Below are 57671 nucleotides of genomic sequence, written 5' to 3' on the forward strand. Positions count from 1 at the left end.
ACGCTGATTTCTTGGCCGACCTTAATCGAATTGCATTAGAACAAGGTTTAAACACTTCCGGAGCCCTATCTGAATCGGCCCCAGGGCAGTTCGAAATCAACTTCAACCATTCTAAAGATGTACTTCGAGCATGTGATGAAATCATCATCGCAAAACGCTTGATTCGCCAGGTCGCTCATCAGCACGGATTTGACGCCACATTTATGGCGAAACCTTTTAGTGAGCAAGCGGGTAATGGCATGCACATTCATCTCAGCTTGGTTGATACAGATGGTAACAACCACTTTAGCCAATCAGACGGTCAAGCGAGCGCCTTCTTCTATCAAACCATGGCAGCGATGCTGTCACAAACATCCGATGCCATGGCCCTAATCTGTCCTAACGTTAACTCTTACCGTCGCTTTGTTCCTGGCGCTTACGTCCCGACCAAAGCCGATTGGGGAGAAAACCACCGCGGTGTTGCGTTGCGTGTGCCTATCAGCGATAGCAAAAATCGCCGTATAGAGCATCGTATAGCAGGCGCTGACGTTAACCCATACATTCTCGCTGCAGTAGTACTTTCCGCAGTATTAGCGAGTGAAAGCTACACCAAAGATCAATGTCCACCGACTCTCAGTGATGATGCAATTGAGTTACCTCTGCGTATGTCAGAAGCTCTAGAGCGACTGGAGCACAGTGAGCTAGCTCAATACATCTCAAGAGATTTTATCGATTTGTATCTAGCTTGCAAACAGAGTGAACTCGCAGAATTTGAGCGAGCGATTACTCCATTGGAAATCGACTGGATGTTGCACTCGGCATAAACAAAGGAAATGAACTTTATGACTACGCAGACCAAGGCGCTGGATGCGCCTCTTAAAATCAACTCTCAACACATTATTGTTTCTTTAATCTCGGTTGCGACGTTTGTCTTTTTTACCACAATCGGTTTGAACCATGAGGAAGGCGAAGCCTACGGATGGATGAGTCTTTTACCAACGGCGTTGGTATTGGTCTTTGCGCTGACAACACACCGAACTGTGGAAGCCCTCTTTAGCGGCGCTATTGCCGGTGTTCTTCTGCTTAACCCAACTGAAGCGGTAGAACAGATTGTTGATATTTCCATGAGTGTAATGATGGATGAAACTATTGCCTGGATCATCCTCGTTTGTGGTTTGATGGGCGGCCTAATTGCTATTTTGGAGAAAGGCGGCAGTATCTTAAGCTTCTCCGACATGTTGGTCACGAAAGTAAAAAGCCGTAAGCAATCGATGCTGATGACCTTTGCGTTAGGTATTCTGATCTTTATCGACGATTATTTGAATGCGATTGCAATTTCTTCCTCAATGAAAAAAGTTACGGACGGCTACCAAATCTCGCGTGAAAAGCTCTCATATCTTGTGGATTCAACCGCCGCGCCTATCTGTATCCTCGTACCGATTTCCACTTGGGCAATTTTCTTCAGTTCGTTGCTAGAAGCAAACGGAGTAGCAGAAGCGGGAGATGGTATCAAAGCATACATTGAAGCTATTCCATACATGGCTTACGGCTGGGTAACGCTGGTGATTGTTTTGCTGGTTGCAATGGAAAAGATCCCAGATCTAGGTGCGATGAAAAAGGCAGAAAAGCGTGCGAAGAATGGTCAAGTTCGTCCAGACGGTGCAACAGATGTCGACTTTGGTCCCGATGTATCTGCACATACCAACCCAACCATGGGCCTTGTCAACTTCTTGTTGCCGATGATCGTACTCGTTGCCGCAAGTTGGTACTTTGGTATCGATCTACTTGCTGGTGTTTTCGTCGCGCTAATCTTTACTATTAGCTTTTACGGCGCACAAAAACTGATCTCGATGAACGACATGTTCGAAGCTGTTTATGATGGCATTAAGGTTATGCTACTGCCGCTTGCGACCGTTATTGGTGGTTTCATGTTGAAATCGGTCAACGACTCATTGGGCGTCACGCAGTATGTCATTGAGACCGTCAGCCCTTACCTGTCAGCGTCTTACTTCCCGGCGATTATCTTTATGATTACGGGCGCGTTGGTATTTGCAACGGCATCGTCTTGGGGAACGTTTGCAGTAGCGATGCCAATTGTTCTACCTTTGGGCGAACAGCTTGGTGTGCCTCTACACTTAACCGTTGCAGCGCTGCTTTCAGCATCAGCGGCAGGGAGCCACTCTTGTTTCTTTAGTGACTCAACCGTGTTATCTGCACAAGGTTCGGGCTGTACAGCAATGCAACACGCAACCACACAGTTTCCTTATGCGTTGATTGGTATTGTTGCAACCGCGATTTTCTTCTTCATCATCGGTTAGCCCCTTTATCTAATTGCAAAACCCTGCTCAAAAATAGCGGGGTTTTGTTCTATCAAGTCAAATGATCCTCTTAAAACTACTTTACGCCCGTTCAGTATAAAAATACTCAAAGATATACAGCTGCACTCAATAAGGGTTTGGTAAACCTAATATTTTTGGTTTACGCTTAGCGAAGCGTTTATTGTGCAACAAGGCAGCTTTTGAGTAACTTAAATGCCGCCTTAATACAGTGTTAACGGTTGGAGAGACATGAAAAAGTTAGCCCATGAGATATGGATATTTGACGGAGATCCCGTCCAATTCTTAGGACTCCCATACACCACTCGTATGACTATTGTTAGGCTTTCTGATGGTGGCCTTTGGATTCATAGTCCAATTAAGTTATCAAATTCGATTAGAGAGCAAATCAACAATCTAGGCCAAGTGAAATACTTAATCGCTCCTAATCATTTACACCACTTGTTCTTATCTGAATGGGTATCTGCCTATCCTAGCGCAGAAGTTTATGGCACAGATGAAGTCATTAAGAAGTGCCGTGATATACACTTTCACGCTTCACTTAACCAAGGCGGTAATGCTTGGAACTCTGAGATTGAACAAGAACTATTTTCTGGCTCTCCATTAATGGAAGAGTGTGTGTTTTATCATCGACGTTCAAAGACCTTAATTGTTACTGACCTCGTCGAGAATTTTTCTGGCCAGAACTTTAACTACTGGCAGCGGTTTGTGGCTAAAGGGGCCGGTATTCTTGCTCCGAATGGAAAAATGCCTTTGGATTGGCGCCTAAGTTTTATGTTTAGCAAACAAGAGGCTCGAAAACACTTAAATAAATTGCTGTCTTGGAAACCTAATATATTGGTTATGGCTCACGGCGAAATCGTCCTTGATAATGCAGACGAGTTCTTACAGCGCTCTTTTAAGTGGCTAGTATGAGACAACATTGAAAACTCACACAACAGAATAGACAAGAAGCTATTTTATAACATTAGGCCCTTTTAGCTTAGTCTTAGGGGGCAATTTACAGAACTACACGTTATGTTTAACGATAAGCTCCCCTATTCCTCTTAATTGAGCATTATGCAGCAATTTAAAATTCCGTTAGAATTGCACTTCAAAAACTTCAATGCGAAGAATTCTGAACATTGATACGGACATAAGTTCAAGAGTTAACATAACGCTATAGCAATCTCTTACTAATTATTTTGCTTCGAGACATTGGCATACTCCCGAAACAAACCCTTCGACTCTAAAGGTTTTGTTAATAACTGTTGCCATGCTTGTTAGTTATTCTCGTTGAACTCAGTATCTTGAAGTTGTTTGAATATATAAATTTAAAAAAGAGACATAAGATGCACAAAAAACTCATCATTCTAAGCTTGCCTATTCTATTAGCCGCATGTGCGGCACCAAAGTATACGGTAGAAACAATCTCGAAAGAAAATCAGAGCAAGGAAATCACCATCGTAAAAGACAACGCCACGCGAGATGTTTTCTTAGATTCGATGCAAGACTGGTGTTTGGATACCGCCCATAAATGCACAGTCGTAAGCGACGGCACTCCTCCTGTTAGCTCTGAGCTGACACTTACTTACGTATCACGCTGGAGCTGGGATTTTAGAACATTTATCGCTGATGCTCAGATCAAAGCCTACAAAAATAACGAAAAAGTAGGACAAGTTGAATTTAAAGCACCAAACAGCGCGAATCCAGATAAATGGGGTAAAGACAACAAACGAATCATTTCGATGATGGATTTGTTATTCGGTAAACAAACCGTGAGTGAGGCTCAATCCAAGATTAAGCTGGGCGAAATGTAATGAGCCGAGCAATTGCCCATTTAACCAGCATCATATATTTGTAGATAAAGATAGGAATGTTTAAGTGACTGAAGTCAAAACCATTGGGCTTTTCTTTATAACCGCCATTGCAGAAATATTAGGCTGCTACTTACCTTATCTCTGGTTAAAGGAAGATAAGTCAGTTTGGCTTTTGGTACCGGCAGCGCTATGCCTTGCTATGTTTGCTTGGCTTCTATCTTTACATCCTACCGCTACTGGCAGAGTTTATGCTGCTTACGGTGGTGTCTATATTTTTGTCGCAATTCTATGGTTGTGGTGTATCGACGGCGTTCGACCAACGCTCTGGGACATAGTGGGGGTTTCTGTCGCTATGCTTGGCATGTCAATCATCATGTTTTCACCCAGAGCATCCTAAACGTAACCGAGGGAAACCCTTACGCTTAGTATTTTGGCTATGTGCTAGATTTATTGATTAATAACATTATGACGTAATTGCTACATAGCCAAAGTACGCTTGGGCTTCACCCCAAAACAGCGCTATTTATAGGAGATACCAATGAACCATGCAGTGAAGGCAAGATTTGATGAGTATCCAAAACATGTGCGTATTCGGATAGAAGAGCTACGAAATATCGTCTTAACTATCGCTTCTGAATTAAAACTGGGGGAAGTTGAAGAATCTCTAAAATGGGGAGAGCCAAGCTACAGTGTGAAAACAGGTAGCCCGGTAAGGATGGATTGGAAACAGAAAACGCCTAGTCGTTATTATCTGTTCTTTAATTGCCAAACTAAGCTCGTCGACACATTCCGCGAACTGTATAGTGACTCACTTGAGTTTCAGGGTAATCGAGCAATAATTCTATCTTTATCAGCTCCTTTGCCAGAAGCTTCAATCAAGAGCTGTTTAGAATTAGCATTAACCTATCAAAAGCGAAAGAACTTACCTCTTTTAGGTATGTAAGATCGCTTAATAAAACTATTTACGGCCGATTAACCATATTCAACTACTCTACCTTTGTATCCTTTTTAATGCTTACGCAGTAAAGTTTTAGATTAAGTGGTCACCTTAATAGCGCCGTAACCAAACTAGTAATATCGAAATAAAGAAGAGTTTATGAAATCAAAAATCTTGTTCTTACTTATGCTTGGAGCTCATTTCAATGCTTTTTCAGCGACGAACTATCAAGTAAATGTGGTAGTAACAGAGCCTCAATCAACATTCATTTTTCCGACTTTTGAAATATCCTCTAAAGGAAAAAGCAAAACCAGTTTTGTCGACGGCTGCACGTACTTAGGAACCCTTTCAGAACCGAGCAAAAATAGCATACAGCTTGAAGCTACCATGTCATGCAACCGAGATGGCGCTACGTCAAGGATGGAAATGCCGGTATTTGTACTCAACTCCGAGGGTCAAAGCGCGAGTTATGATCTTGTAGAAAACGGGGTCGTGATGTGGAAATATTCTGTAGAAGTTAAGCCGTCACTTAAAAAGTGATATATCAGAAATACTAAAGTAACAATCAGCACTATTAACCGCCGTTTAAGTGTAATAGGTATATTCTTTACGACTTAATGACGTTACTTGTTGCCGCAAGTCTCCAACTCATGTACAAAACAGCCCTAATTTTAATAGGAGATAAGTGGCATGAATTTAATTGTACGTCAGGTAACTTTAGGTGATGCTGAAGGCATTACAAACGTCCTCAACCCCATCATTATTGAAGGTCTATACACTGTATTAGATACGCCTTTCACACCTGAAGAAGAAAAAGAGTTCATTACTCATTTCCCAGAACGGGGCGTGTTTACAGTCGCTTTATCCGAAAATAGCTCACAAGTCATAGGTTTCCAAAATATCGAGCCATTTGCACAATATACAAAAGCTTTTGACCATGTTGGCATAATTGGTACGTTTGTTAGTGACGGTGCTCGTGGCCAAGGTGTGTCTAAACAGCTTTTCAAATCGACATTCGAAGTAGCCAAACAAAAGGGTTACGAAAAACTATTTGCGTACGTTCGCGGCGATAATGAGCGAGCGTTATCAGCCTATCTCAAACAAGGCTTCGAAATCGTAGGGACCGCGAAGAAGCATGCAAAAGTTCGTGGGAAATACGTAGACGAAGTCCTCATTGAGAAGTTTTTGTAGGTGTTAAGTCGCTAAACACTAAGCACGCATATAAGAACATTTGAACCAAGACTCAATTTCCGTCGTAGAAATCTCTTTTCTAAAATAGGTTATTTGAAATGAAACTGACCTCGGAAACTGAGTCAAGAATAATAGAAATGGCATGGGAAGACCGCACCCCATTTGAGGCTATCGAATTTCAATTTGGTTTGAATGAATCCGACGTGATTCAGTTTATGCGTAGCAGGCTCAAATCAAGTAGCTTTAAATTGTGGCGTAAAAGGGTTTCGGGGCGCAATACAAAACACAACAAGCTACGAAACTCAGACATCATTAGAGGTTATTGCCCAACTCAATATAAGCCGCGATAGCGAACTGCACTTGGCATAAATTTTTATTACGAATCGCAACATTTATCGCCCTACCTTTGAATCAACTCCATGATTGGAGGGGAATAGTCACCACTTAATTCAACCTAGGTGTTTCAGGGCGATAATAAATTCAATGGGAGTCATCTTAACATCCTCAGACGCCATCAAACTAATGATTCCACAGAAAAGATTGACACAAAACGCCCACTAAAAATAACTCAGATTACGGCGTCATTTAACCCGTGTATCAATCTTCTTTGACCTTCTGTTTAGGCACTAGAATCACTAACCTTCTATTTTATCTTTGAAGGCACAGACAAAAAGCTGCATGATTAAAAAGGAAAAATAGCTGATAACGGTTTAACAAGCACTCGGAGCTTGGAGGCAATTTTGAACAAATTACTTATGATATTTGCGTTGGTTTCTTTACCTTGCTTGGCCTCTGATGATGTTGAAGACCCCTGCAAAGTAAAAGGCGGTGGCGTTATGGCTGGTTATCAGTGTGTAGAAAAGAAAATGGAATCTGCAGATAAAGAGCTTAACGAAAGTTACAAGGAAGCAATCGCTAGAATAGGTGAGGAAGAAAAAGCACTAAGGGAAACATGGTCTCAGACCGAACTGGTAGAGCCATTTCGAAAGGCCCAAAGAGCTTGGCTAAAATACAGAGACGCCGAATGTGAGTTTACGGGCCTGTCTTCTACGCCCTCACCCTGGCAAGGTGTCCAGATTGAAGAATGTAAGTTAAGAATGACGTTAGAACGCGTCGAGTACTTCAATGGTGTATACGTAGGCTAAACGGATTACATCTAACAAAGCACTTCAATAAGATTCGCAACTCTTGGCAATTTCAGTTTAAATGTACTCTGTGTTTAAGATGCAAGCGTTCAGGTTATGCGTAAAGCTTATATGGGTGTGAAATAAGTATGGAAAAAGACGATTTAGTTGGGCTAGTAGTTAAGTATTTCGAGAAAATAGATGCCGGTGATCCTAGCTATCTGGATCTATTCTCAGAGGATGTTGATTTTTTCTTTCCTAAATTTGGGCAAGCGAAAGGAAAGAGTGCCTTAGTGGAGTTTGGCAATAGGATTGGTAGCTCGTTGATTAGTATCTGGCACGACATAGACGGCTTTCAAATAACGACTGCTGGAAACAAGGTGATTGTTGAAGGACAGGAAGGCGGCGTAATGAGTGATGGTACCTCTTGGCCGGACAACAAAGTTTCCACAGGGCGTTTTTGTAGTGTATTTGAGTTTGAAGGAAAAATGATAAGTCGTATGTTTGTGTACGTAGATCCTGACTTCCCGAGTCGAGATTTTGAGAGAATTTCCGTGCTGTCAGGCGAGAGCAACGTGCGACAAACTGTTCAAGCCTGAATACTACCGCTACCGCATAGCATCTTTGTTATGCGGTAGTATTCGTAGTTAAGGTGTGTTGAGGGCTTTGATATCACTTTGCTCACACCTTATCAGTGCGTTAGCCACATTCCCTTACTGATAGAAATGCTACTTTCTTCAATCGTCCTGTATTATGATAATGAAAAAGATTGCATTAATTTTAAGATTAAAATGAACCAAAAATTTTTTCTAAAACTACTCCCTGTCCCTTTTCTTCTAACCGCTTGCCAGTCTACGCAAAGCCAGCTACAGCCTATACCTGAAAACGTATTATCAAACCTATCGAGAGGCCATTAACTATTCTTTTTCTACTTGGCTAGTCGATCAGTCCGATATCGATCAGTCTGTAAATGAAGCTCGTGTAGCGTTATCAGAATATCAGTCTCAGAATGATGGTTTAGGAACAACATGTAAGGATTGGCACCTACCCCTAGAATCTGGATTGCGAGAAGTTAACAATCATAAGAATCAAGTGGCGATAGACCAGCAGCGAGCACATGAAATACATAAAGCAAACGCTTCTAAACCTGTAACGTATTCAACACCAGCATCTACTTCGACTAGTAATGTTGTTCACTGTTACAAATTGGAAGACGTTAGCTTGGATAAGAACATTCAAACCTTTAATGGAATGATATGCCCTATAGGCTGGCTTAAATATTATGGCTATTAATGTATTTGATTAATACAGTACTTAAGAATGAACTCTAAGTTTAATTTTTAGTTCAAGATTGGGTTTCTTGTTTACAATGTTATGTTTCCAGTTGGATTACCGTATTCGAATAGATTGACGAAGTTAATCAATATATGTGTATTGATGCTTACTTTTTATCGAGTTATCTTTGTTTGATAGCCATTAAAACGAGTAAGGAAACAAAGTGACTGTGTTAACAAAAGGCATACACCACGTAGGTTTAACCGTATCTAACCTAGAAGCAAGCGCGAAGTTTTTCACTGAACAATTAGGTTGGAGTGAAGTAAAAAGAAATCCAGGCTACCCGGCAATATTTGTGAGTGATGGGCATATCATGCTTACACTATGGGCGGCTAAGGCTGATGCCGCCACTCCATTTGACAGAAAAACGAATATTGGTTTGCATCACTTAGCTTTACTCGTAGAGACTGAGAAGCAACTCTATGAGTTGCGTGATCAATTTATGGCGTCGGGAATCGAAATTGAGTTTGGTCCCGAGCTTGTTAAAACAGGACCCGCAAAACATTTAATGTGTTACGACCCAAGTGGTATTAGGGTTGAGTTTTTCTGGGCGGGCTCATAAAACAAACATAACAAAGTTTTATAATAGGGATTTGGTACACATGGCATTGTTAGTTTGCACCGCCTTTGGTGTTTAAGGTGCTCAGCAGAAGCTTGCGTATTGAATGCCCCTCCCCTCCTACTACACATTTTGCGACTTACGAGTAAGTCCAAAAGGATAAATGTTATGTATAAAATCGGCGTTGTTTTATTTGATGATTTCACGGATGTCGATTTCTTTCTTATGTATGACTTGCTAGGGCGCACAACCGACAGTTGGACAGTAAGTATACTTGGAACTAAATCTGAACATCATTCCCACCTCGGTATGAAAGTTAAAACAGACGGACACCTTTCTGAGGTGACGAATCAAGATGTCGTTCTTATTACAAGCGGCAAACGGGGTATTCCAGCCGCTTTAAAAGATGCTGAATTTATGTCAGCGTTGAATCTTGATCCAAATAGGCAGCTAATAGGTTCGATTTGTGCGGGATCATTCATCCTCCATGAACTCGGTTTACTAGAAGGCAAGCGATTAACAACAAACCCAGATGCAAAGGCTGTTCTACAAAGTATGGGAGGAGATGTTCAGGATCTGCCTCTCGTGATAGACGGTAATGTAGCGACGGCCGGTGGCTGCCTTTCACTGATGTATCTAATTGGTTGGTTAACAGAGCGGCTATTTGACTCAAACAAACGAAAAGCTATACAAAATCAATTGATACCTGCTGGGCAATTAGAGCTGTTTGAAGAGCTTATTGCCACAACTATTCAATCAGCAGAGTTAGCAAGCTCGGATAACAAGGCGTTAAATAATCATTCATAACATGTGGTGTTTTACATTACGTTAGTTTTAGTGTTTAGGGTAAGTCACACACCAGTCTTGTGTGACTTACCCTTGAACATAACGCCACTTGGGGAAATTAACTTACAGGGAGTAAATCAATTGGTAAAAATGTACGGTTCTGAAGAGACAAGAGCGTTTTGCTGTAATTGTAAAGAAGTAACGCTACATCGGTACGAAAGCTTCTCTAAAGCACAGGAAAAGACCGAGAAAAAAGCTAAAGGTTTCTTCTCTGGTCTATTTGCAGCAATAATTGGCTCATTAATGGAAGGCGAAGCGACTGGTGACTACAAATGTACAATATGCGGCACTAATCTTCACACGCCAGATAATTTAGATTAGTAGTCAGTGTCTCTAGTGCCACAGCAAGTGGCACGCAACACAATTTATAGACGGCTCTAGTGGGTTTGAAGCGTATGCACCTTATGCATTGGCATTTAGGGTTTTGAGGTTGTGTTGCGGATCAGGTAGTGCGCTTTTATCTTTAACAAGGGGCTAACGCAGAGCAAAAACAAGGACAAGAAAAGAAGTAGTTTTATTTGAGTATTAATGAATTACAGACACAAAAAAGCCCACCAAAAGGTGGGCTTTTCTAAAATTTGGTGGGTCCGGGCGAACTCGAATCGCCGACCCCTACCATGTCAAGGTAGTACTCTAACCAACTGAGCTACGGACCCAAATTTTTATGTTCCTAACCATTCAATTCAGAATGGTGCGTCCGAGTGGACTCGAACCACCGACCCCCGCCATGTCAAGGCGATACTCTAACCAGCTGAGCTACGGACGCATTTCTCTGGAACGACGAGGATATTAGCTATAAGCGAACGACGGTGCAAGCACAAATTTACCAACTTTGAACCGTTTGGCGAAAATGTAAACTCAACACGCGTTTTCAGATGATTTTATCGACAAGGACTGAGCCTGCAGGGTTTAAAAGTGTGATCTATATAACTTTTATTATCTCACTTAATTGTCGTAAGGCACTTCACTGAGCATCCAAATCTGTAAGGTTTGCGATACCTTAGGGCAAGTGCCGAACAAAATCTGATATTTAGGTTTAAATGGTTCGCCGATATAGGTTGTACGGATCAACTCTCCTGTTTTGACGTCTACTTGAGTGCTCACCCTGCCTTTGAAGTTTTGAAATATGACAAACTGCTCACTGTGGTAAACCATTTGCTCTCGGTAAAACAAGAAATGATCTTGGGGTGTCTCTGTCAATTCACACTCCAGTGGTTTCAAATTAGGTATCGCACTAACATTCGATGCGATGAACAACGCCGATAAAATCCATCCGTATCGCATATGGCTGCCCTATTCTGCCCTCTTTTTCAAAGTATAGGCCCTGCCTTGATGACTGATACAAAAAAGGCTTTGATCATCTCTAATCAAAGCCCCTTGTTTCTGCTGGTTAATTGTCGTGTTTAGTCGTCCGCCTCAAACACAACGTTATAATTTTCGGTGTATGTACAATTCGGCTGACGGCTACAAGTAAAGAAACGTCTCCCTTTGAACTCACCTTGGCTTGCGGTTTTAATGATCATCGGACTGCCGCATTTTTTACAAAAACGCACTTCTTTATCGGGCTCAATCAAATCAATGTGTGCCGCAAGCAAACGACGTAATCGCCCAACTTGATAACTGTGCTTTATCGAAGCGCCAATTAAAGGCAGGTTGGCCGTCTTACAAACATGAATCAATAACTTTTGTCTTTCTATCTTACCCTTGTTTAGCTCCTGCCCATTATCCAATTCAACGATAACGCGCGGCTCTAGTGTCCTTGGGTCACAAATAACGTAATCAAAATAGCTTCGAGATATACGGTTGTTCGCGACAAAAAACTGCTTCTTATTTTTGATTTCTTTTGGCGTAACCAAACTGGACATGTTTACTTTCGCGAATACTACGGCATGCTCCCCTACCGCCGCTCTTAACGCATTATAGAACGCACCCTCTTGACCTCTGAGCAGAGGGCCTTTCGAGCGATAAGGATAATCACGCGTGTCATCGTGCTTAATCACGTACTTTTGAATAACAAAGAAGAATAAAACCAGAAGAACAACAATGATAAAAATGTTGGTCATAAATAAAGTGCATCCAAAACAACTCGTTGCTCAAAGCGTAAATGGAAATGTTATGCAGAGCAACAAAACCTCGCAATTTTGAGGCGCCACGACGATAGCGAGAAACAGAAAATTTTGCTCACCAATAAAAACGAGCCAATCACACACTTGGATTGGCTCGTTTAAATTTTGTTAATACATTATGTATGCTAAGAATCAACTATTAGCGTCTGGCTGATTCTCTGGCATCGCATCAATAAAAGCTGGCAGTTGATTGCATGACTGCACAACAGCGTTAATGGTTGGATAAAGAGAGGTATCTACACCAAAGCGTTGTGCGTTATAAAATTGTGGTACCAGACAAATATCGACAATAGATGGCGAGCTTGTCAGGCTAAACTTGCAATCACCATTTAGTTTACGATGCTTCTGAAGTTTCTCTTCTAATGCTGTAAAACCTTTGTGGATCCAGTGATGAATCCAAGCGACTTTGCGCTCTGGTTCGCAAGCTAGCTCCCCCTCTAAATACTGTAGAACTCTTAAGTTATTCAGGGGATGAATCTCCATTGCAATATCCTGAGCCAAAGCTAGCGCTTGGTATCGAAGCGGCGTTTGCTCGGGGATCACAGTGACATCCGGGTAGTGTTCTTCTAAGTATTGAATGATCGCCAGTGACTGGGTTAACTGAACCTCCCCATCCACCAGCAAAGGAACCAGTTCAGAAGCGTTTAACTCATGGTACTCGTCACTGTGTTGTTCGCCACCATTGCGCACCAAGTGTACCGATTTTGAATCATACGATAACTCTTTAAGATTCAAGCAAATACGCACACGATACGCCGCCGATGATCGCCAGTATCCGTATAAAATCATGCTATCGCTCATATCGTCTCCCAACCAGCATTGTTAGTGCTTGAGATATTGGCTAACTTGTTGGTCAATCGAGCCGAATATGTTGTTGCCATCCGCATCGAACATTTCCAATCTGATTGAATCTCCAAACGACATGAAGTTAGTCGACGGCTTACCATCACGAATGGTTTCAATCATGCGAACTTCCGCGATACATGAATAGCCAACGCCACCTTCTTCAATAGAAGTGCCATGTTCCGTTCCCTGCTTGTTGGATACCGTACCTGAGCCTATAATCGCCCCAGCAGATAGCGGGCGCGTTTTAGTCGCGTGAATAATTAAGTCTGCGAAATCAAACGTCATATCGATACCTGCATTCGGGCGACCAAACGGCTTGTGGTTGTAGGTCGAGACCAATGGTAAATGCACTTTGTTTTCGTACCACGCATCGCCTAGTTCGTCTGGTGTTACTGCCACAGGAGAAAACGCAGAAGAAGGTTTAGATTGGAAAAAACCAAACCCTTTAGCTAATTCTGCGGGAATTAGCCCACGCAGTGAGACATCATTCACCAGCATGATCAAACGAATCGACTCCTGAGCCTCTGCAACACTCGCGCCCATTGGTACGTCACCAGTTACCACAGCAACTTCACCTTCGAAATCAATACCCCATTCATCACTCGCAAACTCGATGTTGTCACAAGGTCCAATAAAGGCATCAGAGCCTCCTTGGTACATCAACGGGTCCGTCCAAAAACTCTCTGGCATTTCAGCGCCGCGAGCTTTTCGAACCAACTCAACGTGGTTTACGTAAGCACTGCCATCAGCCCACTGATAAGCGCGAGGAAGCGGCGACTCACAGTAGTGCGCTTCAAACTCTTCATACCCTGCAACCGTGCCATTGTTCAGTGCAACGTATAGCTCTTCCAGTTGTGGTGCTAGCGTATCCCAGTTATCAAGCGCCACCTGCATCGTCGGTGCTAAGTTCATAGGGTGGAAAATTTCTGTCGCAGGTACGCAGCGCGTTAAGTCTTTGCTCACGACCATCAACAAACCGTCACGAGTGCCATTTTTCTTGGTTGCTAATTTCATCCTTGCCTCTTACTTCTCTTGCCAGCTATAGACGTATTCTTTGTTTTCTACTTTTTCCAGCTCATCCGAAAACTGAAGTGCGTGACGCGTATCAATCATGACCGCGACTTCGTCGGCAAAAGTCTTCTTATGCTCTCGCCCTGCCTTGAAAGCTTTCGGGTGAGGGCCATGTGTAAAACCTGCTGGATGGAATGTCACCATACCCGCTTCAATGTTGTCACGACTAAAGAAGTCACCTGCATGGTAGAACAAGACTTCGTCATAATCGTCATTGTTGTGGTAGAACGGTACTTTGAGCGCTCCAGGATCACTTTCAATTGGACGAGGAACGAAGGTGCACACCACAAATCCTGATCCTACAAATGTAGTATGTGCAGAAGGCGGTAAATGGTAACGATGTGACATAAGTGGACGAATATCACGCCAGTTCACTTTTACTACCGCCAAATCACCATGCCACCCAATCGCATCCAGCGGGTTGAATGGGTAAGTGATAACACTGACTTTATCGTGGCGTTTCACCTGAACCTGTGTTTGATTCTCAGAATATTGAGCACGGAACTGATCGTTGATCGACGGCGTTTCTAAAACCGCTGGATCAAACACCGCGTGGTTTCCAACCATGCCTTTTTCGGGCAATGTATAGGCCGCATCGGTGTTTTCAATCATCAGAATGAACATCGGCTCGCTTGGTTCTAAACGCCAGCTCGTTGAGCGCGGGATCATGACATAATCCCCTTCACTCACTTTCAAATGACCATAATCACAGTAGAGATCTGCCGTACCTTGGTGGATGAATAGCAGTTCGTCGCCATCCGCGTTTCTCACCAAGAAGTCCATTTTTTCATCCATACGCCAAACACGAACTTTACAATTCGCGTTGTGTAATAGATGCGGGACTGCCCAAGGGGTAATATGGCTGGCTTTCTCGACTAGATTAAAATCAAATGCTCGTGGACGTAGCTCGCCTTCCCACTCAGACCACCCCGTTGGGGCATGTTGATGATGAAAATGTGTTGCGGGGCCGAAGAAGCCACTTCGACCTGCCTCACGTTCATAAATTGCCTCTTCCGGGAAGTCAGCATGCGCTTGTTTAGAGCACACTCCCTCCCGGTGAGGGAATGTGATCCATTTATGCATCGCTCAATACTCCTCGTCGAATTTGGTCTTCTTCTATCGATTCAAACAACGCTTTAAAGTTACCCTCGCCAAAGCCTTCATTGCCTTTACGTTGGATGATTTCGAAGAACACAGGGCCGATAACGGTTTGAGTAAAGATTTGTAGCAAGATGCCATCTTTCGTTGGCGCACCATCAATAAGAATCTGCAAATCACGAAGCTTGCTTACATCTTCACCATGGCCTTCAACACGCTGATCGACTTTCTCGTAGTAAGTATCTGGCGTTGGCATAAAGTCCATGCCGCGCTCACGCAATGTTTTGACCGTTTCGTAGATGTCGTCTGTGGTCAATGCGATGTGTTGAATACCTTCGCCATTGTATTCACGGATAAACTCTTCAATCTGCGATTTATCATCTGACGACTCATTGATAGGAATTCGGATTTTGCCGCAAGGTGCGGTCATCGCACGGCTGACAAGACCAGTCAGCTTACCTTCGATATCGAAATAACGAATTTCGCGGAAGTTACCAATGCGCTCATAGAAACCTGACCAGACATCCATGTTGCCCTGCTTAACGTTGTGCGTTAAGTGGTCGATTTCGTAAAGACCAACATTCGCTTTTGATAAACGCTCATCAGCATCATCATAAAAACGAAAATCGACATCATAAATACTCTGCTTTCCATAACGGTCGACAAAATAAAGCAAGCTTTCACCGATGCCATAAATAGCAGGAATGCTAAGCTCCATCGGCCCAATTTCCGTTTTATATTCTTTACCGCCATTCTCTAACGCATGCGCCAGAGCAACGGTGGCGTCTTTCACACGAAATGCCATGCCACAAACTGACGGACCGTGAACTTTGGCGAATCCCTCAGCTTGGCTATGCGGCTGCGCATTCACAATAAAGCTAATGTCACCTTGTCGATATAACCACGCTTCTTTTGAGCGATGCTTTGCAATTTCCGCAAAACCTAACGATATAAACAGATCTTTAAGCTGTTGAATGCCTTTGTTGTCAGCAGCGGTATATTCAACAAACTCAAATCCGTCTGTTCCTAGTGGGTTATATGCATCAACCATGACTTTCTCCTTGTCTCAGTAGCTTTTGTTTGGACTTATTTTTCTAACTTGGCGCAGGTCTTGAGAAATTGGAATACGTGGGGAGAAATCTTTACCTTGGCGATTTTTACGCATAATTGTAAAATATATGTTACACACAGGAGGCGCGTCGAATCTACTTTCGTAAACATCAAATAAACTGCTTATTTTCAATATATTAGATTGATATTTTCGGCTTTACGCCAACACATAAAATGTAAACAAGTTGTTACTTTGGCATTTTATCTTGGCAACGTAACTCAAAAAGTAAAAGGGTATGGAAAATCTATTGCACCCTATCTCTATCCGATTTATTCATTTGCTCCTGCAAAACATCAAAAGTAATGTTTCGTGACGCTTCATACAGTTCGAAAGGCTCATCGGTCAGAATCGTGTCATGGATACCCCTTTATTGATTCACCTCAGTTTTATTTAAAAGTAACTGTGCCATAAGTGGTGCTCTGTTCCCTATCGAGCCGAGCCACAAGGCTTCACGCTCGATCAGAAAAAGAGACTTCTAATGACACACATCAATCAAGAACGCTTAGTTGAACATTTTTGCCAACTGGTACGTATCGATAGCGAATCAACAAACGAAAAACAAATTGCAGAAACACTGGCAGAGCAGCTAGGCGACCTAGGCTTTACCGTGCACAAGCTTCCAGTACCTAAGCACATTTCTAACGGCTTTAACGTGTACGCCCGTTTAGACGGCAAAAAAGACGGCTCTATCCTAATGAGCTGTCATATGGATACAGTCACACCGGGCATTGGCATTGAGCCAATCATCGAAGACGGCGTTATCCGTTCAAAAGGCAATACGATTCTTGGTGGCGATGATAAATCTGGTATTGCTGCCATCATGGAAGCCGTTCGTTGTATTCAAGCGGAAAACCTTGAGCACAAAACGTTAGAACTTGCTTTCACCGTGTATGAAGAAGGCGGTTTATTCGGTTCACAATACTTCGATATGTCACACGTCACTTCAACGGAAGCAATCGTGTTAGATACGGGTGGCCCTATTGGCACTATTGTGACCGCAGCCCCAGGCCAGCAAAAAATCGTGGCAACAATCAAAGGTCGACCAGCACATGCAGGGCTTGCGCCAGAAGAAGGCATCAGTGCGATCATGGTGGCGGCAGATGCCATCAACCAAATGAAGCTGCTTCGCATCGACGAAGAAACGACAGCCAACATCGGTATAGTGAATGGCGGTCAGGCCACAAACATTGTTATGCCTGAATTAAAAATCGTGGCAGAAGCACGCTCCCTGAATGGCGATAAACTAGATGCTCAGGTCAATCATATGATCTCAACATTAGAGTCTGTCTGTGAAAAACACGGTGCAGAAGTCGACATTGAATCTAGCCGAGCCTACGACGCTTTTGTTATTGAAGAAAACCACCCGCACGTAAACGCTATAAAAGCAGCGTTTTCAGAGTTGGGAATTGACGCCTTCACAAAAGGCACTGGCGGCGGTAGCGATGCCAACAACTTTAACAAGAAAGGTCTCACAACGGTCAATCTTTCAACTGGCATGGCAAAAGTACACACGACAGAAGAGTTTATCGCGGTAAGTGATATGGTCAAAATCACTGAGTTCGTGAAACATTTCCTAGTCAGTTAACGTCGTGCCTTTTGAAGAGCAGACTGACTATCTTCCCCTTCTAGCCTGTGCTTGAAGGGGATTTTAATTTGTATCGAAGCAAAATTACTTCCCGTCATGCCAACTTGATATCAGATCTTCAAAGAAATTCCCCTAGCTCACTTTTTGAGACCAGACAGCTCAATACCTGACACCCTGTTACAGTAATGTTAAAACTCGATTGTGTAGACAATTTATACAATATACATTTTTGGCATCTTTCAGGATGAAAAGAGTGAGACAAGGATGAAATTACCTAAGTTGCTTTTATTAGCGTCGATGATGAGTCCAATACTGGCAACATCAAGCTATGCCGCGCCGTATCCCGTAAGTGTGACCCTCGATGAGACACAAGAAATTACGCTAAACAATGGGGCTGAAGTTACTTCTATTGACCCAGCCAAGCAAGCCGCAGAGCCCGCTTTCAATCTCGGTCGAGACCTGTTTGAAGGTCTGGTCATTCAAGATAAGCAAGGTAAAACCATTCCTGGTGTTGCTGAGTCTTGGTCAGTCAATGACAACAATACGGTTTATACCTTCCACTTACGTGATGCAAAATGGTCAAATGGCGAAACGGTCACTGCACAAGATTTTGTCTACAGCTGGCAACGCTTACTGAATCCAAGCACTGCTTCACCCTACGCTTGGTTTGCGGCCATTCCAAATATCGAAAACTCGCAAGCCATTATGAAAGGCGACGCCGCACCCGAGTCCTTGGGCGTGAAGGCGCTGGATGAAAAAACGTTCCAGGTAACACTCGAAGAGCCTATTCCCTTCTTTACGAAACTATTAAGTCATCCAGTGCTTGCCCCCGTTCATAAAGCGACCATTGAAAAACATGGCAACCGTTGGACCCAGCCTGAGCATATCGTTACAAATGGTGCGTTTACTGTCTCTGAATGGAAAGTTAACGAAAAACTGGTGATGGTTAAAAATCCACATTATTGGGACGCAAGCAATGTAGTGCTGGAAAAAGTCACCTGGCTACCAATTGGTGATGCAAACGTAGTGCTAAACCGCTACCTAGCTGGTGAGATAGACCAAGCGGTTTCCATTCCTGCCGCTCAGAAGAAAAAGTTAATTCAACAACGCCCACAAGAAGTGGCAAGCACCAGTGCGTCTCTTGGCTCCACATTCTATTACCTCAACACTCAACAAGGGCCAACAAAAGACGTGCGGGTTCGTAAAGCCCTCTCATATGCCATTGACCGTCAACTGTTAACGAGTGCTATTTTGAGAAACGGTGGGGTTCCAATGTATACCCTTGTGCCACCTCAAACAGATGGTTTTAAATCTCACACTCCTGAGTTCGCAACTTGGAACCGCCATAAACGTATCGAAAAAGCGCAGCAATTACTGTCAGAAGCTGGATACGATAAAAGCAATCCGCTTAAGTTAACGTTTACCGTACCAACTTTCTCGATGGACGTAAAAATGGCAACCACCATGGCAGGCATGTGGAAAAGCCGATTGGGTGCGCAAGTCACGATAAAACAGCTAGAACCGAAAGTGTTCTACGCACTTAAAGAGCCGACCGACATTACTCGCGGCGGCTGGACGGCCGACTACAATGAAGCCTCTACATGGTTGGATATCTTCGTTTCTAGTGGCGAGTACAACGATTCTCGTTATAACAACCCGCAATACGACGAGTTAATGGCTCGCTCAAAGACCATGAGCAACCCATCAGAACTGTATTTACAAGCAGAAAGCATGCTGATTGAAGACATGGCCATTATTCCTATTTATCGTCCGGGTAACGATCAATACCTCATCAAGCCTTATGTGGGCGGCTACGAACTGACAAACCCTGAGTCGTCGTACTACCGCAAGAATGTCTATGTGAAAGCCCACTAAAAGCATGTTTTCGGTCTGAGTCGGCAAGTTCAATGTTTACTTGTCGTTCCTCATATCTCTCGGTGGAGAAGGCAACCTGAGCTCAGGCCATTTTTTTATTCATAACCGTTCGAAGTGATTTCGGACGACCAAAGGATGATGGATCATGATTTGGTACATTGTTAAGCGATTAGCTATCGCTATCCCCACGCTTCTATTCATCGCACTCGTATCATTTTGGCTGATGCACATTGCACCAGGGGGGCCATTTGATATGGAACGGCCTATGCCAGAGGTGGTACGTGCGAATATCGAAGCAAAATTCCATTTGGACCAGCCCTTCCTTACTCAGTTTTGGATTTACATTGGTAATTTCATACAAGGAGATCTCGGTCCGAGCTTCGTTTATCAAGACTTCAGTGTTACACAGCTCGTCGCACAATCATGGCCAGTTTCAGCAGTATTAGGCGTACTCTCCTTTTGCATTTCCGTTCCACTTGGCATGTTGCTTGGCACCATTGCGGCATTGAACCGAAATAGCCGCCTAGATTACGGCCTGATGACACTTTCGATGACTGGAGTTGTAGTTCCGGCTTTCGTGCTTGCTCCAGTTTTAGTCATGCTCTTCGCTATTCAGCTCGGCTGGTTCCCTGCTGGTGGTTGGGAAGGAGGAAAGCTGGCTTTTCTTGTTCTTCCCGTGCTCAGCCTAGCGATTGGCTCCATTGCGAGTATTGCACGCGTCATGCGTGGCGCAATGATTGAAACACTCAACCAACCATACATTCGAACGGCAAAGGCCAAAGGTTTGTCCACAACCTACATTTTATTCCATCACGCTTTGCGACCATCCCTGATTCCCGTCGTTGCGATGCTCGGCCCTGCGTTTGTGTCTGTCGTGACAGGCTCGGTAATTATCGACATTTTCTTTGGTACAGGTGGCATGGGACAACACTTTGTGTCTGGGGCTCTCAACCGCGACTACGGCCTAGTAATGGGCATTACTCTGATTGTCGCTTCACTCACTATCTTCTTTAACCTTGTGGTCGACTTGCTATATACGATTATCGACCCTCGTATACGCGTTTAGGAGTCCGGTATGTTAACGATCAAAAAACTGGATACACAAGCTCTTCAAGATCAAGTCGTCGACAATATTGAAGCCGTCGAAGGTCGCAGTCTTTGGCAGGATGCATGGACTCGATTTCGTAAAAACAGAGCCGCGATGACATCAGTGTATGTTTTGGCTTTCATTACCTTATGCATCACTTTCGGCCCCTCTCTTGCCGCTTTTGGCCATGATGAAATTGACTGGGAAGTGCTCATCGATCCATACGAGCTAGGGAAACCTTCACTGAGCAGTGGCCATTACTTTGGTACCGATGATCTCGGGCAAGATGTCTTCGCTCGCACGATGCAAGGTGGCAGGCTCTCTATTTTGGTAGGTTTTGTTGGCGCCTTAGTCGCCGTTGTTATTGGTACGATTTGGGGAAGTATTTCCGGCTATCTTGGCGGCGTTGTCGATAGCGTAATGATGCGCATTATTGAGGTGCTCGATTCGGTGCCATTTATGTTTATGGTTATCCTGTTTGTTACCCTTTTTGGCAACAACATCTACCTGATTTTTATCGTGATCGGAATGGTATCTTGGCTGGGCATTGCCCGTGTTGTACGTGGTGTCACCTTCGGTCTAAAAAAGCGAGAGTTCATCGAAGCCGCACACTCTATTGGGGTTTCTAAATTGACAATTGTCCGACGCCATGTTCTGCCTAATGTGCTTGGGATCGTGATGGTTTATTCCTCCTTAATGGTACCAGGATTCATTATGTTCGAATCGTTTTTGAGCTTCTTAGGGCTTGGTGTTCAACCACCAGACACGAGCTGGGGAATCCTAATTTCCGAAGGCGCAAAAACGATTGACGTTGCATTGTGGATGCTGCTTTTTCCCTCTCTGTTTTTAGTTGCCACCCTCTTTTGTTTTAACTTCATCGGCGATGGCTTGCGTGATGCTCTTGACCCGAAAGACCGATAAGGACAAACCCATGCTATCTATTGAAAACATGAACGTGCGCTTCGATACGCCAGATGGGCAAGTGCAAGCGGTCAGTAATCTCTCCTACTCGATTAAAGCGGGCGAAACTCTTGGGATTGTTGGGGAATCAGGTTCGGGAAAAAGCCAGTCTGTTTTCGCATTAATGGGGTTAACCGCGGATAACGGCGCCGTGTCTGGAAGCGCAATGTTCCACGGTGATGATTTACTCGCGATGTCTAAAAAGCAGCTCAACCGCATCCGTGCAGAGAAAATCGGAATGATCTTTCAAGATCCGATGACGTCACTCAACCCATTTATGAAAATTGGCAAACAGCTTTGTGAAGTTCTCATGATTCATAAAGGAATGACCCGAAAACAAGCAAAAATTGAATCGATTCACATGTTGGATGCGGTGCGTATTCCCTCTCCCGAAACTAGGATGAATCAATACCCTCACGAATTATCTGGCGGAATGCGTCAGCGAATCATGATAGCGATGGCCTTGTTGTGTAAGCCCGAGTTGTTAATTGCAGACGAACCAACCACCGCGTTAGATGTAACCGTTCAAGCTCAAATTTTGACGCTATTACGAGACTTACAACAAGAGTTCAATACGGCTATTTTACTGATCACTCACGATATGGGCGTCGTCGCCGAGATGTGTGATCGCGTATTGGTCATGTATGGTGGTCAAAAAATGGAGCAATCAGATACCGAGACATTGTTCGCTCAACCTGCGCACCCCTACACTCAAGGCCTGCTAAAGGCGATTCCTTCCATCACTGAAGATATGCCGCGTTTACCAACCATCCCAGGTAACCCACCAAGTGCGTTGATTAACCATCAAGGGTGTCCGTTTAAAGAGCGGTGCGAGCATCGAGAGACGCGTTGCCAATACGAAACCCCACGGTTTTCTCCATTAAACACGAGCCAGTCCATTGCCTGTCACGTTAAAGCACCCAGTGTTATCACTCCCATTCAAATAAAAGCTTAAGGAGGCGTTATGAATAAAAAAGAAGTCCTCATGTCTGCTCGTGATTTAAACGTCCACTTTCCTGTTTCACGTCATCTTATTCCAAGTCGACGTAAAATCGTGAAAGCGGTCAATGGTATCGACTTAGATGTTTACCGAGGTGAGACACTTGGCATTGTGGGGGAATCAGGCTGCGGAAAATCAACACTTGCTCGCGCCTTACTTCGCTTAATTGAACCTACACATGGCGAGTTGACTTGGAAAGGTCAAGACATGCTCGGGTTTAGTAAAAAAGAGCTTTCCTCTCGACGCAGAGAATTTCAGATGGTGTTTCAAGACCCATCCGCTTGTTTGAATCCGAGGTTAACCATCTCAGAATGCATCGCCGAACCACTGCTCACCCACGAGCCAAAGCTTAAACGGGCAGAGGTAGAAAAGCGTGTCATCGCTATGATGGATAAAGTGGGTCTCTTGGCGAGCCAGCGAAACCGCTATCCACATGAATTTTCCGGAGGTCAATGCCAGCGTGTGGGCATTGCCAGAGCATTAATTCTCAATCCAGATTTGGTCGTGTGTGATGAACCCGTTAGTGCACTAGATGTCTCCATACAAGCTCAGGTCATCAATCTTCTAGATGATCTTAAACAAGAAATGGGGTTAACACTGGTGATGATTGCGCATGACTTAAGCGTGGTGCGCCATATCAGCGACCGCGTTATGGTGATGTATCTTGGTAAACCTATGGAAGTAGGACGTTACGATCAAGTATTTGATGATGCTCAACACCCCTACACCAAAGCACTGTTATCTGCTGTCCCGATAGCTAATCCGCAATTAGCACGTGACCGTGAAATACAACTATTGCCCGGCGATCTTCCTTCTCCACTTAACCCACCGAGCGGTTGCGTTTTTCGTACTCGATGCCCAGAAGCAACAGAAGTATGCGGGCAACAGAACCCAATAAAAACAGGCTCGGAGCAGCATCATATCTATTGCTCAAATATGACTTTAGGAACCATTTAATGAACAATACTAACTCAGTAAACCAACGCCTTACGTTATTGCGTGAGGCAATGTCCTTTCACAACGTGTCTGCATATATCGTGACCAACAATGACCCACATAACAGTGAATACTCAGCGGATCATTGGTTAGCGCGAAGCTGGATTTCAGGTTTTACCGGCTCAGCAGGCGATGTCGTCATTACCCAACAAGGTGGTGGCCTGTGGACTGATGGTCGTTACTATATTCAAGCTGAAGAACAGTTACACGGCACAGGACTTGAACTGTTTAAAGCCAAACAACCAGAAACGCCGACAGTTGCCAAATGGCTGGCTACCACGCTACCAGAAAACAGTATTATCGCGGTTGACGGGCGCGCCATCAGTTACGCTTTTTATCAAGGCCTCAAACAAACCTTTGAAGCGAAAAACATTAAGATCATTCTCGACCTGGATTTACTCACACCGATTTGGCTTGAAAGACCACCTCGCCCAAGTGCACCCGTATTCGAGCACCCCACCGCTTTTGCTGGCGTTGACACTGAAAATAAGTTAGCGAGAATCCGTTCTTGGTTAACCGAGAACCAAGTAGATAGCTTATTAGTGTCAACGCTAGATGATGTCATGTGGACAATGAATATTCGAGGTGGTGATACGAATTACTGCCCAGTTTCTGAAGCCTATCTAGTCGTAGAGCAATCACTTGCGACACTGTTTATTGATAAAGCCAAACTGCCTCAAGACGTTGAAAGAGCGCTGACCGATCAGAGTGTACACATTCGCCATTACAACTACGTAAGTCAGTATTTGAATCAGCAATGTGAGGGATTATCGCTCGCTTTTAACCCGACCCACACAGACAGCTTATTGGTGAGTTCGATTGAAGGGAATGTGAATCTAAAGCCAATGGCTTGCCCTGTAACGGCAATGAAGGCCATAAAAAATGCGACCGAGCTAACTAGCCTAGAACAGGCATTAACAGATGATGGTGTGGCAATCGTAAGGTTTATGAACTGGCTCGAAGAGCAAGTTCCAAGCGGACTCGTTACAGAATTGTCTGCTGAGGCACAACTGAATCACTATCGCCGTCAAACCCGACATTATGTGAGTGACAGTTTCCGCACTATCGCAGGCTTCGCAGCTCACGGGGCAAAAATGCATTATGCCGCCGATGAAGAAAGCAATGCGGCAGCCAATGAAAGCAACTTCTTTCTCGTCGATTCTGGTGGCCAATACCTTGGCGGGACAACAGACATCACCCGTACTTTCCACTTCGGGTCACCGACCATTAAGCAGCGCAAAGATTATACCTTGGTGCTCAAAGCGGTCATCCGACTGACTCAGACTCGATTCATGAAAGGCTCTACGGGTGCCAATCTTGATATCATGGCGCGTGGCGTCTTATGGCAACATGGTATTGATTACAAGTGCGGCACTGGACACGGCGTGGGCATTTGCTTGAATGTTCACGAAGGCCCACAAAATTTCTCGCAAAGCCACCACGAGGTTGAACTAAAACCGGGTATGGTCATTACTAATGAGCCAGGCGTTTATCGCGAAGGTGAGTACGGGGTAAGAATAGAGAACATTCTTAAAGTTGTAGAAGTAGAACAAAATGAGTTCGGCACGTTTTACGGTTTTGAGACCATCACTCTTGCTCCAATTGCGACCAACGCCCTTGATTTATCAATGCTAGATCAAGCAGAGCTAGACTGGCTCAATCATTACCATTCACGAGTCTATCAAGCACTTAGCCCTTTTCTTGATACGCAAGATAAAAACTGGCTTCAACGCACAACCCAACTTATTGAGAAATAGGATATCAGCAAGCTTTATAACGTTTTCATTTTCATCTCAAACTCCTTGTTTGCCAGCCTTCGGGCTGGTTTTTTATAGAGATAACGGCGTGAAAAACAAAAACGCCCCGCAATGTTAGCGAGGCGATCAATTAAATTAAAATGATGCAGTTAAAATGCCCTACTGACGACACTTCTGAGCATCAAAATCAACGACGATGGCGGCATTCTCAAAGTCACCAGAGACTTTAACGTAGCCCCAGTAGTTACTCTGATTTGACAACGTAATACACTCTCCATTACCAATATTATCTGACCACCCGTGAAGATTAGCACCATCCGGCCAACCAGAGTTACTGTATTCAAGCTTTAGGTTGCCCATACCGTTCCCCGTCGTTATCGCCAGATTTGAGCTCTCATTCACCGCTGGCACGCTCAGCCAAATGGTTTGTTGATTTGCCAAGCAAACAGGCTCTCCTGCTGTTAGGCGCCCACCGCTTACTTTACTTTGCACCGCGCAGTCTTGTGGCAATGTGTCATTACCGCCCAACGTTGAGATAACAACACTATGAGTGGCGGTTGCCGTCAAGCCTTCACTGTCTGTCACACTTAGACTGACCGAATACTCCCCTTCACTCCCATATTGGTGCGTCGGCTTGGTTTGTGTACTTGTCGAGCCATCACCGAAGTCCCATAAGACGCTGACGATCTTCCCGTTTGGGTCTGTACTGTTTTCACTGCTAAATGTAATGCTTTCACCGACTTTCCCCTTGTTGTTTGCGGTTATGACTGCATTAGGTGCACCATTTGAGACAAGGGCTTGCTGCCACTGCTCAAACTCACTTTGATATAAATTCGCCCATTGGGTGATCGTTGCTTTGTAATTGCTCCAATTCCCTTGGCGTGTTTCCACCAGCATTTGGTTTACGTCATCTTTATGATTTTCAAACATAAAACGTACAGCTAAGTACCCCCAACGATAAATTCGATCGACATCAAACCCATCATAAGTAGTCTCGAAAATCTCACTTAAGGTATATGTCGAGCCGTCTAAAATCGTCTCAAGTGCTGCTTGGTTGTCATTTTCTTGAGCGACATACTCTGCAATGCCTTCACTCCACCACACTATTTTTTCAGTTGGATGACTAAACCCTCCATAGAGATCAAATCGACCATCTAAGTAATGCACGTATTCGTGCTCTAAGTTCCAGACAAAGTGATCCGCGTTCGCATAAGAGGCTTCATAAGCAATAAAGTTGGGAATATTCCCCGGCTGGGAAGGATCGCCTTCCAAGTACATACCGCCATTGTCAGTACTAATATCGAAAATTGGCCCTGCGTACTTACCATAATCGGTGCTTGAATCGAAGATATTGACTTGGAGCTGAGTATTGTGGTCATCTTTTACTGGCTGTTCACCAGTTTCTAATGACTGATGAAAGTAACCCTCTTCGTAACCCATTTTAGAACATGCGGCCGCGTGTTGCTCTTGCGTCATATTCTGGGACAATATTCGAATTGTTGGACTACAAGTATAAGTTTGCGATAGCACTAAGCCTTTTAGCTCAGTTTCGAAATTACAAATTCCGAACTCACTACAATCTGCGTAATATGAGGCAGTGTCCGCCGCCGCAAGCCAAACCGCGTCACCCCGACCATACATTTCATACTGTTCAAAGATTCGACTCAGCTGACTCTTCACAACAGAACTCGCGTTACCCGTATACTTGGTCAAACGCCCGAGCTCTCGCCCCGCATTCGCGGCCATGAACTCATCTTCAGCACCGATTGATGATGCCCTCAGAGCAAAATCGCCTAAAGCTTTGGCAAGGTCCGTTTGGTTGCCAATTATTTGCACAAATTGCTCGTTCCACTGCCCACCAAACAAAATAGTGAAAACACCGTTAACTGCATTGCGCATATACCAGTGCTGGGCGTATTGATCATTCCAACGTGTAAGCCACTGGGTCACTTGCGGTAAGTACGCGTGCTGCAAGCCCGCACTATCCATAGTGATGATGACTTCACTAAGCACTTTGCCGTGACGGTCGCTGTTCTCATAGAAGTTTGCGTTATTAACAAACGCATCCACGGATTCTTTCACCGCTGGGGTAACCCATTCAATAAATGAGATGTTGTCATTGTAAAACTCGGCGTAATAACCCGCGCGCAAGTATAAGAAAAACGTTTCGAGTTCATCGCTCCCGCCACCTGTATACCCCTTCGCCAATGTCGTAGTGCGCTTCGCAATGTTGTACATATGATCGGAGCTAAATACCGACTCCTGAATCCGACTTTCAGCAGAGAATAACTGGTTCACGCACGTCGCGCCCTGACTTAAAATTTCGCTGATCAATTGGTTACTGCTTTCGGTAACCAATGCTTCCAAATCACAAGCAGTGCTCGACTCATCAAGGCTTTCAAGTGACTGTACTCGAGTTGCCTTGGAGGGCTGAATAGGGAGAGTTGCGGTTGGTTGGTATTCAACTCGATTGGATTCAACACCGTGTGTATGAGCCGAATGTGCATGTTGCTCTGTAACTTGAGAAACTGGCTCGCTTAACGCAAATACGCCAGTGCTGGTTAATGTTGTCGCAATCGCGACACTCAAAGTCTTCAGTTCCATCTAATTTCTTCTATATTGAGTTTTCCTTAAATGCATTACGTCTTTTGCATCGCCACTGCCCTTATTACTGCAAGAGCATCTCCATATAATCTACTCGCAAGACAAGATGAAACATTTTGTTAACAACTGAACGTGACGGTGTCAGTTTTTGGTACTCGAGTTGCCGTTGCACGAGCTTGCCAGAAATCGATTTGCTTTAGTAATATTGATCAACTAGTTGTTTATCTTTCCATTCAAATATCTTTTATTGCTCCTCACAAAAGCGATAAAATGGTTTCTTTTCTTTTTGCTAAACAACTCCTATGACCGACGCTGATATTGAGCTACAACATCTTTGGTTAGAAGTCCAAGCCGAACGCTGGCAAAACCTGCCACGCTTTTTATTCAGTTACTAATGCTACAAGCACAACCTTGTCAGTAAAACCAACAAAGTTTGTTGGGAGACGGCACGTGCAAGACTGCCCGCTTCAACATCAATAAAAGAGCGAAAAAAGGCGGTGGTTGAACCGTTAGTCTCTGAGGAAACCGTCGTTGGGTTATTGAAATCCATCAGCAAAGATGGGGAAATGACGTTTAACGTGATGGTAACCACACTTAATGCGTTTTTGCACTATGTTGTGATTAGCAAGGAAGAGAAAGCCCGACTTAAACCAAACATGCCAGCTAGTTGGTATCAGCGATCAAACAAGTCGCCTTTGGCACGTTTCGAGCAGGCTGGCATTAATCTACAGGAGTGACATGTCAGTCATCGCTGATGATAAACACAAAAGACAAGCGCCTACAATGAGGCGCATTTGGTCAAAAATTGAGGAGCCCCTAAACAAAAGTGCGTAGCGAGCAACAAAGAAAAAGTTTGGTTATTCTTGAATGCCTCGAATGCGTACATTACGCCTACGTAGAACTTCTAAAGTCACGAGCAAACACACCGACATAAAAATCAGCAACGTAGCGACCGCCAATATAGTCGGACTGATTTGCTCTCGAATTCCTGACCACATCTGCCTAGGAACGGTTTTTTGTTCTGCCCCAGTCAGGAATAACGCCACCACAACCTCGTCGAACGAAGTGCCAAAAGCAAACAAGCCGCCAGAAATCATCCCCGGACGAATCAGAGGAAAGGTAATGTGTCTGAAAGTATAAACAGGGTTTGCTCCTAAGCTAGCCGCCGCTTTTACCAAGCTATGGTCAAAGCCGCTTAACGTCGCAGTAACGGTAATGACGACAAAAGGCGTACCTAACGCAGCGTGTGCCAAAATGACGCCTAAATAAGTTTGTGATAAGCCAAGGCGTGTGTAGAAAAAGTACATCGCAGCAGCAGAGATAATGACTGGTACGATCATGGGCGAGATCAACAGCGCCATAATCGTATTGCGAAAAGGCAAGTTACTACTTGCTAAACCCAACGCCGCCAGAGTTCCCAGCCCTGTTGCAACGAGTGTCGCCATAAAAGCAATGAACGTGCTATTTTTCAGCGCCAACAGCCACTGATCACTAGTAAACATTTCTTGATACCAGCGAGTAGAATACGCTTCCGAATCAAGGTTTAACATCCCCTCGGTAAAAGTAAAGTAAGGCGTTGCATTAAACGATAACGGGATGATGGTCAGAATTGGAGCGATTAAAAAGAACAGCACCAACCCACAAAAAGCTAAGTAACCTGCGTAAGCAACTCGCTCTACTTTTGATGCATAGTTTGGTAATGCCATGGTTATCCTCCTACCTTAAGGTTATTAATACCAACCACACGGTTGAATATATAAAACAGAACCAGTACAACGAACAAAAGCAGTCCACCCAATGCGCCAGCCATCCCCCAGTTCAGTGATGTCTGCATATGATAGGCAATCATATTGGAGATCATCTGTCCGCTTCTTCCACCAACCAAAGCGGGCGTAATGTAGAAGCCAATAGAAAGAATGAAAGTAAGCAAGGCCCCCGCACCTATCCCCGGTAACGTAAGCGGCATATAAACTTTGATGAACGCAATGAAAGGCGTCGCGCCTAGAGAACGAGCGGCACGGAAATAAGTTGGGCTAATTCCTTTCATTACGCTATACAGAGGCAGGATCATAAAAGGCAACAGAATGTGCACCATAGACACCACCGTTCCGAAGGTATTGTGAATCATCTGAATTCGCTCAGAAGTAAAACCCGACCAAATAAGGAGATCATTAATGACCCCTTGGTTTTGCAGCAGAACAATCCAAGACGTGGTTCTGACTAACAATGATGTCCAAAATGGCAGCAGCACAATAATTAAAAGTAAGTTCGCGCGCTTATCAGGTAAATTGGCAAGCAGGTAAGCAACGGGGTACGCCATCACCAAACAAATTAAGGTGATTGAAATAGACATCCAAAAAGTTTTAAAGAAAAGGTCGACGTATATTTGGCGTTTTTCTGGTTGGGGCTCAATGTCTCCAAACTCATTCACTTGCAAGTCTAGCGCTGCAAGATAGTGACTGAATGTTAATGCGCCACTAAGATTCTTAAACGCCGCCCAATATTTAGGATTAGTCCATCGCTTATCCAGCTTAGCCAACTGTGTCACCGAGCTCGGCAGCGACGTCAAACGAGACAACTTTCTGCCGGTTTTCATGAGTAAACTGCGCATACCAGACTCTTCAATATTCATCCGGTTGGCTATTTTCGGCAGCTCTTTGCTTTGATAAAGCGCAAGTACTTCAACAGAGAATGCCTCAATGACTTCTTGATGAGGCTGACCTTGATAATCCCAACTTTCTAAGGCTTGAATAGTTTGTGGTAGTGACAGGGATATTTCTCGGTTATCCACGCTTCGATAAAGCATGTCGAGGATAGGAAAAGCAAACGTAAGCAGAATAAAACACACCAATGGCGTTGTGAGCATAATGGAGCGAAGCTTTTTTCGGCGCTCGGCCTTTTGCAACTGCGCTTTCAAATTGGTTTCTTGCTCATGAACTTGGCGTTCGATTTCCAATACAGAATCTAATGCGGTTAGCTCTCGACTCATGCTGCTACCTCGCTACTTTGAGTTTGTGTCCCATCAAGAGCATGGCAATCGTCACTTTGCCAACCAATACGACAAATTGAGCCAGGCGTTAACTGCAAGTGTTTACGATTATCGTTAGGTACTTTAACGATGAAGTGACCAACGCTCTCTACTTCGACGACCAGACGATAATGATCACCGTGATAAATCAATTCTCGTAGGACGCCCGAGACTTGGTTCTCACAAGACGCTTTCTCTGGTTGAATAACAATCTTTTCTGGTCGAATGGAAAGTGTTGTTCTCTGCCCTTGCTCAGAGACTCTGACAGGTTTCGCAGTAAATAACTCTTTCCCAACGAGCACTTGGCAATACTTTCCGTTCCACTCTTTGACTAAACCTGAGAGTTGGTTGTTTTCTCCGATAAACTGCGCAACAAACGTATTACTCGGAGATTCATAAAGCTCGGTTGGTGTCGCGAGTTGTTGCACTTCGCCGTGATTAAAAACCGCAATACGGTCGGACATAGTGAGAGCTTCGTCTTGATCGTGCGTCACATACAAAATGGTAATGCCAAGCTTTTCATGCAAATGTTTAATTTCCATCTGCATTTGCTCACGCAGCTGCTTATCTAACGCGCCTAGTGGTTCATCCATCAACACGAGTTTAGGCTCAAACACTAATGCTCGCGCTAACGCAACACGCTGTTGTTGACCACCTGATAACTGCTTCGGGTATCGAGTCGCAACATGCTCAAGCTCGACCATTTCTAATACACTCTGAACTTTGCTTTGAATCGTGTCACTGTCGAGTTTTCGCACCTTTAAAGGAAACGCAAGATTCTCAGCAATGGTCATATGTGGAAACAACGCATAGTTTTGAAACACCATACCAATATCGCGCTTGTGCGGCGCGAGATGATTGACAGGAACGCCATCGATATAAATGTCTCCACCGGTCGCAGTTTCAAAGCCTGCTAGCATCATCAAGCAAGTGGTCTTGCCCGATCCTGACGGCCCCAACATAGTAACGAACTCTCCAGGAGTAATATCTAAGTTGAAGTCTTTCACCACCAAATTCGTGCCATCGTAGGTTTTCTTAACGTGTTGAAAGCTGACATAGTCCTTGTTTTCCGTGCTCATGACTTCCCTCTTCTCATTTTTTGAATATTACGAATGAGTAGAGCGTCAGTTAACGCTCTACTAAACAGCACAATTACAGATTGTATTTGGATAGGTCTAAGCGGGTTTCTAACGCATGTTCAACCATTTGAATGACTTGTTGACGCTCTTCACCTTGTAAGAGTTGGCGTGGCGCACGAACTTGTTCAGAGCCACGTCCGCAGACTTGCTCGGCCAATTTTATGCACTGAACCAGCGTAGGAATGGTGTCTAAACGCAGTAGCGGTAAGAACCAACGGTAGATTTCTAACGCTTCAGCATAACGACCTTGGCTTGCCAGTTTATAAATCGCGACGGATTCTTCTGGGAATGCGTTGGTTAAACCAGAAATCCAGCCGGTCGCACCTAGCATCAATGATTCAAGAGCGATGTCATCAACACCACTGAACACGGTAAAGCGGTCATCAAATTTATTGTAAAGCTCAGTGATACGACGAGTATCAGTGGTCGACTCTTTGATAGCTACAATACTTTCAAACTCAGCCAGTTTCGCCATAATATCGAGGTTTACATCGACACCATAAGCAACCGGGTTGTTGTAAATCATGATTGGCATTTCTGGCGTTGCTTCTGCTAGCGTGCGGTAATATTCGAACGTTTCGCTCTCAGACGTGCGGTAAACCATGGCAGGCATCACCATACAACCATCGATACCAATTTTGTGCGCATCCTGCATGTAATCAACAGCTGCTGTGGTAATAGACTCTGCTGTACCAGCAATCAAAGGCACACGGCCATTTACGACTTCTTTTGCCGCTTGCAAGACCTGGCGTTTCTCCTCCGGGTACAACGCACAGTTCTCACCGACAGTACCCAAGCAGATAATGCCATTCACACCATCTTTAATTTGGTTATCTATAACAGTTTGCGTTGCGTCTAAGTCGATTGACTGATCTTGACGGAATTGCGTACTGACCGCCGGATAAACACCTTTCCAATCAATTTTCATGAACTACCTTCCTTATATGTATATTGTATGCAATTTAAATGAACGAGCGAAAATGCTCAGACATGGCTATCTATGCCATTTTCTAACAACACCGCCTTTACAGCGGCCAAATCAGCCAAAGCACTGCCAACTGATTTGTATAAAGTAATGACCTCATCGTTTTGACGTCCTGAGATTTGTTGGGCGCAAAGCTGCGGTAATTCCCCTTTGATATCGTCTGAAGTGAACACGCCCTCTTGAATTGGAATGAGAAGATCGCCCGCTTCGGCTAATACATTAATACGGCTATCAACATACACCTGTGCTCGTTGCACTGCTTTAGAGTCGCATTCACGCTTGTCCAAATCATGATTACCGACCAAATCAATATGGGTGCCCTGCAGCACGTCTGCGCCATTAAACAAAGGCTCTGCTGATGCGGTAATACAGCTGATGATGTCAACGTGTTTGATAACGTGGTCCACTTTTTCTACGACTGAAACACGGAACCGACGCTCATCAGGAAGCGATTGATACTCTGAAGATGACACAATGGCATCTACCGTCGCCTCGGCTTTGTCTGAGTTACGCCCCCAAATATAAACCTGCTTAAGTGGGCGAACCGCAGCGTATGCCCACGCAAAATAAGGCGCAAGATTGCCCGTTCCGCAGATCAACAGACGATCAGCACCGGGACGCGCCAAATAGTCCGCTGCCAACGCAGAAGCTGCGGCGGTGCGCCAAAACGTTAAAACTTTACCGTCCACGAGTGCGAGCGGCTCACCATCGTTTCGTCTAAAAACAAGCAGCTTAGATGCAAGCGTATCTTTTCCTTGCTCGGGGTTATGCGGGAAATACGTAAAGGCTTTCACCGCAATTAACTCCTGGTTCCAAGCAGGAAGTAGCGCAAACGCCTCGTATTCTCCCTCTTCTAAGGGCATGACTCGGCGTTGAGGTATTGTTGCTGGCCGCGAGTACATTTCACGCATCGTTTCAATAAGAGACTTCATTGTTAAACATTGCGCGACTTGCTGTGCTTCGATGACTTTCATCATTTCTCCGAAAACATAAATACAGTTGAGGAAAAGTACGGAACCTCGCTTATGGATGAAAACTCGGCCCCATACAAAAATTAACGCCTAGTTAAGCAGCCAGGTGTTGAACTCTTCATTGAGTTCATCCGCGTAGTCTGACCACCATTCATCGTTAATCAGGAAGGCGGTTTGGAAGTTTTGAGGTGCGGTAGGAAGGTTCGCTAAAATGTCTGGGTTCACCTCCGCCGAAGACGACTTACGCGTAGGCCCATAGGCAACGTACTTAGCTTGATCAGCTAATGGTTTTGTTCCTGAAGAAAAAGCAATAAAGTCCAATGCAAGCTTTGTGTTCTCACTCCCTTTAGGTATCGCCCATCCATTCATGTAACCCATTTGACGGTCCCATATAATCCGAAATGGTTGACCTTCATCTTTACGGGCATTGTGGATTCGGCCGTTAAACGCCGAGGCGATCACCACTTCTTTGTCTGCAAGCATTTGAGGTGGCTGGGCACCTGTTGTCCACCACAGTACTTCTGATTTGATCGTATCCAACTTAGCAAAAGCACGCTCACGCCCCGCTTCGGTTTCGAGCAGGCTGTAGACCTCTTCTGGCTTTACACCATCAGCCAATAGTGCCCACTCAAGATTGCCCTGAGGTTGTTTTTGCAATGCACGTCGACCTGGAAAAGTTTTTAGGTCAAAAAGATCGGTCAACTTGCTTGGCAAAGCCTTACCTTTAAACGCGTCTTCGTTCACCGCTAATACAGTGGACACAACGATGGTATTGATTGCGCATTCGTGAATCGCACCATCAATAAAATCCTCTTGTGCTGGTGTTCCATCAGCTCCCGGAGGCAAAATACTTGGGCTCACTGGTTCTAATAGCCCTTCTGCACAACCACGAACAATGTCCGGCTTGTCGAGAGAAACCAAATCCCAGCGCACATTGTTCGCTTCCACCTGTGCTTTAATTTCGGCTAATCCGCCGCTGAAATCCTCGGATACGATCTCAACACCTGTTTTTTTAATGAAAGGCTTATGATATGCCTCCACTTGGCTCTTGGTGAATGCACCACCCCAAGATACGACCGTCAATTTGTCTTCAGCATAAGCAGAGGTCCCCAACAGCATTCCTGAGATCAACAGCGCCAATGGTGCTTTGGTCATTCGTGACACGTTTTACTCCTTTTGGTTGTTTTTCTGGAGGCATCCGAGTACGGCTGTTGGATACCAGTTTTTGTTAAAATTAAGTTAACATTAGCATTTAATATATTTTATACAATATTTAATATTAAATTTTTCAGGCAAATCGTTGTAATGAAAAAGGTGAAAGATCAATCGATGTCGGCTTTCCTTCGATAAGCTCTAAAAGGAGATCTGCCGTAATCGCCGCTTGAGTTAATCCAAGGTGTTGGTGGCCAAATGCCAGTAATACATTTCCATCCCAAATGCTATCAATAACCGGTAACGAGTCGACTGTTGAAGGCCGATTACCCATCCACTTTTCTCCTTGCTTGAGTGAATGTAACCCCGATTCAAACATCTCATCACCTAACTGAAAAAGCATTTCTGAACGTTTCATATTGGGTGGTGATTCTACATCGGCATACTCCACAGTGCCTGCCAAGCGTAGCCCACCTGACATCGGAGTCATGATGAATTTTCTATCGGCAGAGCTAATAGGAAATGGCAGTACATCACGCTTGTCATCCACCATTAGGTGATAACCACGCTCGGCTTGAATAGGCACTTTGACTCCGGTTAGTTGCCGTATCAAAGGCTTAGAATGTACACCAGCGGCAACAATGATTCGGTCAAATGAATGTGTTTGAGACTCAACCAGCACATCGCCATTTTTCGCCAACGCAGATACACCTTTTTGTAAAACCTTACCGCCAAGAACTTCAAAAGCTTCACTTAGCTCAGCACAGAGCTGATAAGGGTCTAGCGTATGACCGGTTTCGGGAAAAAAGACTCCGATACGAACCTTATGGCTGAGATCAGGTATTCGCTCTCGAATCGCCTCTTGTGTCCAAACTTGATGCGTCACACCGTTTTTAGCCAGTGAGTTAAGCGTACTTTGATAATTCTGAAACAGTTTCTCGTTTTCAAAAGTGAGCAATGAACCATTCATTTTTATTAGATGCGCTTTTCCGATTGAATCAAGCACGCCACGCCAACTTGCCACTGACCGCTCGTTAAGACTCTTAATCGCGTTTTTTGCCCGCTCCGCGGCTGATGGCTTGGTTTGTAATAGAAAACGAATCATCCACCCGATTGTGTTTGGAATATCTTGCCAACGGATCGAAACCGGACTTTTGGAATCTAGCAGCATTTTAGGTAATTGTGGAAGCAGCGCTGGCGTTGCAAGAGGGAAGATTTGCTCAGTCGCGATATGACCTGCATTTCCCTTAGAGCATCCATTCCCCACGCCATTGGGATCAAAAATCGTGACTTGATAACCTTGCTGCTGCAACTTCAATCCAATTGATAAGCCAATAATCCCCGCACCTATCACGGCGATCCTTTCCTTTTTGGTTTCATCCTTGACCAACATAAATATGCTCCGAGTCACACTTGAAAACGTAGATTGTATACAATATATTTTACATTACGTTAACATCACTATTGTTTAATTCAACCATTTTTTCAGCAAGGAGCGAAAAATGAGACAAGGAACTTTTTTCTGTATTGATGCCCACACCTGCGGCAACCCAGTTAGGCTGGTCGCAGGCGGTGTGCCTCCACTCGAAGGCAATACCATGAGCGAAAAGCGCCAATACTTTCTTGAGCATTATGATTGGATTCGTCAGGCACTCATGTTTGAGCCTCGCGGACACTCAATGATGTCGGGGTCAGTTGTCTTGCCTCCTTGCAGCGATAACGCAGACGCTTCAATTCTGTTTATTGAAACCAGTGGCTGCTTACCAATGTGTGGCCACGGCACCATTGGAACCGTCACTACCGCTATCGAGAATCGCCTTATCACTCCCAAAAAAGAAGGCCGTTTGATACTTGATGTCCCAGCAGGACAAATCGAAGTGCACTACCAAACAAAAGGTGACAAGGTCACGTCGGTGAAGATATTTAACGTACCAGCTTACCTTGCCCACCAAGACGTAACCGTGGACATAGAGGGCTTAGGTGAGCTCACTGTCGATGTTGCTTATGGCGGAAACTATTACGTAATCGTCGATCCTCAAGAAAGCTACGCCGGACTTGAACACTACTCTCCAGATGAAATTTTGATGCTTTCACCAAAAGTTCGCGAAGCGGTATCTAGAGCGGTTGAGTGCGTACATCCAGAAGATCCTACAGTATGCGGTGTTTCTCACGTGCTATGGAGCGGAGAGCCCACACAAGAAAACGCCACCGCTCGAAATGCTGTGTTTTACGGTGACAAAGCGTTGGATCGCTCGCCATGTGGTACGGGCACAAGTGCACGCATGGCGCAATGGCATGCAAGAGGCAAACTCAATCAAGGGGAAGACTTTGTTCACGAAAGTATCATCGGCAGCCTATTTCAAGGACGTATAGAAGGCATTACCGAAGTGAATGGCAAAGCCGCTATTTTGCCAAGTATTGAAGGATGGGCACAAGTATACGGTCACAACACGATATGGGTAGACGATGAAGACCCATATGCGTACGGATTTGAAGTGAAGTAATAAGGATAGTAAGGAAGAATGATGAACCCACAAGAACCAACCACTTTTTACGCAGTCAACGCCTTTACTGGTGAGCCTCTACCCACAGAGTTTCCGGTGCATGGGGAGCAAGAAGTTAATCAAGCAGCCTCAGCCGCCCAAAGCGTTGCGCGTGAGTTTCGCCAACTAAGCAATGCAAAGCGAGCGAGCTTACTTTGCTCTATCGCCTCTGAATTGGAAAAGAAGAGTGAAGAAATCGTTGCTCGTGCTCATTTAGAAACTGCCCTTCCCGAAGCACGTTTAAGCGGTGAAATAGGACGTACCGCCAACCAATTACGACTATTTGCCGAGGTTGTGAGCTCGGGTAATCACTATCAAGCAATCTTCGATACGCCAAACCCAAACCGTCAACCACTGCCAAAACCAGATATTCGCCGTCAACAAATCGCAATTGGCCCTGTCGCCGTGTTTGGTGCGTCTAATTTTCCGCTCGCATTTTCTACTGCAGGTGGTGATACGGCTTCGGCACTGGCTGCTGGCTGCCCTGTGATTGTAAAAGGCCATACCGCCCACCCTGGCACCAGTCAACTTGTTGCTGAGTGTATTGAGGCTGCACTTGAGAAAGAGTGCTTACCGCAAGCCATCTTCACGCTATTGCAAGGTAACAAACGTGCACTTGGCCAAGCACTCGTTACCCATCCAAAAATTAAAGGGGTTGGGTTTACAGGTTCAGTCGGTGGTGGCCGTGCGCTGTTCAATCTAGCCCAGCAAAGACCAGAGCCAATCCCCTTCTATGGCGAACTAGGGGCGATTAATCCAACATTTATTCTCCCTTCAGCCATACGGGCAAACGCATCATTGGCTGAAGAATTTGTGGCTTCTATGACTTTGGGCTGTGGACAATTTTGTACAAAACCAGGCGTTGTATTTGTCTTGAATAGCCCAGAAACGCAAGCCTTTATCGAAATCGCTCAAGGGTTAATTCGACAACAATCAACGGCCACTTTGCTAACGCAAGGAATCCGAGAAACGTATGAATCCGAAGTGGATAAGCGAGCTTCCGAAACAGGCATTAACGTCACTCGTTCTGAACAAGCAGAAGCGACCAATGTCTCACCAGCACTGTTCGTGACGGACAGTAAAAACTGGCGTGAAAACCCGCAATGGGAGGAAGAAATATTTGGTCCTCAATCGTTAATCGTAATCTGTGAAGATTTCGATGACATGTTGAAACTGAGTGATTCACTGACTGGATCGCTCACCGCAACCCTTCACGCTACCGCTGAAGACGAAGAACAAGCCAAGCAACTGCTTCCAAGTTTGGAAGAAATCGCCGGACGCCTTGTATTCAACGGTTGGCCAACTGGCGTCGAGGTTGGTTACGCTATGGTTCATGGTGGACCATATCCGGCTTCAACCAATTCTGCCTCAACATCTGTCGGTGCGGAGGCTATTCATCGTTGGTTGCGTCCGGTCTCTTATCAAGCTTTGCCAGAATCTTTATTGCCGGATTCATTAAAAGCGTCGAACCCACTGGGTATCCAACGCGCCATAGATGGCAGTGTGTCCCAATAAGCCCACCAAATGGCTCAAAAAGGCATCAACTGATGCCTTTTATTTCACTCTACTTCTCAAAACCTTCTTTCCTAGTTGGTTTGTGCCAGAAAAACAATAAACTACTAAAGTAAAATGGATTGGATACAATATTAATTTCACGGGAGACTTCAATGTCACAGAAACCTGTTTTTAAAACGCGCACTCAGCTCGTTGAGGAAGCAATTCGAACTCAGATCTTGAAGGGCGAGTTAAAAACTGGTCAACCTTTACGTCAAGATGCGTTAGCAAAAGAGTTTAATGTTAGCCGAATTCCTGTGCGTGAAGCGTTAGTTCAATTGGAAGCACAAGGACTCGTTAGCTTTGAACCTCACAAAGGTGCGACGGTCACTGAGCTATCTCCAGAGAAAATCAATGAGCTATTTGAACTGCGCGCTGTCGTGGAATGCCACATTTTAGAGCGCGCGATTCAAAATATGACAGACGCTGACCTTGAACGCGCGCGCGAAGTTCGCGAACGTTTCGAGTCAGTAGTGAACAGTGGCGACGAAGTAGAAGAATGGAGCAACTACAACTACGAGTTCCACAAAGCCCTATATGCGCCAGCCAACATGCCTGAAACTATGGACGTCATTTACAACCTGAACACAAAGTGTGACCGATACATACGCATGCAGCTATTGTTTACTACAGGCATTAAAAAGGCAGAAGAAGAGCACTTAAGCTTGTTTGAAATGTGCCAAAATCGCGATATCGAAGGCGCCAAGTACCTACTGAAAAAGCACATTCTAGAAGCAGGCACAGCGATTCGAAACCTGCTGCTTGAAAGGCAAAATATCAGCCAGTAAACGGAATAACGAATAAGGTGATATTCAAGGATGAATGTTGGACCAAAGTTTTTACTTGCAGCGCTACGACAAAAGATTAAAGAAGAAGGGCTTTGCTACAATTCCTTGTCAGAGAAAAGTGGCATCCCTTTATCTAGTATTAAACGCCACCTACATAATCCAGCTTTAGGTTTGGATAAAGTACTTATTTATCTGAACTACCTGAATACCGATCTCATCGAACTCGCAACCTTAGCCAACGAGCTTCAGCACCAAAACGAGCAAATGCTAACAGATGAAGAGAGCGCCCTTTTCGTTGAGCATCCTTACTTACTTGATTTTATTTATATGCTGACTTCTCGTGATATTAAACCGCAAGAGATAGCCCAAACTTACGGACTTTCTGATACAAGCTTACGATTCTATTTGCGTATCGCGGAAATTCTAGGATATGTCGAAAACTTCGGAGACGGCTTGTTTTACCGTTCTGGTCGTCGATTTATTATGGAAGAAGGTACGGCATTAGACACCTTATTCAAAGAGCGATTTCAACAAGATTCGCTTTCTCATGATATCAACCCAGGCGTATGTATAGGTCGCATTAGGCTCACCGAAGAGCAGAAAGTGCAAATAGAGGACGAGCTTTGTAATAAATTAGCGAAACTTAACGCAGTTAACACTTCCAACAATGAAGGTGAACTAATAAATATATTAATGCGCTGCACTCCCGGTGCTCAGATATTTTTCGCTGATGATTTACCTAACATTGACGGAAGCCTATTAAAGCACGTCGCTCAACTCACTAAATTAAGTTAAAGCATCAGACAAATAAATCAAACAAACCCCAGATAACATCATATATCCCTACCAAACTATTGATTCAAAGCGTTTCCTGAATCTAATTCTGATTTTTATTTAGCAAGCATCGCTTAGTCAACTAAGAACTTGTCTTAATTTCACACTTATTAATTGTCTTGTTAGCTCTTTTGAAATAGACAGAAAACTTAAGTAATGACTAATTTAGCTTAAGTATAAAAGACAACTTTTTTACGTTATTTACCTCACACTATTTAACTATAAATTTGCAGACGAACAAATTAAATTAATACATTCACCTAGCTAATAAAAACAAAAGCAAAACACATAATTATAATTCTATTATTTATAAGGACATAGAAAAGTGAAATTTAAGTATTCTTTAGCAACGGCAGTCACTCTCGCATTATTACAAGGCTGTGGCGGTGGCGGCGGTGATGGTTCATCACCTACTCCGTCAACTAGCAGCGCAACTGGACCAACATGGAAAGCCGGTGATTATAGCCAACCGTCGAAAACGTTTATCAACCAATGTGAAACGCCCCGCGTCGGACTGGACCCATATGACAACTATGCCGCCTATCCAGATAAATTGGGCTCTACATTGCACGAAAAACTCTTTTTAAGAGCTTTTACTAACGAAACGTACCTATGGTATGACGAGGTTCCTGATAATAATCCAGCAAACTACAAAACTGTTACTGATTACTTCAATACGCTGGTCACCTCTGCTACTACCGCGACGGGTAAACCCAAAGATCGCTTCCATTTTACCGTCCCTTATGAAGATGAGATGAAATCATCGCAATCCGGTTTAGTTGCTGGATTTGGTTTCAACTGGGCATTCTTACGTGGCGTACAACCTCGAGACGTTCGTATTTCCTACAATGAAGAAGCCTCTCCAGCTGATAGAAGCGGCATTGCTCGTGGTGATAAGCTTCTGAAAATCAATAATATTGATGTGGTTAACACCGGTAGTCAGTCCGACATTGATTTTATTAATAAAACGCTCTTTAACCCTGACATCAATCAAGATTACACCTTCACATTTGAGAGTGTCGACGGTCTAGTGAAAACCGTGACGCTTACCGCCTCTGATGTCATGACCTCTCCAGTTAAAAATGCCAAAGTGATTACACACAATGGTATGCGGATCGGCTATCTGCAATACAACTCCTTTGAACCAAGCGCTCAAGCCCCGCTTATTGAGGCGTTCAGTACGCTCTCAGCAGAGAATGTTGACGAGATCGTCGTTGATTTACGTTACAACGGCGGTGGCTTAGTCCTTCAGTCCTCGCAAGTAGGCTACATGCTAAGCAGTGCTGGTCAGAACCGAGTCTTCAGTGAGTTGATTCACAATGACAAAGTGATGCGTACCATTAAAGATGGGGATAACATCTATCGCTTTACAAATCTAGCAATAGACTGGGCAGCACAGAAATATTCGGACCAAGTGCTTCCGACACTGAACAAAAAGCGCGTATATGTGCTGACTTCAGGAGGCACGGCTTCCTCAAGTGAACTGCTAATCAACGCTTTGCGCGGCATTGATGTGGAGGTTATCCAAATAGGCTCAACAACCACAGGTAAACCGTATGGGTTCTCACCAGAACAAAACTGCGGCACTATGTACTACACTATTCAGTTCAAGTCGGCGAACGAGAAAAAATTTGGCGACTTCGCTGATGGTTTTATTCCTACTCCAAAGAGCCAAATCAATACCGAGCTAGGCTTAGACAATAGAGTGGAAGGTTGCTGGGTCAATGACGACCTAACAAAACCATTAGGCGATCCATCTGAAGGTATGCTTTCTGCGGCACTAAACTACATGGAAACTGGAACCTGTCCGCCAGTATCCCCTTCAAGTTTCAACGCCATGCCGCGTAACATTTCATCTCCGGAGTTAAGCGATCTTCGCTCTCCGCTACGAACAGAGGCAATTCATGTTGAGATCAACTAGCTTTTTACGAATGCTGATTCGGGTGGCGCTTTTCCTAGGCACTTCAATTTCTTTGATAGGATGTCAAGCTATGTCACAAGAACCCGTTGAAGCATTGAGTAAAAAGAACTCTCCGGAAACAGTCATAGAAATTCAAAACGCGATCGCAGAAATCCAAGGGACACCAGCACCTAGAATCGCAAATAACGTATTTGAATCTTCACCGCATTTGTTGATTGAAAAAGGACGAGTAAAAGGGAACAACAATCAACTGTTGGATGGCAGCTATAAGGATCTTCCAGACCAATATACGTTGCAGATAAGAGGTGAAACCTGTGGCTTGTACTATGCCAAAACAGATACTTTTGTCTCTCTCAGTTCACTAGATTGTGAGCCCAACATTAAGTTTTAGATCTCCCAAAATAGAAGCCCGCTGATATCAGCGGGCTTCCTACTTTATTGTTCAGTGTGAAACGGTCAACGTTACTTTAGTTCAATCCATGCTTTGCGCTGTTGCTTATCCATGTATGACCAAGCTACAAAGCGGCTCACTTTCTGCCCTTGACTCATTTCAACCACACGAATGGCTTTCACACCCAATTTTTCAAGCTGCTTGCGCATCGGACGAACGTTGTCTTTTTTGGATATAAGGGTTGTAAACCACAAGACCTGCGCGGCAAAAGCTTGGCTTTCATTCGCCATTTTTCGGATAAACGCCGCTTCTCCACCTTCACACCACAATTCAGCGTTTTGACCGCCAAAATTCAACGCGGGCTTACTTGTCTTTACTTGTGCGGTTTGAGGTTTTAGCCCTTTCTTGCGCTGGTTTGCTTTTAGATTATCGATTTTACGCTGGCTGCCCATAGCGGCATCTTCCGCCGAACGGTGGAATGGCGGATTACATGTCGTCACATCATAACGATCATTCGGTTGAATGATACCTCGATAAATATTGGCATCATTGTATTGCTGTACCAGTGCAATTTTTCCCGTCAAAACACGATTGTGCTCTACGATCGTTTGAGCCGATTGGATGGATTTTGGATCGACATCGCTGCCCGTATAGTGCCAACCGTATTTTGTTACACCAACAATCGGATAAATACAGTTTGCTCCCACGCCAATGTCCAACGCTTTCACTTTTTGGTGCGCGTACTGACCTTTTACTTCACCATCAAGTAGTTCTGCCACTCGGTGAATGTAATCAGCGCGGCCCGGAATCGGTGGGCAAAGGTAGGTGTCGGGAATGTCCCAGAACTCGATACCATAATACGCAGCAAGCAATGCTTTATTGAGCATTTTAACAGCATTAGGATCAGAGAAGTTTATGGAGTCTTCCCCTTTCGGATTTTTGATAACGAATGGCTTTAACTGTGGTTCACTTTCCACGAGTTTTTTAAAATCGTAACGACCTCGATGAACATTACGCTCATGCAAACCATTCTTCGCTATTTTTATGAACTCGACTTCGCTCTTTCCTGCAGGCTGCGAGGATTTGCGCGCAACTTTGTCTTTAACACGCTTCGGCTTGGCTTTATTCGCGTCTTTATTCTGACCCGCCATTGAAGTCTTTGGCTTTGCTTGCTTCGCGTTGTGATTATTGTTCTTCATTCAAATTCGCTTTTAAATCGAGGTAAATCATAAACAAACGAGCATCAAATTCGAGTTGGTGATACTCAGGCTCCATATAGCAACATAGCTGATAGAACGCCTTGTCGTGGTTTTTCTCACGAGTATGCGCCAACTCATGTACCACCAGCATTCTTAATAGTGGCTCGGGCGCATCCTTAAATACATTGGCAATGCGAATCTCGTTTTTCGACTTCAGCTTACCGCCATGGTTTCTACTGATTACACTGTGCAAACCAAGCGCGTTGTTTACGGCGTGAATTTTCTTATCGTAGACAACTTTACTGATTGGCGCGGCTTTCTTCATGTAGCGGTTTTTGATTGCCATGGCGTACTCATAGAGCGCCCTTTCGCTTTTGATTTGGTGCCTATCGGGATAACGCTTTTCGAACCAAGGAACAAACATGCCACTCGCTATCAATGAGCTCACCTGCTCTACGATGTTTTGTGGGTAGCCCTGAATGTATCGAAGTGACGGATGCATAGAGTTAACGTCTGTTATGACAAAATAAAGGCGCTCAATATACCTGAGATAAAGGACAGTTTCACCTTAGCTTTCGCCTTTCATTTATGACGAAAGGCCGTTAAACTTCGCCTCCCAATGATAATGGAGAGAAATTCAATGAAACGTGTCGTTCTTTACGTCAAAGATAAATGCCCTCACTGCAAAGATGCTCAACGTTATCTGGATTCGAAAAATATTAACTATCGTTTGTGCAATGCTAAGATGCAACGCGGTCGCAAAGAACTTGATGCGCTTGGTGCTCGTTCAGTGCCTGTTTTAAAAATTGGTGATCGGGTAATGATTGGCTGGAACCCAAAGAACTTCGAGAAGATGTACAAAGGCGACTAGTGCTCGGACGATGAATCTGCGCTGCATTTAAACGTAGCGCTTGATAAAGTCGATAAACGTTCGATCTGCTATTGATAAGTACCCCTGCTTGCGCCAAGCAAGTGCCAGATCCAGCGTAACGGGTGGTTCAAACGGTAGGCCAACAACGCCCGACTCATGTTGAGTCACCAATTCCAGTAACGCGGTAATCGCAAACTCTTGTTTCACAATACTCAAAATCAAAGGCAGTAAGTTGGTCTCGAATGATGACTTCATGGTAAACCCATGCTCCTCACTCACCTGATCCAAAAATTCACGGTGAAAATAGCCATGCTGAAACATAACCAAATCGTGTTCAAAGAACTCATCAAAAGTAAGAGCGTCTCGCTGGGCTAACTCATGCTCAGGTGAAACAACTGCGACCATTTGGCTAGTAAACAAATGGTCAGTTTCTAGGTCATCAGGCACGTTATCACAACTGATCACACCGATATCGAGTTGACCATTGAGCAGCATACGACGAATCGATTGAGTCCCAGCTTCGACCAAGGTCAATTTTAACTCCGGGAACTGGCTTTTAAACGCCATCACAATTCGTGGAAAGAAATAACTGCCCATCATTGATGGCGTCCCGAGCCTTACTTCGCCTTTCGCTAAGCCTTTCAACTCATCAATCGCGAGCTGCGCGTCGTGCAACTGTTGAATCACCCGCTTGGCATGTATAAGTAGCGTTTCGCCCTCTTTCGTTAAGCTGATTTTTTTATCATCACGGCGAAATAGGGTAACGCCCAAAGACTGCTCAAACTTTTTGATAGAAATGCTTAATGCGGGCTGGGCAATATGCAGGGCTTTCGCCGCATGGGTAATATTTCCATGTTCAGCGACCGCCAGAAAATGTTTAAGTTGTTTCGATTCCATTAGATCAAAAATATATGGTGTCCATATTTTTAATATATTTTTTTAATTTATAACGAACTGATAGATTGATCACAGTCTCTCCATTTGCTCACATTAGGCAGGATTCATGGTCAGTTTTGGCACACCGGAATACAAACGCATTACGCTCTCGCTAGCGCTTGGTTCCTTCTTAGTTTTTTCAAATTTATACCTACTACAGCCAATGCTGCCCACTTTTGCCCAAATTTTCACGATCTCAGAAACGCAAGTGAACTGGTTATTTGCGGCCTCAACACTCGCTCTCTCTTTTAGCCTCGTTCCGATGGCTGTGTTGTCAGAATCAGTGGGACGAAAGCCAGTCATGATGGCTGGTCTGTTTTCGATTCCTACCCTTTCCGCTTTGATGCTGTTTGGTGACTCATTCCTGTTTTTGGTGGTATGTCGAGCACTGATCGGTGTCGCGCTCGCCGCTTTTGCTGCGGTCGCCGTGGCTTACATGGCAGAAGAGCTCGACAAGCACGCTTTCTCGATGGCAATTGGAACGTACATTGCGGCTAACTCATTAGGCGGTATTGCAGGACGTATTAGCGGCGGCTTATTGGCGGACAATTTCAATGTTGATGTTGCCATTGAAGTTATGATGGTGTTCACTCTTCTTGGTGTCATTGGCGTTCACTATTTATTGCCAACACAGCGCAACTTCACCCCGTCATCAAGCAGCTTGCGCCATCAAAATCGTGCGCTTATTGGTCATTTTAAAAACCAACGCGTGTGGTTCGCGATGCTGATAGGAGGACTCAACTTTGCTTTGTTCGTCAACCTTTACTCCGTAATGGGGTTCCGTCTGGTGAGTGAACCTCACAATGTGCCCGTCGGGTTGGCCTCACTGATCTTTATTTGTTACTTGGGAGGAACTTTCTCCTCTCGTTGCGCAGGCCACTGGAGTAAACGTTATTCATCAATCCTCGGCATGTTCTTGGGCGCGATAGTGAGCATGACGGGGATGTGGATTGCGGCGGTTGAAAGCTTGACTGCAATGCTATTTGGGTTGTTGCTGATAAGTTTTGGTGCCTTCTTTACTCATACCCTCGCCTACGGTTGGGTCGGTCAGAATGCCACTCGCGCCAAAGCCACCGCGACTGCGCTCTACTTAGTACACTACTATGTAGGCGGTAGTTTGGGAGGATTCTTACTTCTTTATTGTTGGCAACATGGTGGTTGGTCGAGTGTTCTTATGGGGGGAAGCGCAGTCTACCTAGCGATGTTTGCTGCGATTGCGTATTTGAAACACATTGCCGAAAGAAAGCACACTGACCAAACACCTGACGCTGCGAGTTTAAAGAGTAGCTAAGGTACGCTCATTTGCGTAATACCTCTCTGGTTACTTGGATAACCAACTCTGCTATGCTTGCGCTACTTTAATAAAAACCAGAAAGTCGTATGTCAACGCGTTCAACACAAAACACAGATATCGAAGCGATCACTCAACAGGTCGATCAATGGCTCAACGATGTAGTAATCGGTCTCAACCTTTGTCCGTTTGCTGCCAAGCCGCAACGTAATAAACAAATCAAAATCTTTGTTAGTGAAGCGACTCAAGAAGAAACGCTTCTTGAAGATATTTTATTGCAACTGATTGAGCTGAGTAACACAGAGCCCGAACAACTTGAGACCACGTTGGTTGTGGTTCCCAACATGCTACAAGATTTCTGGGACTACAACTTTTGCATAGATTGGGTTGAAGGATTAATTAAGCAGCAAAACTGGGAAGGTATTTTCCAAGTAGCGACTTTCCATCCTGATTACTGTTTTGGCGGCGCAAGGCCTGAAGACGACGAAAACCTGACCAATCGTTCTCCTTACCCGATCTTCCATTTGATTCGCGAAGAGAGTATGGAAAAGGTACTAAAACACTATCCTGATCCTGAATCCATTCCCGATACGAACATCGCTCGTGTTTCCGCCCTTTCAGAGGAAGAACGTAAAAAGCTGTTCCCTTACCTATTTCGTTAAGCACCACCATTCCCCAAAGGCAGATTTATCACCAGTTAGATGCAATGCCCTTGGGGTTCAAAGTGCGGTTTGGTATCATTGCCGCTTCAATCGATTCAATGGAAATTAGAATGCAACTGTCAAAGCTAACCCAAGAGATTTTTGATCACTTATACCGTGATATCACCGAGTTCCGTAGTACGTTCGACTTACCAGTCGCAGACGCTGCAAGCCTTGATGCACAAGCAGATACACTACATACCTCTTTGGCGATCGAAGAGCTAACAGAGCTAGCAGAAGCAGATTGTAAAACTGAGCAAGCAGATGCCATCGTAGACAGCGTGTATGTATTAATGGGCCGTCTCGTTCATCTTGGCCACAGCAAAGTAGAAGACAACCTGGCGATCAGCTACTTAATTGATCTTCTATTAAACGTTGCGGTAAACCGTGGTATCGAGTTTATTCCTTGCTGGGATGAAGTACATTCAAGCAACATGAGCAAAGTATGCCGTAACGAGCAAGAGTACTCAGAAACAGAAGCATTCTACGCAGAACAAGGCATCAAGTTGATGGCGGTGCAGAAAGGTGAATACATCATCGCGAAATGCGCCGAAGATTTCGTATCGGAAGGTAAAACCATTCGTAAAGGCAAAGTACTCAAATCTGTTTACTACCGCCCAGCAGATCTAAAACCGTTAACTCAGTAAGCGTTAAGTTTGGCTTTCTCGATTAAAGAAACGACCTCAAGTAGGTCGTTTTTTATTGTCCCTAAATACTAATCAAAGATTAAATAAGGTTGCTCATCTACGATGACCTTTTTGACTTGAGTATTGAACACTTCCCCGAGAGCTTCTTCCGTTAGCACAGTATCGGCATTTCCTGATGAGTGCAGCACACCGTTGTTAAGCAGCAATACTTTATCTGCGTGCTTTAATGTGCGATTGAGATCGTGATTAGCAACCAATACTCCAATTCCCTGCGCCGCCATAGCGTTAATCAATTGATAGAGCAGACCCTCTTGCGCAATATCTAACGGTGCTGCTGGCTCATCCAAAATTAAAAACTGCGAAAAAGGATTAATGGTACGCCACACCTGCAAACATACACCTGCTAATCGGACACGCTGCCACTCACCACCGGATAATGTTTGAATACTGCGATGAAGCTTATCTTGCAGTTGTACCAGCTCCACCACCATATTGACGGCATCACGCACTTTGATATCCGCAATCTCAGCACCACTTGGCAGAGATAAAGCGAGATACTGAAACACATCAACATTAAACGCTGGGCGCGATTGCTGACACAAATAACCTCGAACATGAGCTTGCTCTGACAACGGTAAAGTAAGCAAGTTTTTGTTGCCAACGTACACTTCACCACTCATACCGTCTCGGTGACTTAACGTACCAGAAATCGCAGCCAATAAAGTACTCTTACCGGAACCATTAGGCCCAACGATATGTACGATTTCGCCAGCTTTGCATTCAAAAGAAAGAGGCAATAATCGACTACCAACCGACATATGTTTAACGTGCATCATGACTCTTCACCAGCATCCAGATGAAAATAGGTGCGCCAATCGATGTTGTCATGACACCTAAAGGTAACTCTGCGGAGTCCAATAACAGTCTTGCGCCGATGTCAGCAAATACAAGCAACGCAGCACCAGATATTGCAGAAAGTGGCAATAAATAACGGTTTTCCGTACCAAAAGCCAAACGCAACAAGTGCGGCACCACCAAACCAACAAAACTGATGATGCCACCCAAAGCGACTGAACTACCCACCAAAACAGAAATGGCGAGGATCAATTTCCAACGCATTTGATGCACATCGACACCCAATTGGGTCGCATGAATCTCACCCAGCATCAATCTATCAAGCGATTTGCCTTTACAACATAACCAGATGAGCACCGGTAACATCACCAAGGTAACGGTATGTTGATACCAACTCGCACCGCCAATACTGCCCATTAACCAATACATCAGTTGGCGTAAGCTAAGATCATCACTAAAGTAAAAAGCCCACGTCACAATCGCACTCGATAAAATACCCAATGCGACCCCAACCAAAAGCAATCGAGCCGTCGTCAGGTGCATTGCCCTTGCTATCGCCACCAAAACAAACGTGAAGACCATCGAGCCTGCAATCGCTGCCAACATAAAAACAATCGGGGTAGGAAGAACAGGTGACGCGAACATGATTAAGACCATTGCTAAGCTTGCACCACCAGATATACCGAGCACGCCAGGTTCAGCCAACACGTTCCCAAGCAACACTTGTAACGTCGCGCCAGATACCGCTAACGCAGCACCAATAATTGCCGCAGACACTAACCTCGGTAAACGCAAGTCCACCAATAACTTCTGTTCAAATGCAGATAAGGATTGAAAAGGAGAAAGGAAAATTTCTCCGACCATCAAGTGAATGGCAGAGAGTACAGCGAGCACGATCGACATAACTATCAGGTTACGTTGCCAGCGTCGTTCCTTGTTCAGGATAAGTTGTTGAAAATCCATAGCGGCCGATAAAAACAAACGAGGCTTAACCTTACAGTTAAGCCTCGGTAAATTGCAATTAACTTCTCAAAGCAATGTTGGATTAATCGTAAACCAACTCACCCTCTTCAAAACGGGTTTTCACTTCACAAACCATCAGAGCTGCACGTTGACCTATTGCGACGTGGCGGTTCGGGAAGACAATCGCTTCGTTTTCATTCTTCGCCATTAATGGTTTGTCGCCATCATGACCAAACACTTCGCCGTGAACAAATGAGGTGAAGTTTTCAACATTATCGTCGAACATAAAGTCAAAGTCTTCGTTCAAACGAACGATTGTGCGACTTACGCGATACTTAATGCATGGTTTTGGTAGGTGTTCTGGCTTCGTTTCCGCAATCAAATTACGTAAAGACAAATCAAACGCGGTCAGTTTATCGAGGTCATTTTCACCAATACGAGCCACGCGTCCAAGCTCCATTGTGAGAGCCTGCGCACCAAAGTTCTCGGCACTGTACCAGCTAAACGTGCTCGATGGTGAGTTTGACAGGAGCACAGCTTCAATGTGTGCACTGTCCAAGAAATCGATCAATGCCTTGCTGCGCACAGGATGACGAGTCTTAGGACTTACTGCAAACGTATAGTGCTTCGAGCCTCTAATCGCGCAGTGTAAATCAAGGTGCCAGCGTGTTGTCGGGTCGGTATCCTGATAAAAATCTCGAACAAGCAGCTTAAGTGTATCGGCGATAACAAGCTCTTTTGTCTGTTTATGTTCTTTTTCGTCAAACAGACGGTTGAGGTTTTCTTCGAGGAATCGCGTGTGCGCCAGAGTGGATTCTGGGTGAGCGATAATGAACAGACAACGGGTATCGACCGTCTGGAACCCAGATTCTATGTCTTGAATAATGGAATCCACCAGCTCCATCGGTGCGGTTTCATCTCCGTGAACCCCACAAGAGATGATGATGTTCTTCGTATCCTGAGTATAATTCGCAGGGATTACTTCTAATACACCACGCTGATAGAGTTTAAGTTTTACACCGCTAGAAAGCACCTGCTCCGCTGGTGCAACATCAATATGAACATCTAACGTGTCAGTTAAAAACGATTGGCGAAAGAGAGACTTCGTCATGCGTTACTCCTTAATAGCACGGCGGATATGTTAATAAATTGTACAAAGGATTTTTGTTGCTGCGATCTCACTTATGAGTAGAAATCACTATTTCCCTCGAAAATCCGATGCCTTTTCGCGCCAGGCACTCAAATCAAGCATTGAGGCGTTTAATTTTCAAACAATTACAAAGTGTTAGGGCTGTGAACTTTACCACAGCCCTGATTAAGATCATTATGATTTGATCAAATTTTTGTAGCTATAAAGCAGATTATGCATCAACACTGCGAAAAACTTAGCCGCGCTGTGCGAGCAAACGCTCAAACTCATCGACTTTTTCACGCACTAGCTCAACACTCTGCTGCCAAAACGTTGGCTGGGTTAAATCCATCGACAGGTGCTTTTCGACGACATCTTCCGCCATCATGCAGCCTGTATCGCGCAGCAAATTGATGTAATCGGTGTAAAACGCTTCGCCTTTGTTTTCTCGCTGTGCATAGATACCCTTGCTAAACAAGAAACCAAATAGGTATGGGTAGTTATAAAAGCTCACGCTATCAATAGAAAAGTGCAACTTGCTTGCCCAGAAGTACGGATCCGGTTCGCTCATTACGTCGCCATACCATTCTTTCCAAGTTTCTGACATCAACTCACAGAATTCATCTGCGGTTAACTCTCCATCCTGGCGGCGTTCATAGAACGATTTTTCAAACTCGTAGCGAACCGGAATGTTGATCATTAAAGCTAGCGCCGATGACAACTCTTCCCACAACATCTCGAGCTTTTCATCAACGCTCTCAGCTTTCGAAATCAAATGATCACGAACGATGTTTTCTGCAAAGATAGAGGCGGTTTCTGCTAACGTCATTGGGTAGTAAGTTTGGCAAAGTGGCAAATCACGAATAACCCAGTTATGGAACGCATGGCCAAGTTCATGTGCCAGAGTCATAAGGTCTGAACGGCTGCCACTCCAAGTCATAAACACAAGTGGTGTTCGCGTTGCTGGCAGTTTGGTGCAGTATGCGCCAAGACGCTTGTTAGCATTTGGCGCGGCATCAATCCAACCATTTTGTACCATCAAACGGACAAATTCCGACATCTCAGGGTTTACTGTTTCAAATGCTTCACAAATAACCTCAATCGCTTCATCAAAGTCGTAAACCTTCGCTTCACCGCTCAAAGCAGGCATAGCCGCCAGATGATTCCAAGGTTTCATCTCATCCAGACCATGTACTTGCGCCATCAATAAACCCGCTTTCTGACCAATAGCTCGACTGTCTTTGGCTACGGTCATCATCGCATTTAAAGTTTTAGCTTGGATTCGGCTACCATGCAAACTCGGCTCTAGGAAGTGAACTTCACGCTTCGTAGAACGCTTTTTGTTTTCAGTTAAGCGCCATCCTGCTAACGCATTCAAAATCGCAGCGAATGATTCTTGGTGCGTTTGCATTGCATCTTGTACGCCTCGCCACGCGGCTTCTTGACGCTCGAATTCAGAACCATAAAGAATGCTTGCCGCTTGAGAAAACCCAAGCTCTTCACTATTACCATCTGTGTACTCAAGCTTCACTTTCAATGAGCCAGTCAGGTTATCGTATAGGTTACCCCAAGCCGATTTGCCATCCACACTCATCGCAGCCAGTAACTGTTCTTCTGCGTTGCTAAGACGAGTATCCGCCAACTTTCTAGAATTCAAGATAGAAAAAGCTTGCCCACTGATATCAGGATTCTCATGGTCTAACACGCGCAAGATAAACTCTTCGTCGGCATGCGTTAGTGTCAAATCAAAGGGACTGAACGCTTGGGAAAGCTCCGAAAAGATGCGGGTCATTTTACCAAGTAACGATTTCGCTTCGGCGTTTGTTGCATCAACAGAAGCATAACAACTCGCAAAATTTGCAACTGTGCCCGCTAAACGACTCGCAGCTTCATTGGTCAAAATCGCATTTTGCATGATCTCTACGTTGCCACAATCTGCTGATTGTTTATTCAAAAGATCAATACATTGTTCCACAAGAGCAATATCGTCTTGAATTCGTGGGTCAGAAAGGTCGTTATAAACGATGGACAAATCCCAACTCGGCGTTGTCATTTCTATATTTCCTTTTTATGTAACTGAGTCAATTTTCGCTTCCTGCACCTAGCAGATGGGCTTCCACTGACATCTTCCGTGACTATGCCCGTAAGCAATATCGTTCTGGGCATTTTAATATTTATAAATAAATTAACGAGTTAAAAGAGGTACGCCAATCGAACGCACCGAGGCGTAAATTTGCTCATCTATGGTAATTGTTACATGCGTGACAGAAGCGTTTCCTATCGACAACGTCGAATACCACTTTGGGTTACGCCAATCTAACTCCAATACATGAGCAAGAATCATACGAATGACGCCACCATGCGTGACGATAAGTAGATTGTCATTGATATCGTTGATGATTTGAGACCAAACGCGACATATGCGCTCAGAAAATGTGCTTAAGCTCTCAGCATTCGGCAACGTATGTTGTGCTGGCGATTGCCAAAAAGCATCTAGCTTTTTCCACTGCTCAGTGAGCATATCAAAAGGCATACCATCAAAATCACCAAATGCCATCTCTTTTAAAGACTCATCCGTCATTACTGGTAATAATTGCTGTTCAGCAATGATGTTTGCCAGTTCTTGACAGCGTGAAAGCGGAGAAGAAATTATTCCACCCACACCTCGTCCACTCTCGGCCCAAGCCCGAGCAATACTCTCTTGATCAGCAGGCGTAACTTTTACATCTGTTTGGCCATGGAGTCCTGGTGGAGCGTCTACTTTTCCATGACGCACAAGATAGATATTGAGTGTTTTCATTTTGTTCCATCCTACTCTTTAAGAACCAACGGCAAACCAGCAGCAACAAAGGTAACGCGATGGCAAACACTGGCTAGTTTTTGATTCATCCGTCCTGCATTATCCACAAAATAACGACTAACCGCCCCCAAAGGTACAATGCCCATTCCAACCTCGTTAGAGACGAATATTAACGTCGCATCTGAGCCACGTACCACCTGTATAAGCTTTTCAATTTCTGCTTCTAGCTTCTCATTGGAACATTCATCACCTAACTCAAATATCCAATTGTTGAGCCACAAGGTTAAACAGTCGATCAATACAACATCGGTGATAGCGAAATTTGTCAGTAACTCAGATAAATGAAGGGGGCATTCATGCTCTTGCCACTCGCCCCCGCGTTGCTTTTGATGATGCGCTATTCGCTCTCGCATTTCTTGGTCAAATGGCAGCGCGGTTGCAACATAGTGTAATGCTCGCTGAGAAGCGACCGATAATTGCTTAGCTGTTTTTTCTGCCAAATGCGACTTCCCAGAGCGCGCGCCACCGAGTATCAATTGCTTCATGAGGAGTGATACAACCCAATCATAGTGAGATAAATAAGCAGCTCCGACAACTGTTGCGCTGCGCCAAGGCAATCCCCCGTAAAGCCGCCAATTCTCTTGATTAACCAACGTTTGAACATCAAACGAAATACCACGAGAACAAGCGATATCAAGATCGCATCCGCGATACCAAGCACAAGCAATGTTACGCCACCAGTAAACAACAAAATGGAGACTTCTAGAGAAGACTGGCGACTTGCTAGCGGTTTACTTTTCGACGTATCACTGTCACTGACATAAGGCATGTCATAAATAAGCGTCGCTGCTAGTGCTCGGCTTGCGGTGTAAGCGACGACAATGACCAACCAAAAGTGCGGCAAGTTAGCCAGTTCACTCCAAAAAACATACTTAGCCAATAACACCATAATGAGAGTGGCGGCACCATAAGTGCCAATACGACTGTCTTTCATAATAGAGAGGCGTCGCTCTACGGTCATGCCACCGCCAATGCCATCCGCCATATCGGTCAAGCCGTCTTCGTGAAAAGCCCCAGTTAACAATAAGCTAAACACCATCGTTAATACTATGGCAACCGACTCTGGGAAAAAAATTGAGGTGAGCGAGAATACCAAAGCGCAAAGTGCTCCAAGCACGAGACCAACTAACGCAAAGTAACGGCCTGCCTGATTCATGCGTTCTTCACTGTAAGGCAACGCTTGGGGCACGGGTAAGCGGCTAAAAAAACTGGTAGCTAATAGAAATAACTCCCACTGGTATCTTAACGATGACGGCGTGACTTTCTCAGAATTATCAGGGACTGACACTATACTGTAACTCCTGCACTCTCGAAGCTCGCCATTTTGTTGTAAAACTGAGCGGCAGCTTTTAACAAGGGTAAGGCAAGAGCGGCTCCTGTTCCCTCCCCTAGCCGTAAACCAAGGTCGAGCAGAGGTTCTGCTTTAAGATGTTCCAATACAAATTTATGTCCATTTTCTTCAGAGCGATGGGCAAACAACATGTATTCACGCGTTTCTTCGTCTAACAACGTCGCAATATAAGCCGCTACCGATACGATAAACCCATCCACTAAAACTGGAGTTTTAAGCCGCTTGGCTTCTAAAAAAGCGCCCACCATTTGTACGATTTCAAAACCCCCAACCTGTGCGAGAATCGCTTTGGTATCAAGACCTCGACATCGGTTTACCCCCTGTGCTACCAGTTTATATTTGCGGCTCAACTGCTGTTGATTGATTCCGGTGCCAACGCCAACACAATAATCAATATCTAATGAGCTCAGCGCCGATAACAGTGCTGAGGCCGAACTGGTATTACCGATGCCCATCTCGCCGAACATTAAGAGGTTTGAACCATGCAAAATGGTATGCTCAGCAATCTTCGCACCATATTCTAAACCTAACGCCACTTGTTCTGGGGACATCGCGGATTGTTTAGAAAAATTAGCCGTACCGTTACCCAACCGTTGTTCAACCAAGTTGGGATGGGATTTAAATTCTGGAACCAGCACATCAATAGGAGCCAACATGCCGCAATCTATTACTTTGAGTTGAATGCCATTAATGTCGCAAAAACAGTTGATGGCTGCGCCGCCAGCGAGAAAGTTAGCCACCATTTGCTGAGTGACTTCGCTTGGCGCAATGCTCACACCCTCCTCTGCAACGCCGTGATCTCCAGCAAATACCAGCATGCTCGGTTTGCAGATAGCGATGGAATCAACTGGCTGAGGTTTATTCTGACTTTGAATAAGAGCTAACTGCAGTGCCACCTTTTCCAATAAGCCTAAAGAACCGACGGGTTTGGTTTTGTTATCTATGCGTGCTTGTATCTCCGCAGCAAAAGAGTCATCCATTTTTTACGTTCCTTTGATGTTGTCTGGGTGAGAGGTGTTCTGTTGTTCAAGAGGTCTTGTTCAGCGACAGTTTTTGCGCGCCCACTATTGTATACACTTGCATCCAATTGGGGCAGCGCTAATCAAGTTTATCTCAGGATAGTCTGCCGAGTTCGCAGAGCGTCTCACCTTTCTTGCACGAGATTATAAGTAACTCGTTGAAATCCGCTACAATAGCTTAGACTATGTTCCCATATAGGAGAAAAGATATGGATAACAACACCTGCGCAATCATCGCCGGTGCAACTGGCTTAGTAGGCTCAAAAGTCATTGCAAACCTCATAAATCAATCAGGTGTTGGAACATTATATTATCTTTCTC

57 protein-coding genes, 2 tRNA genes and 1 pseudogene (2 of these 60 running past the window's edge) are annotated in these 57671 nt (G+C 44.6%); 33 read left to right on the top strand and 27 right to left on the bottom strand.

Features of this window, described 5'->3' with window-relative positions:
- The 14 genes from IQP38_RS05835 to IQP38_RS05900 all read left to right on the top strand — a co-directional run.
- Positions 1–803, top strand: partial view of a glutamine synthetase family protein gene (locus IQP38_RS05835; RefSeq protein WP_005377815.1) — the 3' portion only. It extends 541 nt beyond the left edge of the window; the window shows 803 of its 1344 coding nt (coding positions 542–1344); its start codon lies beyond the left edge, outside the window; the stop codon is at positions 801–803.
- Between the two features lie 18 nt (positions 804–821).
- The gene (locus tag IQP38_RS05840) at positions 822–2297 is read left to right on the top strand and encodes a Na+/H+ antiporter NhaC family protein (protein ID WP_005377816.1); all 1476 of its coding nucleotides are present in this window, start codon (positions 822–824) and stop codon (positions 2295–2297) included.
- A 249-nt stretch (positions 2298–2546) separates the two neighbouring features.
- Entirely contained in the window at positions 2547–3230 is a 684-nt protein-coding gene (locus IQP38_RS05845) for a DUF4336 domain-containing protein (RefSeq protein ID WP_033905192.1), read from the top strand.
- A gap of 416 nt (positions 3231–3646) precedes the next feature.
- Positions 3647–4114 (top strand): Sbal_3080 family lipoprotein, encoded by a 468-nt coding sequence (locus IQP38_RS05850; protein WP_005385757.1) that lies wholly within the window; start codon positions 3647–3649, stop codon positions 4112–4114.
- Positions 4115–4178: 64 nt separating this feature from the next.
- Positions 4179–4511 carry a YnfA family protein gene (locus IQP38_RS05855; protein ID WP_005377819.1) on the top strand — a complete coding sequence of 111 codons (333 nt, stop codon included), beginning with the start codon at positions 4179–4181 and terminating at the stop codon, positions 4509–4511.
- Between the two features lie 141 nt (positions 4512–4652).
- Positions 4653–5057 (top strand): DUF1801 domain-containing protein, encoded by a 405-nt coding sequence (locus IQP38_RS05860; protein WP_031780989.1) that lies wholly within the window; start codon positions 4653–4655, stop codon positions 5055–5057.
- Positions 5058–5210: 153 nt separating this feature from the next.
- Positions 5211–5591 (top strand): hypothetical protein, encoded by a 381-nt coding sequence (locus IQP38_RS05865; RefSeq protein ID WP_031780990.1) that lies wholly within the window; start codon positions 5211–5213, stop codon positions 5589–5591.
- A gap of 150 nt (positions 5592–5741) precedes the next feature.
- Positions 5742–6242 carry a GNAT family N-acetyltransferase gene (locus IQP38_RS05870; protein ID WP_053306918.1) on the top strand — a complete coding sequence of 167 codons (501 nt, stop codon included), beginning with the start codon at positions 5742–5744 and terminating at the stop codon, positions 6240–6242.
- A gap of 98 nt (positions 6243–6340) precedes the next feature.
- Positions 6341–6592: a TIGR03643 family protein gene (locus tag IQP38_RS05875; protein ID WP_005377824.1), complete on the top strand. Its 252-nt coding sequence runs from the start codon at positions 6341–6343 to the stop codon at positions 6590–6592.
- Between the two features lie 405 nt (positions 6593–6997).
- On the top strand, positions 6998–7387 hold the full coding sequence (locus IQP38_RS05880) for a lysozyme inhibitor LprI family protein (protein WP_017820912.1): 390 nt from the start codon (positions 6998–7000) through the stop codon (positions 7385–7387).
- A 128-nt stretch (positions 7388–7515) separates the two neighbouring features.
- Positions 7516–7965, top strand: a complete 450-nt coding sequence (locus IQP38_RS05885) for a nuclear transport factor 2 family protein (RefSeq protein WP_005377826.1) — start codon at positions 7516–7518, stop codon at positions 7963–7965.
- Between the two features lie 899 nt (positions 7966–8864).
- A complete protein-coding gene (locus IQP38_RS05890; RefSeq protein ID WP_005377827.1) occupies positions 8865–9263 on the top strand; it encodes a VOC family protein in 399 nt (132 codons plus the stop codon).
- Positions 9264–9428: 165 nt separating this feature from the next.
- Positions 9429–10067, top strand: a complete 639-nt coding sequence (locus tag IQP38_RS05895; protein WP_005377828.1) for a DJ-1/PfpI family protein — start codon at positions 9429–9431, stop codon at positions 10065–10067.
- A 129-nt stretch (positions 10068–10196) separates the two neighbouring features.
- Positions 10197–10427 carry a hypothetical protein gene (locus tag IQP38_RS05900; protein ID WP_005377829.1) on the top strand — a complete coding sequence of 77 codons (231 nt, stop codon included), beginning with the start codon at positions 10197–10199 and terminating at the stop codon, positions 10425–10427.
- A gap of 258 nt (positions 10428–10685) precedes the next feature.
- Here the strand turns inward: IQP38_RS05900 and IQP38_RS05905 are convergent.
- From IQP38_RS05905 to hppD, 8 genes are all read right to left on the bottom strand, one after another.
- Positions 10686–10762: transfer RNA gene (locus IQP38_RS05905), tRNA-Val, on the bottom strand.
- 33 nt (positions 10763–10795) lie between these two features.
- Positions 10796–10872: transfer RNA gene (locus tag IQP38_RS05910), tRNA-Val, on the bottom strand.
- A gap of 179 nt (positions 10873–11051) precedes the next feature.
- Positions 11052–11390, bottom strand: coding sequence for a hypothetical protein (locus IQP38_RS05915; protein WP_005377830.1), 339 nt, complete (start codon positions 11388–11390; stop codon positions 11052–11054).
- 119 nt (positions 11391–11509) lie between these two features.
- The gene (locus IQP38_RS05920) at positions 11510–12169 is read right to left on the bottom strand and encodes a DUF2726 domain-containing protein (RefSeq protein WP_005377831.1); all 660 of its coding nucleotides are present in this window, start codon (positions 12167–12169) and stop codon (positions 11510–11512) included.
- Positions 12170–12364: 195 nt separating this feature from the next.
- On the bottom strand, positions 12365–13033 hold the full coding sequence (maiA, locus tag IQP38_RS05925) for a maleylacetoacetate isomerase (RefSeq protein ID WP_005377832.1): 669 nt from the start codon (positions 13031–13033) through the stop codon (positions 12365–12367).
- Between the two features lie 21 nt (positions 13034–13054).
- Positions 13055–14092, bottom strand: coding sequence for a fumarylacetoacetate hydrolase family protein (locus IQP38_RS05930; protein WP_005377833.1), 1038 nt, complete (start codon positions 14090–14092; stop codon positions 13055–13057).
- Between the two features lie 9 nt (positions 14093–14101).
- Complete coding sequence (locus IQP38_RS05935; RefSeq protein ID WP_017633969.1) at positions 14102–15232, bottom strand: homogentisate 1,2-dioxygenase; 1131 nt, start codon at positions 15230–15232, stop codon at positions 14102–14104.
- Positions 15225–16298: a 4-hydroxyphenylpyruvate dioxygenase gene (gene hppD, locus IQP38_RS05940; RefSeq protein ID WP_005377835.1), complete on the bottom strand. Its 1074-nt coding sequence runs from the start codon at positions 16296–16298 to the stop codon at positions 15225–15227. Before hppD ends, IQP38_RS05935 begins: the two co-directional genes overlap by 8 nt.
- Before the next feature lie 538 nt (positions 16299–16836).
- Here hppD and IQP38_RS05945 point away from each other — a divergent pair.
- From IQP38_RS05945 to IQP38_RS05975, 7 genes are all read left to right on the top strand, one after another.
- Positions 16837–17943: a M20/M25/M40 family metallo-hydrolase gene (locus tag IQP38_RS05945; protein WP_017820903.1), complete on the top strand. Its 1107-nt coding sequence runs from the start codon at positions 16837–16839 to the stop codon at positions 17941–17943.
- A gap of 264 nt (positions 17944–18207) precedes the next feature.
- Positions 18208–19818, top strand: a complete 1611-nt coding sequence (locus IQP38_RS05950) for a peptide ABC transporter substrate-binding protein (protein WP_017820902.1) — start codon at positions 18208–18210, stop codon at positions 19816–19818.
- Between the two features lie 145 nt (positions 19819–19963).
- Positions 19964–20884, top strand: coding sequence for an oligopeptide ABC transporter permease OppB (gene oppB, locus IQP38_RS05955; RefSeq protein ID WP_193837423.1), 921 nt, complete (start codon positions 19964–19966; stop codon positions 20882–20884).
- 9 nt (positions 20885–20893) lie between these two features.
- Positions 20894–21826 carry an ABC transporter permease subunit gene (locus IQP38_RS05960; RefSeq protein ID WP_005377839.1) on the top strand — a complete coding sequence of 311 codons (933 nt, stop codon included), beginning with the start codon at positions 20894–20896 and terminating at the stop codon, positions 21824–21826.
- 10 nt (positions 21827–21836) lie between these two features.
- Positions 21837–22820 (top strand): ABC transporter ATP-binding protein, encoded by a 984-nt coding sequence (locus tag IQP38_RS05965; RefSeq protein WP_017820901.1) that lies wholly within the window; start codon positions 21837–21839, stop codon positions 22818–22820.
- 9 nt (positions 22821–22829) lie between these two features.
- Complete coding sequence (locus IQP38_RS05970; RefSeq protein ID WP_017633963.1) at positions 22830–23822, top strand: ABC transporter ATP-binding protein; 993 nt, start codon at positions 22830–22832, stop codon at positions 23820–23822.
- Positions 23822–25618 (top strand): aminopeptidase P family protein, encoded by a 1797-nt coding sequence (locus tag IQP38_RS05975; protein WP_193837424.1) that lies wholly within the window; start codon positions 23822–23824, stop codon positions 25616–25618. The genes IQP38_RS05970 and IQP38_RS05975 overlap by 1 nt, the downstream gene beginning before the upstream one ends.
- Before the next feature lie 159 nt (positions 25619–25777).
- On the opposite strand, the gene IQP38_RS05980 is transcribed toward IQP38_RS05975, so the two are convergent.
- Entirely contained in the window at positions 25778–28222 is a 2445-nt protein-coding gene (locus tag IQP38_RS05980) for a collagenase (RefSeq protein ID WP_017820899.1), read from the bottom strand.
- Between the two features lie 302 nt (positions 28223–28524).
- Here IQP38_RS05980 and IQP38_RS05985 point away from each other — a divergent pair.
- A pseudogene (locus tag IQP38_RS05985) lies at positions 28525–28959 on the top strand (hypothetical protein).
- Between the two features lie 120 nt (positions 28960–29079).
- Here the strand turns inward: IQP38_RS05985 and IQP38_RS05990 are convergent.
- The 7 genes from IQP38_RS05990 to IQP38_RS06020 form a co-directional block, all read right to left on the bottom strand.
- The gene (locus IQP38_RS05990) at positions 29080–29928 is read right to left on the bottom strand and encodes an ABC transporter permease (RefSeq protein ID WP_025766753.1); all 849 of its coding nucleotides are present in this window, start codon (positions 29926–29928) and stop codon (positions 29080–29082) included.
- 2 nt (positions 29929–29930) lie between these two features.
- Entirely contained in the window at positions 29931–31211 is a 1281-nt protein-coding gene (locus IQP38_RS05995; RefSeq protein ID WP_053350407.1) for an ABC transporter permease, read from the bottom strand.
- Positions 31208–32329: an ABC transporter ATP-binding protein gene (locus IQP38_RS06000; protein WP_005377849.1), complete on the bottom strand. Its 1122-nt coding sequence runs from the start codon at positions 32327–32329 to the stop codon at positions 31208–31210. The genes IQP38_RS05995 and IQP38_RS06000 overlap by 4 nt, the downstream gene beginning before the upstream one ends.
- A 73-nt stretch (positions 32330–32402) precedes the next feature.
- Positions 32403–33317 (bottom strand): dihydrodipicolinate synthase family protein, encoded by a 915-nt coding sequence (locus tag IQP38_RS06005; RefSeq protein WP_033905160.1) that lies wholly within the window; start codon positions 33315–33317, stop codon positions 32403–32405.
- Positions 33318–33373: 56 nt separating this feature from the next.
- A complete protein-coding gene (locus tag IQP38_RS06010; protein WP_193837471.1) occupies positions 33374–34348 on the bottom strand; it encodes an ornithine cyclodeaminase family protein in 975 nt (324 codons plus the stop codon).
- A gap of 87 nt (positions 34349–34435) precedes the next feature.
- Positions 34436–35509, bottom strand: coding sequence for a polyamine ABC transporter substrate-binding protein (locus IQP38_RS06015; protein ID WP_017633955.1), 1074 nt, complete (start codon positions 35507–35509; stop codon positions 34436–34438).
- Positions 35510–35633: 124 nt separating this feature from the next.
- On the bottom strand, positions 35634–36890 hold the full coding sequence (locus tag IQP38_RS06020) for an NAD(P)/FAD-dependent oxidoreductase (RefSeq protein WP_017633954.1): 1257 nt from the start codon (positions 36888–36890) through the stop codon (positions 35634–35636).
- A 109-nt stretch (positions 36891–36999) separates the two neighbouring features.
- On the opposite strand from IQP38_RS06020, the gene IQP38_RS06025 reads away from it, so the two are divergent.
- From IQP38_RS06025 to IQP38_RS06050, 6 genes are all read left to right on the top strand, one after another.
- Complete coding sequence (locus tag IQP38_RS06025) at positions 37000–38001, top strand: 4-hydroxyproline epimerase (RefSeq protein ID WP_017633953.1); 1002 nt, start codon at positions 37000–37002, stop codon at positions 37999–38001.
- A gap of 21 nt (positions 38002–38022) precedes the next feature.
- Complete coding sequence (locus IQP38_RS06030) at positions 38023–39555, top strand: aldehyde dehydrogenase (NADP(+)) (protein WP_017633952.1); 1533 nt, start codon at positions 38023–38025, stop codon at positions 39553–39555.
- 152 nt (positions 39556–39707) lie between these two features.
- On the top strand, positions 39708–40382 hold the full coding sequence (locus tag IQP38_RS06035) for a GntR family transcriptional regulator (RefSeq protein WP_005377862.1): 675 nt from the start codon (positions 39708–39710) through the stop codon (positions 40380–40382).
- Positions 40383–40412: 30 nt separating this feature from the next.
- Positions 40413–41177 carry a hypothetical protein gene (locus IQP38_RS06040; RefSeq protein WP_017633951.1) on the top strand — a complete coding sequence of 255 codons (765 nt, stop codon included), beginning with the start codon at positions 40413–40415 and terminating at the stop codon, positions 41175–41177.
- Positions 41178–41541: 364 nt separating this feature from the next.
- Positions 41542–43137 (top strand): S41 family peptidase, encoded by a 1596-nt coding sequence (locus IQP38_RS06045; RefSeq protein WP_193837425.1) that lies wholly within the window; start codon positions 41542–41544, stop codon positions 43135–43137.
- Positions 43138–43207: 70 nt separating this feature from the next.
- Positions 43208–43528, top strand: a complete 321-nt coding sequence (locus tag IQP38_RS06050; protein ID WP_017633949.1) for a hypothetical protein — start codon at positions 43208–43210, stop codon at positions 43526–43528.
- Positions 43529–43599: 71 nt separating this feature from the next.
- Here IQP38_RS06050 and rlmF read toward each other — a convergent pair whose 3' ends face one another.
- Both rlmF and IQP38_RS06060 read right to left on the bottom strand, forming a co-directional pair.
- Positions 43600–44727: a 23S rRNA (adenine(1618)-N(6))-methyltransferase RlmF gene (rlmF, locus tag IQP38_RS06055; protein ID WP_017633948.1), complete on the bottom strand. Its 1128-nt coding sequence runs from the start codon at positions 44725–44727 to the stop codon at positions 43600–43602.
- A complete protein-coding gene (locus tag IQP38_RS06060; protein WP_053303159.1) occupies positions 44714–45229 on the bottom strand; it encodes a M48 family metallopeptidase in 516 nt (171 codons plus the stop codon). The genes rlmF and IQP38_RS06060 overlap by 14 nt, the downstream gene beginning before the upstream one ends.
- A gap of 138 nt (positions 45230–45367) precedes the next feature.
- On the opposite strand from IQP38_RS06060, the gene IQP38_RS06065 reads away from it, so the two are divergent.
- Positions 45368–45598: a glutaredoxin family protein gene (locus IQP38_RS06065; protein ID WP_005377871.1), complete on the top strand. Its 231-nt coding sequence runs from the start codon at positions 45368–45370 to the stop codon at positions 45596–45598.
- Between the two features lie 27 nt (positions 45599–45625).
- Here IQP38_RS06065 and IQP38_RS06070 read toward each other — a convergent pair whose 3' ends face one another.
- Positions 45626–46495, bottom strand: a complete 870-nt coding sequence (locus IQP38_RS06070) for a LysR family transcriptional regulator (protein ID WP_005377872.1) — start codon at positions 46493–46495, stop codon at positions 45626–45628.
- A 106-nt stretch (positions 46496–46601) separates the two neighbouring features.
- Here IQP38_RS06070 and IQP38_RS06075 point away from each other — a divergent pair, with 106 nt between their 5' ends.
- The 3 genes from IQP38_RS06075 (at position 46602) to IQP38_RS06085 (ending at position 49173) form a co-directional block, all read left to right on the top strand.
- The gene (locus IQP38_RS06075; RefSeq protein ID WP_005377873.1) at positions 46602–47825 is read left to right on the top strand and encodes an MFS transporter; all 1224 of its coding nucleotides are present in this window, start codon (positions 46602–46604) and stop codon (positions 47823–47825) included.
- Between the two features lie 89 nt (positions 47826–47914).
- The gene (locus IQP38_RS06080; protein ID WP_017633946.1) at positions 47915–48487 is read left to right on the top strand and encodes a DUF1415 domain-containing protein; all 573 of its coding nucleotides are present in this window, start codon (positions 47915–47917) and stop codon (positions 48485–48487) included.
- A 110-nt stretch (positions 48488–48597) separates the two neighbouring features.
- Entirely contained in the window at positions 48598–49173 is a 576-nt protein-coding gene (locus IQP38_RS06085) for a nucleoside triphosphate pyrophosphohydrolase family protein (protein WP_005397767.1), read from the top strand.
- A 68-nt stretch (positions 49174–49241) separates the two neighbouring features.
- Here the strand turns inward: IQP38_RS06085 and btuD are convergent, their stop codons facing one another.
- The 8 genes from btuD to cobT all read right to left on the bottom strand — a co-directional run bounded on the left by btuD (position 49242) and on the right by cobT (position 57311).
- Positions 49242–50009, bottom strand: coding sequence for a vitamin B12 ABC transporter ATP-binding protein BtuD (btuD, locus tag IQP38_RS06090; protein WP_080960060.1), 768 nt, complete (start codon positions 50007–50009; stop codon positions 49242–49244).
- Entirely contained in the window at positions 49996–50991 is a 996-nt protein-coding gene (btuC, locus tag IQP38_RS06095; protein WP_193837426.1) for a vitamin B12 ABC transporter permease BtuC, read from the bottom strand. Before btuC ends, btuD begins: the two co-directional genes overlap by 14 nt.
- A gap of 82 nt (positions 50992–51073) precedes the next feature.
- Entirely contained in the window at positions 51074–52102 is a 1029-nt protein-coding gene (locus tag IQP38_RS06100) for a succinylglutamate desuccinylase (RefSeq protein ID WP_017820882.1), read from the bottom strand.
- A 274-nt stretch (positions 52103–52376) separates the two neighbouring features.
- Positions 52377–54173 (bottom strand): M3 family oligoendopeptidase, encoded by a 1797-nt coding sequence (locus IQP38_RS06105; RefSeq protein WP_017633944.1) that lies wholly within the window; start codon positions 54171–54173, stop codon positions 52377–52379.
- A gap of 132 nt (positions 54174–54305) precedes the next feature.
- Positions 54306–54920, bottom strand: a complete 615-nt coding sequence (gene cobC / locus IQP38_RS06110) for an alpha-ribazole phosphatase (RefSeq protein WP_017633943.1) — start codon at positions 54918–54920, stop codon at positions 54306–54308.
- 11 nt (positions 54921–54931) lie between these two features.
- Entirely contained in the window at positions 54932–55465 is a 534-nt protein-coding gene (gene cobU / locus IQP38_RS06115; RefSeq protein ID WP_042521941.1) for a bifunctional adenosylcobinamide kinase/adenosylcobinamide-phosphate guanylyltransferase, read from the bottom strand.
- Positions 55462–56268 (bottom strand): adenosylcobinamide-GDP ribazoletransferase, encoded by an 807-nt coding sequence (locus tag IQP38_RS06120; RefSeq protein WP_193837427.1) that lies wholly within the window; start codon positions 56266–56268, stop codon positions 55462–55464. The genes cobU and IQP38_RS06120 overlap by 4 nt, the downstream gene beginning before the upstream one ends.
- On the bottom strand, positions 56268–57311 hold the full coding sequence (gene cobT / locus IQP38_RS06125) for a nicotinate-nucleotide--dimethylbenzimidazole phosphoribosyltransferase (RefSeq protein ID WP_005377883.1): 1044 nt from the start codon (positions 57309–57311) through the stop codon (positions 56268–56270). Before cobT ends, IQP38_RS06120 begins: the two co-directional genes overlap by 1 nt.
- 248 nt (positions 57312–57559) lie before the next feature.
- Here cobT and IQP38_RS06130 point away from each other — a divergent pair, with 248 nt between their 5' ends.
- On the top strand, positions 57560–57671 hold the start of the coding sequence (locus IQP38_RS06130) for an NAD(P)H-binding protein (RefSeq protein ID WP_005377884.1). It continues 578 nt past the right edge of the window; the window shows 112 of its 690 coding nt (coding positions 1–112); it begins with the start codon at positions 57560–57562; the stop codon falls past the right edge of the window.

Source organism: Vibrio sp. OPT41 (assembly GCF_015163595.1).
Taxonomy (GTDB): domain Bacteria; phylum Pseudomonadota; class Gammaproteobacteria; order Enterobacterales; family Vibrionaceae; genus Vibrio; species Vibrio alginolyticus.

Coding starts and splice junctions, on each gene's coding strand:
- IQP38_RS05895 (WP_005377828.1), top strand. CDS start 9,429: ATGTATAAAATCGGCGTTGTTTTATTTGATGATTTCACGGATGTCGAT.
- IQP38_RS05900 (WP_005377829.1), top strand. CDS start 10,197: ATGTACGGTTCTGAAGAGACAAGAGCGTTTTGCTGTAATTGTAAAGAA.
- IQP38_RS05965 (WP_017820901.1), top strand. CDS start 21,837: ATGCTATCTATTGAAAACATGAACGTGCGCTTCGATACGCCAGATGGG.
- hppD (WP_005377835.1), bottom strand. CDS start 16,298: ATGGTTGATGCATATAACCCACTAGGAACAGACGGATTTGAGTTTGTT.
- IQP38_RS05850 (WP_005385757.1), top strand. CDS start 3,647: ATGCACAAAAAACTCATCATTCTAAGCTTGCCTATTCTATTAGCCGCA.
- IQP38_RS05865 (WP_031780990.1), top strand. CDS start 5,211: ATGAAATCAAAAATCTTGTTCTTACTTATGCTTGGAGCTCATTTCAAT.
- IQP38_RS05860 (WP_031780989.1), top strand. CDS start 4,653: ATGAACCATGCAGTGAAGGCAAGATTTGATGAGTATCCAAAACATGTG.
- IQP38_RS05875 (WP_005377824.1), top strand. CDS start 6,341: ATGAAACTGACCTCGGAAACTGAGTCAAGAATAATAGAAATGGCATGG.
- IQP38_RS05840 (WP_005377816.1), top strand. CDS start 822: ATGACTACGCAGACCAAGGCGCTGGATGCGCCTCTTAAAATCAACTCT.
- IQP38_RS06105 (WP_017633944.1), bottom strand. CDS start 54,173: ATGACAACGCCGAGTTGGGATTTGTCCATCGTTTATAACGACCTTTCT.
- btuC (WP_193837426.1), bottom strand. CDS start 50,991: ATGGATTTTCAACAACTTATCCTGAACAAGGAACGACGCTGGCAACGT.
- IQP38_RS06010 (WP_193837471.1), bottom strand. CDS start 34,348: ATGAAAGTCATCGAAGCACAGCAAGTCGCGCAATGTTTAACAATGAAG.
- IQP38_RS05980 (WP_017820899.1), bottom strand. CDS start 28,222: ATGGAACTGAAGACTTTGAGTGTCGCGATTGCGACAACATTAACCAGC.
- IQP38_RS05915 (WP_005377830.1), bottom strand. CDS start 11,390: ATGCGATACGGATGGATTTTATCGGCGTTGTTCATCGCATCGAATGTT.
- IQP38_RS05930 (WP_005377833.1), bottom strand. CDS start 14,092: ATGAAATTAGCAACCAAGAAAAATGGCACTCGTGACGGTTTGTTGATG.
- cobC (WP_017633943.1), bottom strand. CDS start 54,920: ATGAAAACACTCAATATCTATCTTGTGCGTCATGGAAAAGTAGACGCT.
- IQP38_RS05960 (WP_005377839.1), top strand. CDS start 20,894: ATGTTAACGATCAAAAAACTGGATACACAAGCTCTTCAAGATCAAGTC.
- IQP38_RS05885 (WP_005377826.1), top strand. CDS start 7,516: ATGGAAAAAGACGATTTAGTTGGGCTAGTAGTTAAGTATTTCGAGAAA.
- IQP38_RS06020 (WP_017633954.1), bottom strand. CDS start 36,890: ATGTTGGTCAAGGATGAAACCAAAAAGGAAAGGATCGCCGTGATAGGT.
- IQP38_RS06050 (WP_017633949.1), top strand. CDS start 43,208: ATGTCACAAGAACCCGTTGAAGCATTGAGTAAAAAGAACTCTCCGGAA.
- cobU (WP_042521941.1), bottom strand. CDS start 55,465: ATGAAGCAATTGATACTCGGTGGCGCGCGCTCTGGGAAGTCGCATTTG.
- IQP38_RS05990 (WP_025766753.1), bottom strand. CDS start 29,928: ATGGCATTACCAAACTATGCATCAAAAGTAGAGCGAGTTGCTTACGCA.
- IQP38_RS06100 (WP_017820882.1), bottom strand. CDS start 52,102: ATGACGAAGTCTCTCTTTCGCCAATCGTTTTTAACTGACACGTTAGAT.
- IQP38_RS05845 (WP_033905192.1), top strand. CDS start 2,547: ATGAAAAAGTTAGCCCATGAGATATGGATATTTGACGGAGATCCCGTC.
- IQP38_RS05935 (WP_017633969.1), bottom strand. CDS start 15,232: ATGCATAAATGGATCACATTCCCTCACCGGGAGGGAGTGTGCTCTAAA.
- IQP38_RS06060 (WP_053303159.1), bottom strand. CDS start 45,229: ATGCATCCGTCACTTCGATACATTCAGGGCTACCCACAAAACATCGTA.
- IQP38_RS06040 (WP_017633951.1), top strand. CDS start 40,413: ATGAATGTTGGACCAAAGTTTTTACTTGCAGCGCTACGACAAAAGATT.
- IQP38_RS06075 (WP_005377873.1), top strand. CDS start 46,602: ATGGTCAGTTTTGGCACACCGGAATACAAACGCATTACGCTCTCGCTA.
- IQP38_RS06085 (WP_005397767.1), top strand. CDS start 48,598: ATGCAACTGTCAAAGCTAACCCAAGAGATTTTTGATCACTTATACCGT.
- cobT (WP_005377883.1), bottom strand. CDS start 57,311: ATGGATGACTCTTTTGCTGCGGAGATACAAGCACGCATAGATAACAAA.
- oppB (WP_193837423.1), top strand. CDS start 19,964: ATGATTTGGTACATTGTTAAGCGATTAGCTATCGCTATCCCCACGCTT.
- IQP38_RS06080 (WP_017633946.1), top strand. CDS start 47,915: ATGTCAACGCGTTCAACACAAAACACAGATATCGAAGCGATCACTCAA.
- IQP38_RS06030 (WP_017633952.1), top strand. CDS start 38,023: ATGAACCCACAAGAACCAACCACTTTTTACGCAGTCAACGCCTTTACT.
- IQP38_RS06035 (WP_005377862.1), top strand. CDS start 39,708: ATGTCACAGAAACCTGTTTTTAAAACGCGCACTCAGCTCGTTGAGGAA.
- IQP38_RS06000 (WP_005377849.1), bottom strand. CDS start 32,329: ATGAGCACGGAAAACAAGGACTATGTCAGCTTTCAACACGTTAAGAAA.
- IQP38_RS06065 (WP_005377871.1), top strand. CDS start 45,368: ATGAAACGTGTCGTTCTTTACGTCAAAGATAAATGCCCTCACTGCAAA.
- IQP38_RS05970 (WP_017633963.1), top strand. CDS start 22,830: ATGAATAAAAAAGAAGTCCTCATGTCTGCTCGTGATTTAAACGTCCAC.
- IQP38_RS06005 (WP_033905160.1), bottom strand. CDS start 33,317: ATGAAAATTGATTGGAAAGGTGTTTATCCGGCGGTCAGTACGCAATTC.
- IQP38_RS06070 (WP_005377872.1), bottom strand. CDS start 46,495: ATGGAATCGAAACAACTTAAACATTTTCTGGCGGTCGCTGAACATGGA.
- IQP38_RS05920 (WP_005377831.1), bottom strand. CDS start 12,169: ATGACCAACATTTTTATCATTGTTGTTCTTCTGGTTTTATTCTTCTTT.
- IQP38_RS05950 (WP_017820902.1), top strand. CDS start 18,208: ATGAAATTACCTAAGTTGCTTTTATTAGCGTCGATGATGAGTCCAATA.
- maiA (WP_005377832.1), bottom strand. CDS start 13,033: ATGAGCGATAGCATGATTTTATACGGATACTGGCGATCATCGGCGGCG.
- IQP38_RS05975 (WP_193837424.1), top strand. CDS start 23,822: ATGAACAATACTAACTCAGTAAACCAACGCCTTACGTTATTGCGTGAG.
- IQP38_RS06025 (WP_017633953.1), top strand. CDS start 37,000: ATGAGACAAGGAACTTTTTTCTGTATTGATGCCCACACCTGCGGCAAC.
- rlmF (WP_017633948.1), bottom strand. CDS start 44,727: ATGAAGAACAATAATCACAACGCGAAGCAAGCAAAGCCAAAGACTTCA.
- IQP38_RS05995 (WP_053350407.1), bottom strand. CDS start 31,211: ATGAGTCGAGAGCTAACCGCATTAGATTCTGTATTGGAAATCGAACGC.
- IQP38_RS05945 (WP_017820903.1), top strand. CDS start 16,837: ATGACACACATCAATCAAGAACGCTTAGTTGAACATTTTTGCCAACTG.
- IQP38_RS05870 (WP_053306918.1), top strand. CDS start 5,742: ATGAATTTAATTGTACGTCAGGTAACTTTAGGTGATGCTGAAGGCATT.
- btuD (WP_080960060.1), bottom strand. CDS start 50,009: ATGATGCACGTTAAACATATGTCGGTTGGTAGTCGATTATTGCCTCTT.
- IQP38_RS05880 (WP_017820912.1), top strand. CDS start 6,998: ATGATATTTGCGTTGGTTTCTTTACCTTGCTTGGCCTCTGATGATGTT.